This is a genomic window from Cellulophaga sp. BC115SP, from assembly GCF_009905545.1.
GTDB lineage: Bacteria > Bacteroidota > Bacteroidia > Cytophagales > Spirosomataceae > Flectobacillus > Flectobacillus rivi.
The window spans coordinates 288,358-345,340 of record NZ_JAAALB010000003.1 but is presented as its reverse complement, the minus strand read 5'-3'; the positions used below and the strand labels follow the sequence as shown (position 1 = coordinate 345,340).

Annotated in this window: 46 protein-coding genes (1 of these 46 cut by a window edge); 25 read left to right on the top strand and 21 right to left on the bottom strand. The window is 37.6% G+C overall.

Going from position 1 to position 56,983, the window contains the following annotated elements; translation table 11 throughout:
- Positions 1 to 293: 293 nt before the first annotated feature.
- Entirely contained in the window at positions 294 to 1,052 is a 759-nt protein-coding gene (locus tag GVN22_RS04370) for a LytTR family DNA-binding domain-containing protein (protein WP_166549825.1), read from the top strand.
- A 101-nt stretch (positions 1,053 to 1,153) separates the two neighbouring features.
- Here GVN22_RS04370 and GVN22_RS04365 read toward each other — a convergent pair whose 3' ends face one another.
- Positions 1,154 to 2,566, bottom strand: a complete 1,413-nt coding sequence (locus GVN22_RS04365) for a rhodanese-like domain-containing protein (RefSeq protein ID WP_166549824.1) — start codon at positions 2,564 to 2,566, stop codon at positions 1,154 to 1,156.
- 330 nt (positions 2,567 to 2,896) lie between these two features.
- Positions 2,897 to 6,871, bottom strand: a complete 3,975-nt coding sequence (locus GVN22_RS04360; RefSeq protein WP_166549823.1) for a hybrid sensor histidine kinase/response regulator transcription factor — start codon at positions 6,869 to 6,871, stop codon at positions 2,897 to 2,899.
- Positions 6,872 to 7,119: 248 nt separating this feature from the next.
- Here GVN22_RS04360 and GVN22_RS04355 point away from each other — a divergent pair, with 248 nt between their 5' ends.
- From GVN22_RS04355 to GVN22_RS04345, 3 genes are read left to right on the top strand one after another with little or no spacing between them, the layout of a single operon-like run.
- A complete protein-coding gene (locus GVN22_RS04355; RefSeq protein WP_205690783.1) occupies positions 7,120 to 10,116 on the top strand; it encodes a SusC/RagA family TonB-linked outer membrane protein in 2,997 nt (998 codons plus the stop codon).
- Positions 10,117 to 10,138: 22 nt separating this feature from the next.
- Positions 10,139 to 11,866, top strand: a complete 1,728-nt coding sequence (locus GVN22_RS04350) for a RagB/SusD family nutrient uptake outer membrane protein (RefSeq protein WP_166549822.1) — start codon at positions 10,139 to 10,141, stop codon at positions 11,864 to 11,866.
- An 11-nt stretch (positions 11,867 to 11,877) separates the two neighbouring features.
- Positions 11,878 to 14,883 carry a PA14 domain-containing protein gene (locus GVN22_RS04345; RefSeq protein WP_166549821.1) on the top strand — a complete coding sequence of 1,002 codons (3,006 nt, stop codon included), beginning with the start codon at positions 11,878 to 11,880 and terminating at the stop codon, positions 14,881 to 14,883.
- A gap of 123 nt (positions 14,884 to 15,006) precedes the next feature.
- Here GVN22_RS04345 and GVN22_RS04340 read toward each other — a convergent pair whose 3' ends face one another.
- The 6 genes from GVN22_RS04340 to GVN22_RS04315 all read right to left on the bottom strand — a co-directional run bounded on the left by GVN22_RS04340 (position 15,007) and on the right by GVN22_RS04315 (position 22,656).
- Entirely contained in the window at positions 15,007 to 17,778 is a 2,772-nt protein-coding gene (locus GVN22_RS04340; RefSeq protein WP_166549820.1) for a carboxypeptidase-like regulatory domain-containing protein, read from the bottom strand.
- Positions 17,779 to 17,783: 5 nt separating this feature from the next.
- Positions 17,784 to 18,800, bottom strand: coding sequence for a hypothetical protein (locus GVN22_RS04335; protein ID WP_166549819.1), 1,017 nt, complete (start codon positions 18,798 to 18,800; stop codon positions 17,784 to 17,786).
- Between the two features lie 21 nt (positions 18,801 to 18,821).
- On the bottom strand, positions 18,822 to 19,637 hold the full coding sequence (locus GVN22_RS04330; RefSeq protein WP_166549818.1) for a molecular chaperone: 816 nt from the start codon (positions 19,635 to 19,637) through the stop codon (positions 18,822 to 18,824).
- A gap of 147 nt (positions 19,638 to 19,784) precedes the next feature.
- Positions 19,785 to 20,330: a hypothetical protein gene (locus tag GVN22_RS04325; RefSeq protein WP_166549817.1), complete on the bottom strand. Its 546-nt coding sequence runs from the start codon at positions 20,328 to 20,330 to the stop codon at positions 19,785 to 19,787.
- A gap of 976 nt (positions 20,331 to 21,306) precedes the next feature.
- Positions 21,307 to 21,774, bottom strand: coding sequence for a Dps family protein (locus GVN22_RS04320; protein WP_166549816.1), 468 nt, complete (start codon positions 21,772 to 21,774; stop codon positions 21,307 to 21,309).
- Between the two features lie 267 nt (positions 21,775 to 22,041).
- Positions 22,042 to 22,656, bottom strand: a complete 615-nt coding sequence (locus GVN22_RS04315) for an FMN-dependent NADH-azoreductase (protein WP_166549815.1) — start codon at positions 22,654 to 22,656, stop codon at positions 22,042 to 22,044.
- A 111-nt stretch (positions 22,657 to 22,767) separates the two neighbouring features.
- Between GVN22_RS04315 and GVN22_RS04310 the strand changes: the two genes are divergently transcribed.
- Entirely contained in the window at positions 22,768 to 23,130 is a 363-nt protein-coding gene (locus GVN22_RS04310) for a helix-turn-helix domain-containing protein (RefSeq protein ID WP_166549814.1), read from the top strand.
- A gap of 87 nt (positions 23,131 to 23,217) precedes the next feature.
- On the opposite strand, the gene GVN22_RS04305 is transcribed toward GVN22_RS04310, so the two are convergent.
- Together GVN22_RS04305 and GVN22_RS04300 are read right to left on the bottom strand one after the other, a co-directional pair.
- A complete protein-coding gene (locus tag GVN22_RS04305; RefSeq protein WP_166549813.1) occupies positions 23,218 to 23,535 on the bottom strand; it encodes a nuclear transport factor 2 family protein in 318 nt (105 codons plus the stop codon).
- 19 nt (positions 23,536 to 23,554) lie between these two features.
- Complete coding sequence (locus tag GVN22_RS04300) at positions 23,555 to 24,349, bottom strand: SDR family oxidoreductase (protein WP_166549812.1); 795 nt, start codon at positions 24,347 to 24,349, stop codon at positions 23,555 to 23,557.
- A 105-nt stretch (positions 24,350 to 24,454) separates the two neighbouring features.
- Here GVN22_RS04300 and GVN22_RS04295 point away from each other — a divergent pair, with 105 nt between their 5' ends.
- Positions 24,455 to 24,841, top strand: coding sequence for a helix-turn-helix domain-containing protein (locus tag GVN22_RS04295; protein ID WP_240915556.1), 387 nt, complete (start codon positions 24,455 to 24,457; stop codon positions 24,839 to 24,841).
- A gap of 232 nt (positions 24,842 to 25,073) precedes the next feature.
- Here GVN22_RS04295 and GVN22_RS04290 read toward each other — a convergent pair whose 3' ends face one another.
- The 8 genes from GVN22_RS04290 to GVN22_RS04255 all read right to left on the bottom strand — a co-directional run bounded on the left by GVN22_RS04290 (position 25,074) and on the right by GVN22_RS04255 (position 36,733).
- Positions 25,074 to 25,394: a rhodanese-like domain-containing protein gene (locus GVN22_RS04290; RefSeq protein WP_166549811.1), complete on the bottom strand. Its 321-nt coding sequence runs from the start codon at positions 25,392 to 25,394 to the stop codon at positions 25,074 to 25,076.
- Between the two features lie 429 nt (positions 25,395 to 25,823).
- Positions 25,824 to 26,858 carry a cytochrome d ubiquinol oxidase subunit II gene (gene cydB, locus GVN22_RS04285; RefSeq protein ID WP_166549810.1) on the bottom strand — a complete coding sequence of 345 codons (1,035 nt, stop codon included), beginning with the start codon at positions 26,856 to 26,858 and terminating at the stop codon, positions 25,824 to 25,826.
- 27 nt (positions 26,859 to 26,885) lie between these two features.
- Entirely contained in the window at positions 26,886 to 28,271 is a 1,386-nt protein-coding gene (locus GVN22_RS04280; RefSeq protein WP_166549809.1) for a cytochrome ubiquinol oxidase subunit I, read from the bottom strand.
- Between the two features lie 267 nt (positions 28,272 to 28,538).
- Positions 28,539 to 29,954 (bottom strand): rhodanese-like domain-containing protein, encoded by a 1,416-nt coding sequence (locus GVN22_RS04275; RefSeq protein WP_166549808.1) that lies wholly within the window; start codon positions 29,952 to 29,954, stop codon positions 28,539 to 28,541.
- A gap of 343 nt (positions 29,955 to 30,297) precedes the next feature.
- Positions 30,298 to 31,371, bottom strand: a complete 1,074-nt coding sequence (locus tag GVN22_RS04270; protein WP_166549807.1) for an acyltransferase — start codon at positions 31,369 to 31,371, stop codon at positions 30,298 to 30,300.
- A gap of 449 nt (positions 31,372 to 31,820) precedes the next feature.
- Positions 31,821 to 34,160 (bottom strand): M1 family metallopeptidase, encoded by a 2,340-nt coding sequence (locus GVN22_RS04265; protein ID WP_166549806.1) that lies wholly within the window; start codon positions 34,158 to 34,160, stop codon positions 31,821 to 31,823.
- A 222-nt stretch (positions 34,161 to 34,382) separates the two neighbouring features.
- Entirely contained in the window at positions 34,383 to 36,095 is a 1,713-nt protein-coding gene (locus tag GVN22_RS04260) for a GMC oxidoreductase (RefSeq protein ID WP_166549805.1), read from the bottom strand.
- Positions 36,096 to 36,223: 128 nt separating this feature from the next.
- Positions 36,224 to 36,733, bottom strand: a complete 510-nt coding sequence (locus GVN22_RS04255) for a gluconate 2-dehydrogenase subunit 3 family protein (protein WP_205690781.1) — start codon at positions 36,731 to 36,733, stop codon at positions 36,224 to 36,226.
- A gap of 348 nt (positions 36,734 to 37,081) precedes the next feature.
- Here GVN22_RS04255 and GVN22_RS04250 point away from each other — a divergent pair, with 348 nt between their 5' ends.
- Positions 37,082 to 37,570, top strand: coding sequence for a hypothetical protein (locus GVN22_RS04250; protein WP_166549804.1), 489 nt, complete (start codon positions 37,082 to 37,084; stop codon positions 37,568 to 37,570).
- A 128-nt stretch (positions 37,571 to 37,698) separates the two neighbouring features.
- Here GVN22_RS04250 and GVN22_RS04245 read toward each other — a convergent pair whose 3' ends face one another.
- A complete protein-coding gene (locus GVN22_RS04245; RefSeq protein ID WP_166549803.1) occupies positions 37,699 to 37,845 on the bottom strand; it encodes a hypothetical protein in 147 nt (48 codons plus the stop codon).
- 327 nt (positions 37,846 to 38,172) lie between these two features.
- Between GVN22_RS04245 and GVN22_RS04240 the strand changes: the two genes are divergently transcribed.
- The 5 genes from GVN22_RS04240 (at position 38,173) to rho (ending at position 43,775) form a co-directional block, all read left to right on the top strand.
- A complete protein-coding gene (locus GVN22_RS04240) occupies positions 38,173 to 38,745 on the top strand; it encodes a YeeE/YedE family protein (RefSeq protein ID WP_166549802.1) in 573 nt (190 codons plus the stop codon).
- A gap of 153 nt (positions 38,746 to 38,898) precedes the next feature.
- On the top strand, positions 38,899 to 39,330 hold the full coding sequence (locus GVN22_RS04235; protein WP_240915558.1) for a DUF6691 family protein: 432 nt from the start codon (positions 38,899 to 38,901) through the stop codon (positions 39,328 to 39,330).
- 168 nt (positions 39,331 to 39,498) lie between these two features.
- The gene (locus GVN22_RS04230) at positions 39,499 to 40,704 is read left to right on the top strand and encodes an FAD/NAD(P)-binding oxidoreductase (RefSeq protein ID WP_166549800.1); all 1,206 of its coding nucleotides are present in this window, start codon (positions 39,499 to 39,501) and stop codon (positions 40,702 to 40,704) included.
- A 165-nt stretch (positions 40,705 to 40,869) separates the two neighbouring features.
- Positions 40,870 to 41,499 carry a Crp/Fnr family transcriptional regulator gene (locus GVN22_RS04225; RefSeq protein ID WP_166549799.1) on the top strand — a complete coding sequence of 210 codons (630 nt, stop codon included), beginning with the start codon at positions 40,870 to 40,872 and terminating at the stop codon, positions 41,497 to 41,499.
- Between the two features lie 521 nt (positions 41,500 to 42,020).
- Positions 42,021 to 43,775, top strand: a complete 1,755-nt coding sequence (gene rho, locus GVN22_RS04220; protein ID WP_166549798.1) for a transcription termination factor Rho — start codon at positions 42,021 to 42,023, stop codon at positions 43,773 to 43,775.
- A 541-nt stretch (positions 43,776 to 44,316) separates the two neighbouring features.
- Here rho and GVN22_RS04215 read toward each other — a convergent pair.
- Together GVN22_RS04215 and GVN22_RS04210 are read right to left on the bottom strand one after the other, a co-directional pair.
- Positions 44,317 to 45,615 carry a hypothetical protein gene (locus GVN22_RS04215; RefSeq protein WP_166549797.1) on the bottom strand — a complete coding sequence of 433 codons (1,299 nt, stop codon included), beginning with the start codon at positions 45,613 to 45,615 and terminating at the stop codon, positions 44,317 to 44,319.
- Positions 45,605 to 46,210, bottom strand: a complete 606-nt coding sequence (locus tag GVN22_RS04210; RefSeq protein WP_166549796.1) for an RNA polymerase sigma factor — start codon at positions 46,208 to 46,210, stop codon at positions 45,605 to 45,607. Before GVN22_RS04210 ends, GVN22_RS04215 begins: the two co-directional genes overlap by 11 nt.
- Positions 46,211 to 46,511: 301 nt before the next feature.
- Between GVN22_RS04210 and GVN22_RS04205 the strand changes: the two genes are divergently transcribed.
- The 13 genes from GVN22_RS04205 to GVN22_RS04145 form a co-directional block, all read left to right on the top strand.
- Positions 46,512 to 47,195, top strand: a complete 684-nt coding sequence (locus tag GVN22_RS04205; protein ID WP_166549795.1) for a hypothetical protein — start codon at positions 46,512 to 46,514, stop codon at positions 47,193 to 47,195.
- A 40-nt stretch (positions 47,196 to 47,235) separates the two neighbouring features.
- On the top strand, positions 47,236 to 48,036 hold the full coding sequence (locus GVN22_RS04200; RefSeq protein WP_166549794.1) for an SGNH/GDSL hydrolase family protein: 801 nt from the start codon (positions 47,236 to 47,238) through the stop codon (positions 48,034 to 48,036).
- A 42-nt stretch (positions 48,037 to 48,078) separates the two neighbouring features.
- Positions 48,079 to 49,533, top strand: coding sequence for a S41 family peptidase (locus GVN22_RS04195; RefSeq protein WP_205690780.1), 1,455 nt, complete (start codon positions 48,079 to 48,081; stop codon positions 49,531 to 49,533).
- Positions 49,534 to 49,535: 2 nt separating this feature from the next.
- Positions 49,536 to 49,787 carry a hypothetical protein gene (locus GVN22_RS04190; protein ID WP_166549793.1) on the top strand — a complete coding sequence of 84 codons (252 nt, stop codon included), beginning with the start codon at positions 49,536 to 49,538 and terminating at the stop codon, positions 49,785 to 49,787.
- A 137-nt stretch (positions 49,788 to 49,924) separates the two neighbouring features.
- A complete protein-coding gene (locus GVN22_RS04185; protein WP_166549792.1) occupies positions 49,925 to 50,434 on the top strand; it encodes a Rieske 2Fe-2S domain-containing protein in 510 nt (169 codons plus the stop codon).
- A 345-nt stretch (positions 50,435 to 50,779) separates the two neighbouring features.
- On the top strand, positions 50,780 to 51,193 hold the full coding sequence (locus GVN22_RS04180; RefSeq protein ID WP_166549791.1) for a Rieske 2Fe-2S domain-containing protein: 414 nt from the start codon (positions 50,780 to 50,782) through the stop codon (positions 51,191 to 51,193).
- Positions 51,194 to 51,260: 67 nt separating this feature from the next.
- A complete protein-coding gene (locus GVN22_RS04175; protein ID WP_166549790.1) occupies positions 51,261 to 51,698 on the top strand; it encodes a thioredoxin family protein in 438 nt (145 codons plus the stop codon).
- Position 51,699: 1 nt separating this feature from the next.
- Positions 51,700 to 52,632, top strand: a complete 933-nt coding sequence (locus GVN22_RS04170) for an FAD:protein FMN transferase (RefSeq protein WP_205690779.1) — start codon at positions 51,700 to 51,702, stop codon at positions 52,630 to 52,632.
- Positions 52,633 to 52,801: 169 nt separating this feature from the next.
- Positions 52,802 to 52,987 carry a DUF4266 domain-containing protein gene (locus GVN22_RS04165; RefSeq protein ID WP_304529114.1) on the top strand — a complete coding sequence of 62 codons (186 nt, stop codon included), beginning with the start codon at positions 52,802 to 52,804 and terminating at the stop codon, positions 52,985 to 52,987.
- A gap of 3 nt (positions 52,988 to 52,990) precedes the next feature.
- Positions 52,991 to 53,458 (top strand): protein-disulfide reductase DsbD domain-containing protein, encoded by a 468-nt coding sequence (locus GVN22_RS04160; RefSeq protein ID WP_166549787.1) that lies wholly within the window; start codon positions 52,991 to 52,993, stop codon positions 53,456 to 53,458.
- Positions 53,459 to 53,470: 12 nt separating this feature from the next.
- Positions 53,471 to 54,703 carry a DUF3570 domain-containing protein gene (locus GVN22_RS04155; RefSeq protein ID WP_166549786.1) on the top strand — a complete coding sequence of 411 codons (1,233 nt, stop codon included), beginning with the start codon at positions 53,471 to 53,473 and terminating at the stop codon, positions 54,701 to 54,703.
- Between the two features lie 652 nt (positions 54,704 to 55,355).
- A complete protein-coding gene (locus GVN22_RS04150; RefSeq protein WP_166549785.1) occupies positions 55,356 to 56,081 on the top strand; it encodes a hypothetical protein in 726 nt (241 codons plus the stop codon).
- A gap of 108 nt (positions 56,082 to 56,189) precedes the next feature.
- Positions 56,190 to 56,983, top strand: the beginning of a protein-coding gene (locus GVN22_RS04145) for a translocation/assembly module TamB domain-containing protein (protein ID WP_166549784.1). It continues 4,159 nt past the right edge of the window; only the first 794 of its 4,953 coding nucleotides appear in the window; the start codon lies at positions 56,190 to 56,192; its stop codon lies beyond the right edge, outside the window.

Genomic DNA, 56,983 nt, shown 5'->3' with positions numbered 1-56,983 from the left:
AGGCAATAGGCAATAGGCAATAGGCAATAGGCAATAGGCAATAGGCAATAGGCAATAGGCAATAGGCAATAGGCAATTAGAAAAAAAAATCGACCTCAGCCTTATCTACTCGGTTTTCACAAACTTTTTTTGCTTTTTTTCAAAAAAACTAAACCTTATCTCCTCACCCTAAACCCTAAAAAAACACTTTGTGCCTCTGTGCCTGTTCACTAAACCCTATCCCCTCACCCCTCAACCCTAAAAAACACTTTGTGCCTCTGTGCCTTTGTCCCTGTTCACTAACAAATACCCTCATGAGCAACATAAAAAGTATAATCATAGACGACGAACCCAAAGCGAGAGTATTACTCAATGCAATCGTTGAGCAATATTGTCCCAAGGTAAGTGTAGAGGCCTTGTGTAATGACCTACCTTCAGGAATCAAAGCTATCAAAAAGTATAAACCTGATCTTATTTTTCTTGACATCGAAATGCCTGGGCATAGTGGTCTCGAATTGTTGGATTTTTTTGATGAAGAAGAAGTGAACTTTGGTATCATTTTCACCACTGCTTATAATGAATATGCGCTTCAAGCTTTTAAGTTTTCGGCGATTGACTATCTTCTCAAACCAATACAACATACCCAGCTGATAGAGGCGGTCGAAAGGTTTAGTCGCAAAAGGGAACAATCACAAAGTCAACAATTAAAGGCTTTACAGAACAATTTGAATGTATCGAAATCTTGGGAAGAAAAAAGAATCATTGTACCCAACGGTCAAAACTACAAGCTGCTGAGTCCATCAGACATTCTGATGATCAAAGGTGAAGGCTCCTACAGTGAACTATATCTGCAAGATGGAACTAGAATTTTAGCAAGTCGCAATCTAAAGCATTTCGAAGAAATACTTTCTCATGTTCCCTATTTTTTTAGAACACATAAGTCCTATCTCGTCAACTTACAAAGCGTAGTAGAATTTGTCAAAAGTGACGGAGGTTATCTCAATATCAAAGGCGGATTGGTAGCTGGTATCTCTCCAGAAAAAGTAGATGAGTTCTGGGAAAGACTCAAATAATTAAATGAGTTGTGATTGAATTTGTAGAGACGCAATTCATTGCGTCTCTACGGATGACATATTCTCTAAAATAATCAATCACAACCCATCCATTTACTCAATTACAAAAGTGTGCTAGGACAGACATAGTCTGTGAGCTTCAATTTATTAGTTGCTTTGATAGCACTAAATCCACCTGTAACATCAATAAGATTTTCAAATCCTCTAGCTTTCAAGATAGAAATGGCCACCATAGAGCGATAACCTCCTGCACAGTGCACATAAGTAGTAGCATCACGATCGATACTAGCCATGTAATTATTCAAGAAATCTAAAGGAGCATTCTCTATTCCCACCACATGCTCAGAATCATACTCGCTTTTACGGCGTACATCTATGGCTTTGAGAGTATTATCTTTACTAAATTTCTCTACAAAATCTTCTGCCGAAATAGTATTTACGGTATCTATCTCACGACCTTCGGCAGCCCAAGCTTCGAAGCCTCCTTTTAAATAGCCAATACAATTGTCGTAACCCACACGCGATAAACGTAAGACTGCTTCCTCCTCATTTCCTTCTTCAGTTATCAACAAAATAGGTTGTTGTAAATCGGTAATCAAAGTACCTACCCACGAAGCAAACTGACCTTCCAGACCGATATTAATTGCATTTGGAATAAAACCTTTGGCAAAATCTTTGGCAGCACGAACATCCAACACAAGGGCATTTTCTTCGTTACTAGCCGCTTCAAATGCTGCGGGACTAAGCGCTTGCGTTCCTTTGGCTATTACCTCATCGACATTGGCATAACCCATTTTATTCATTACAGCATTTTTAGGAAAATACTGAGGTGGTGTTACTAATCCTGTGAGTACTTCTTTGACAAACTGCTCTTTTGATTTTGCCTGTAATGCATAATTAAAACGCTTTTGATTGCCCAATCGATCGGTCGTTTCTTTACTCATGTTTTTGCCACAAGCCGAACCCGCTCCGTGCCCTGGGTACACAATAACATCGTCGGGCAAAGTCAAAATTTTGTTTTGAAGACTTTCATATAATAACCCAGCCAAATCTTCTTGTGTAAGGTCAGATTTTACGGCTAAGTCAGGACGACCCACATCTCCAATAAAAAGTGTATCTCCAGAGAAGATGGCATTTTCTTTTCCATTTTCATCAATCAACAAAAACGAAGACGACTCCATGGTATGACCTGGGGTATGCAAAACCTTGATTTTGATATTACCTACTTTAAACTCTTCGCCATCCTCAGCGATGTATGCTGGATAGGCGGGTTGAGCAGTTGGACCAAATATAATAGTGGCGCCCGTTTTGTTAGAAAGGTCGATATGTCCCGAAACAAAATCAGCATGAAAGTGCGTTTCAAAAACATATTTGATTTGCGCATTATCTTTCTCGGCACGCTCGATATAAGGTTTTGATTCGCGAAGTGGATCAATGATAGCAACCTCTCCCGCTGACTCAATATAGTACGCTGCTTCAGCTAAACATCCTGTATAAATTTGTTCTACTTTCATGACTTTCAGTTGGTTAAATAATGTTTTCCTGTTTGAAATTTGATAGAACAAAATTAGTCCAGTCCTCCACGCTCTTCTGTAACATTCCTCACAAAGAGTCGGTGATAAATGTCAATGAAAAAAATGATGGAAAGGGTTATTTTTTGATGTAAAGATTTAGGTAGTATTGAAAAAATACAGAGAGCAGCTTGTGTCATATCAACCCCTATTTTATAAAAACTTAGAAAATTTTTATAATTTATCCACCAGAACAAAAAACATAACTATCTCATTTTCAATAAAAACAAAAAAAATAAACCCAACTCAATACAAGTACTGTCATTTTAAGCCTTATTGCATGTTCTCACTTTGAAGTTTACTCACATAGGCAGAAGGTGTAATACCAAACTGTTTTTGAAAGTCTCTCGAAAAATTGGTGGGGATATTATATCCTACCATGTCTGCAATCTCGTTAATTTTATATTTGTTTTCAGCTAGTAACTCAGCTGCTTTTTTTAGTCGAGATAAATTAATTAACTCATTAGGCTTTAAGTCAGATATTCCTTTAATTTTTCGATAAAGCGTAGGTCGGCTCATGTTCATCAACGATGAAAGCAAATCTACATCCAGATTACTATCTGCAATGCGGTCGGCAATAATAGCATGGAGCTGTTCCAAAAACTGCTTATCGGCTGTTGAAAAAGCAATACCTTTTATATGCGTCAGCGGTGAGCGTGCAAAGTATTCCTTAATAATATTTCGGTTATTAATCAGGTTTGTAATTTGTGCCGCTAGGTGTTCTAGCGAAAAAGGTTTTTCGATATAAGCATCTGCCCCTACTTCCAGACCTTCTATTCTGGAATTAATCGAACTTTTTGCCGTTAAAAATATAATCGGAATGTGGCTGAATTGCACATCTGTTTTTATTTTTTTACAAAGCTCGATACCATCCATTACGGGCATCATAATATCGCTAATAACCAAATGAACATTTTCCTGCTCTAATATTTCAATGGCCTGTACGCCATCCAAAGCACGCATAACATGATAAGATGCACTTAGCTCGCGACTCAAGTAGTTAAGAATTTCGACATTATCCTCCACAATCAAAATCACAGGTTTGCCTGTATCGTCGGCATCGACGACTTCGTTAGTGAATATCTCGGTTTGAGCATCTTCTTGATTACCCTTCAAATCCATCTCGTAGTCTTGATGAATGGGAAGCGACAACAGAAAAGTATTTTGTTGCTCATTACGCAGATGAACTTCAACCTTTCCTTTGTGCAATTCGGCAAGCGAACGTGCCAACGGAAGCCCTATGCCAGTTCCTTCTTGTTTTTGATTGACTTTTAGTCGAAAGAAAGGTTCGAAGATTTTTTCTTTACTTTCATGATCAATAATAAAACCGTCATTGGTAAACTCAATGTGAAAAAGTAAATCATCGCTACTAAATGGCAGGAGCTTTACTTTCACCGAAGTGTCGGCATATTTAACAGCATTATTGATTAGATTGCTAATAATCTTTTTACAGGCCTCGATATCGACATAGGCATGTAGGGTTATTCTAGGCAGCTCAATTTTATAGTTTAGTTTTTTCTGTTCTGCTGCTGGCTTGAAGATCGTAAACACCTCATTGAGTAACTCGTTGATGTCGGTTTTGGTGAAATTCAAACTAAAGTTATTTGCTTCTGCTTTTCGGAAATCTAATAATTGATTAGTAAGGTCGATGAGGCGATTGGTATTCTTTTTAATCATATTCAAATTATCAAATGTTTCTGGATTGGTGTTCTTATCAGATAGTAGTTTATCTAATGGCATTTTGATTAATGTTAATGGTGTTTTGATTTCGTGGGCAACATTCGTAAAAAAGTCAATTTTGGCATTATAAATTTCTCGTTCTTTACCAATCTGGATAGTCTCTATTTCTCTTTTATTTTTTTCACTAATTGCTAAGTGATAGTACCTAAATAGCACAACGGCAATTGTACAGAATAGAACAAAATAAGACACATAAGCCCAGCCAGAAGCCCACCAAGGTGGCATAATGTCGATACTGAGTTTTGTTTCTTGGATACTCCAAACATTATCGTTGTTCGCTCCTTTAATCCTTAACACATAATGACCGGGTTGGAGTTTGGAAAAAGATATTTTACGCTGACTCGACAAGCTATACCACTGGTTATCTAAGCCCTGCATTTGATACTGAAAACTATTCATTTTGGGAATAACATAACTGAGTAGCGCTACATCAAAACTCAGGTTGGAGCGGTCGTAGGGAAGTTTAATTTTATCAGTGTAAATGGGTGATTGGGTAATTGATGCTTCCTTATCGGCTATACTTAACTCTTTACCGTTGGCTCTAATACCAGTGATATACACGGCAGGAATGTAGGTATTTTTGATAAAAGATTCGGGTTTGAAGCTAATCATCCCAGCTACTGTACCAAAAAACAAGGTGCCATCTGCGCTCTTGCAAGAAGAATTATAATTGAACTGTTCGCTAGGAAGCCCATTTGCTTCTGTATAATTGGAGAATTTATCTGTTTTTAGGTTGAGCATGGACAAGCCTCTGGATGTAGAGACCCAACAGTTTCCTTTATCATCTTCCACCACTCTAAAAACCTGATTATCTAGTAGTCCATCCTCGGTACGATAGTTTTTAAATTTCCCTAAAATTGGGTTGTATCTCGAAAGTCCATGTTCGGTACAAAACCAAAAATCGCCATTTTTACTCTGGAAAAGGCTGTTAACATAGTTGTCAAGTAGTCCATTTTTGTTACCTGCCACGTATTGAATTCTGCCTTTTTTGTTGGTGATAGGATTATAATAAAAGACGCCGTTCCCATAACTAGAAGCCCAAAGTGTACCTTGTGCGTCTTGATGAATACTCTGGATTTGAGTATTAAAGAACTCCATTCTTGTAAAATCGTCGGTATCTCGATTGTATTTATACAAACCAGACCATGTACCTACCAAAATATCTCCCTCGCGAGTTCTGTACAGTGTGACAATAAAATTACTCCCAAATGATCGAGGGGATTCTCTCGAATAATGCCGAATTACTTTATTGGTTTTCAAATCCATTACATCGAGTCCATGCTCGTAGGTACCTATCCATAGGCGGTCGCCATCGGCTACTAAGCCATGCAAATTTCGGTAGGTAATACTTCCTTTTTTACCATCAGGCAGGAAAGATTTGATTTTACCTGTTTTCAAATCCAGTTGATTGAGCCCAGCATCTTCTGTACCAATCCAGAGTTTGCCGTACTGGTCCATACAAATTTCGTGAATCAGACTTCCGCTGATACTATTGTTAGGTAAAGGAAAATACTTTTTGAAACGATTGAATTCGGAAGAATAGTAATTTACACCTCCAAACTGAGTGCTAAGCCATATTCCATCTTCTTTATCCTTGAAAATCCCGTTGATAATATTATCAGTAATGGAATAGGGATTGTATTTTTCTTTTTGGATATGTTTAAACTGAAGTTTTTTGAGGTCTAAAATAAAAAGCCCTGATTCTGTACCAAGCCACAACTTACCATTATTCTGCAAGATGGAATAAACATGAATGCCATCTTTTTGAGCGGCATTTTTAGAAATATCAACAACTTTTCCAGCCTTATAATTGTATAACCATAGTTTTTTCATGTTTCCGACCAACAAGGTTGTATCTGAAACTGTATGAAGAATCATATCGGTGAATATCTCTCTTCCTCCTGTTAATTTTGAAAAATCATACGAGGTAAAATCTCCTTTTTGAGCATTGTAATAGCTGATTGTACCATTACCACTAGCAATCCAAACTTTCCGTGCCTCTGAAACATGAATAGAGACGGTATAACCTGCCCAACCAAAAGTCTGAACTTTACCTGTTTTTTGATTATACCGATACAATTGATGATCAGCGATAATCCAAATACCTCCGTTATAATCGCCTCTCAACATCCGAACCTCACCTGGAGGAATTAATTTGAAAGCCGTAAATCGTTCTGTAAGGGGGTTGTAAATGTATATACCCTTATGTGTTCCTATCCATAGTTTTTCATCTTGAGCCTCATATATAGACGATACCGCATCATCGCCAAGGCTAGTAGAGTCACCATGTTTGTTTCTGAAGATTTTGAATGTATTTCCGTCAAATCGATTCAACCCATTACGACTGGCAATCCAAATAAAACCCTTTTTATCTTGAATAATATCACGAGTGGCATTGCCCGACAACCCATCTGAAACCTTATAGCTTTTGAAGTAATACCGAACATCCTGCCCTGCACAAGCTATACTAAAGAGTAAACCACAAATCGTAATGAGAATATTTTTCACCTAATTCTTTCTAAATAATGATAGTATTAAAGGATGCTTGTACAGCAACTTTTGTAAATATATCCCTATGTAATTACTGTTTTTTTACAAAAATAAACATTGAGACAGATTGATTTTAAATTGAGACTCAGCGATTATTCCATTAATAAATTAAGCAGGAACTTCGTGAAAATTTTCAATTATATCCAATTTATTAATCAAATAGTAACAATAATGGATTCTATAAATCCATCTAAACAACCATTTTGATGAAAAAAAACTTGTACAAATTGGCACAAGGTACGAAAAAGCTTTTGCAAAGCGGACTATCTCCAAAGACAGCCTTTGCAGTGCTTTTCAGTATGCTTGTAGCTATATCTGGAGCCGCTCTGGCTCAGAAAAACACCTCTATTTCTGGTAAAATTATGGACAAACAAGGTGCTTTACCGGGTGTTTCGATACTTGAGAAAGGTACTAGCAATGGAACGAGAAGTGATGGTAATGGAAAATTTACACTAACGCTTTCTTCTGATGCAAAAATATTAACCATTTCTCACGTAGGGTATCTCACCAAAGAAGTCGATGTAAAAAACAAATCCTTAGTAGAAATCACACTAGAAGAAGACCAAAAAACCTTAGAAGAAGTAGTAGTAATCGGTTATGGTTCATTGAACAAAAGAGAGGTTTCAAGTGCTATTACTCACCTAGGCTCAAAGGATTTATTGCGTGTAGGTGGCAATAACCCATTGATGGCTATCCAAGGAAAAGTAGCGGGGCTTTCGGTAACCAATACAGCCAGCGCTGACCCAAACTCATCACCTAGTATCCAGCTTCGTGGAGCATCTTCACGTAGTGCAGGTCTTGGACCATTGTTTGTCGTAAACGGCATTCCAGGTGGAAATATCGATAACATCAATCAAAACGAGATTGAATCTATCGACGTACTAAAAGGCGGTGCGGCATCTGCAATCTATGGAACACGTGGTAGTAATGGGGTTATTGTAATCACTACGAAAAAAGGCTCTGCCGAACCTCGTTTGTTTTATGATAGCTATGTCACCTTTGATTATCTAGCCAATGAATTGAAGGTACTTTCTAAAGACCAATTCCTTACGAATAAACGTGGTGTAGATTTTGGTGGAAATACCAACTGGATGAAAGAAGTAAGCCGTGCACCTTCTTTCTCTCAAAAACATACCTTACAATTTTCTGGCGGAAACGGCCAAACGAACTACTTCACTTCATTAGACTTTAGGGATGCTGAAGGAATTGACCTACGTTCAGCAAAAAGAGAGTACGGTGGTCGTGTTAATATCAATCACACTTCAGCAAACAATTTGGTGGCTTTGACATTTAGTGCAGCCCCACGCTATGCAAAAACAAGTGGAGCAGACTACAGCGGATTTAACTATGCTCTCACTCTAAATCCTACTTTATCAGTTAAGGATGCTGCGGGCAAATACAACTATATTACTTCTGGTTTTTTTGCTAACAACCCTGTAGAAATTGCTAAGAATATTTTGGCTGACCAAGAGTTTAAGTTATTGGATTTCAATGGCTCTGCGAAGTTGAACATTCTTCAAAACTTAAATACTAGCGTAACTTTTGGGGAAGTAAGTTCTTCGTATCGTAACATGAACTTTACGCCATCTACTATTACACCAGTAATCAATGGTAGTGGTCGTAATACTGCTTCACAATCGTTGGATGAGTACGACCAGAAAAGTGTTGAATGGTTAGGCAATTACTTTTTAGACATCAAAAAACATTCAATTAAACTACTCGCTGGATATTCATATCAATATTTTACGGCATCAGGTTTTGGCGCTAGCAACGAGAAGTTCCCTTCGAATGTACTTACTTACAACGCTTTAGGAACAGGTCTTTGGAACTTAGAAAAAGGAATCAACAACGTAGGCTCATACAGAAATAGCTCTAAATTGATTGCTTTCTTTGGCCGTTTGAACTATGATTTTGATCAAAAATATTACTTATCAGTAAGTCTTCGTAAAGAAGGTTCTTCGAAATTTGGCTACGATAACAAATGGGGTTACTTCCCTGCTGCTTCTGCTGCATGGCACCTAACGCAAGAAAACTTCATGAAGGGTGTTTCTTGGTTGAATGAATTAAAGCTACGTGCCGATTATGGTGAAACAGGTAACCAAGATTTTGGCAATTACTTATCCCTTGATACGTATGGTAGCTATGGTTATTACCCATTCAATGGTACTTCCTACCAAGTATGGGGACCAAGCCAAAACACCAACTATAACTTACGTTGGGAAAAAGCCATCAACTTCAATGCTGGTCTCGACTTTGCATTATTGGATAACAAAATCAGCGGTAGCGTAAACTACTACGTGCGTACTAACAAAGATTTGTTAGGTTCTTACAACGTACCAAACCCACCGAATATTCAGGGAAGTACTTTTGCTAACGTAGGTACGATGAGAAACACAGGGGTTGAATTACAGTTAAGTGCGGCTGTGGTAAACAAAGGAGACTTTAGCTATAACCTAAGCTTGACAGGGGCATACAATGACAACAAATTTGTATCCTTCTCTAGCGACTTGTTCAAAGGACAAACTTATATCGACGTTGTAGGAATGCCAGCACCGGGCAGCCCTGGTACTCTTCAACGTTTGCAAGAAGATAGACGCATCGGTAGTTTCTATGCACTCAAATCAGCAGGAGTAAATGAAAGTGGTGCATTATTAGTGTACAACAAAAACGGCGATATCATCCCAGCAAATCAAGCTAACAACGACGATAAACAATTTATAGGAAATGGTCTTCCTAAATTCACTACAGGTATTTCAAACAATTTCAAATACAAAAATTGGGATTTGAGTATATTCCTTCGTGGGGCGTTTGGTTATCAGTTATTTAATACTTATGCTTTCTACTTAGGTACGCCTGCTACACAAGAAAATGCAAACGTCCTTGCTTCAGCTTATGATGGTGGTAAATACTCAAAACTTACCAATACCTCAACTTACTCGTCGCTCTCAGATTATTTCTTGGAACCGGGTGGGTTCTTGAAAGTGGACAATATTACCTTAAGTTATACTCAGCCTTTGAAAGTTAAGTTTATGAAATCGGCACGTATCTATGCTACTACTAGAAATTTGGCTACGTTCACGAAATACACTGGTGGCGACCCAGACTTAGTACAAGTCAACGGGTTATATCCGGGTGTTAATAGTTCATTAAACTACTACCCTTCTACAACCCAATTGTTGATGGGCTTACAACTTACTTTTTAATTTCCTGATTAAAACTCCTAACATGAAAAAGAATATTATTTCAAAATACTTACTTCGGTTTTCTACCTGTATCCTTCTGTCAATGACAATAGGCTGTACTAATCTGGACGAAGAGCTATACGACAGGATTACTTCAGAAAACTTTCTCCAAACACGTGACGACGTAATCCGAGATTTTTTACGTCCTTTTGAGCATAGCTATTGGAGTATTCAAGGTGGTAATACATTTATGCTACAAGAAAATAGTTCAGACGAAATGATGACACCCAACCGCCAAGGTGACTGGTTTGATGGTGGTCAGTTCCAACGTGTACATTACCATACTTGGACGCCAAACGACGGTTTCACTAGCGACCCTTGGAATGCCCTCTACGGCGGTGTAACACTAGCAACAAACTCCATTGAAGACTTAGAGGGAATTTCAGACCCCGCTAGATTCAACATGACACGTGCTGAAGTAGATGGAATGATTGCCGAACTAAAGGTGCTTCGTGCATGGTTAAATCTTCGTTTATTAGATTTTTATAGAAATATCATCATCGTTACTAAAGTAAAAGGACAAAGTGCTGGCGGATTACAAGTACCACCACAGGAAGCTTTCAATTTCATTGAAAAAGAACTGAAAGATGCCATTCCACAACTTTCTACCAATACTACTTTGGGTAATAACGTAGCTGGACGTTGGACAAAAGGCGGTGCAGCAGCATTATTAGTAAGATTGTATCTAAATGCTAAGGTATATACGGGCACAGATCGCTTTGCTGATTGTGCTAAAGTATCTCAGGATATTATCAATGGTGTGTATGGTGGCTATGAATTAGAAAGCCGTTGGGATGCCCCTTTTGACTACACTAACCCTACTTCTAAAGAAACAATCTTCGGCTTTCCGGGAAGTTTCAGTTTAACACACTGGCAATATGATGGCGGTATGTATTTCTGGATGTTACCAAACTTAGCTCCTAGCTATTTTGGATTTACTGATTTCGGTAATGCCAACCCTAAATATGCTATGCAACCGGGTCTTGATGTAGATGGCGTAGAATACAATTTTACTTTAGGAAAACCATTTGTGAAATTCCAGAAATATAAGGATGATTTACGTTTAAAAAAATATAAGAATCTTGGAAACAGCAAGCGTGAAGGTATGTTCTTGTATGGTTATTTACCTTATGTCAATTCATCTGGTAAGCAGGATACTGTTAGAGGATTCAAAGGTCCATATCCTCTTTATTTAAGAGACCAAGTTGGCAAATTCCTTGATGCAAAACCAGGAACAGCCATTGCAGATAAAGTTTCTAATATGAACAATGCTGATAACAACTCAGGTATTTTCCCTGTGAAGTATCCATTCTATCCTAGCAGCGACCAGAACAAAATTTCTTCGGCTTATGCAGAAGTTCGTTTTGCTGAAATTTATTACTCTTTAGCAGAATGTAAATACAGAGCTGGTGACAAAGCAGGTGCAGCAGCACTATTGAATGCCGTACGTAAACGCAACTACCCAGAAGGTTCACCAAGTTTATATAGCGCTAGTGGTAGCGAACTAACAGACCGTGAAATGCTTGACGAATGGATGCGTGAATTCTTGGCAGAAGGTAGAAGAAGAACAGACTTAGTACGTTGGGGTGTGTTCAGTACCGGTGCTTGGTGGGATAAAAACCCTGATAAAGATAGTCACACAGACATCTTCCCAATCGGACAAAATGTATTGAACGCTTCTCCACAACTAAAGCAAAATCCTGGTTACTAAATATAATTTTAATGAAATCTTACAAGCCTGTGGCTGTGCTAAGTACCGCATTTTTATGTGCGGTACTTAGCACAGCCAGTCTTGGTTCAGGCAGTACTTCTACTGGCTTTAAACCATTCAAAAGACAAACTATCGCCCCTACTCCACGTCCTCGTGAAGCTTGGGTTTTACGCTCTGTTCTTGATTCAAAAACCAGAGTTTTAAGTATTGCCTTGCACAATAAGCTTTGGCTTGCTTACAATACTAAAACAGCCTCATTGTACAAAGCTTGGACAGGGAAAATAGAATTCAATGGCCCTGTCTACACTTCTTCGCATGGGCCACAACCCATTTCAACGGGTATTACCTACATGGAAGAACCAGACGAAAACCCGTGGCACATTGAAGTAAACGGTAAACAAATTACGCCCGAAGTCAACTATAAAGGTCATACTATTCTGAACAATCAGGTTATACTGAAATACGAATTAGCTTATCAAGGTCAGAAAATTTTAGTAGAAGAAAAACCTGAATTCTTTGAGGCTGAAAATGGCAAAGCGGGATACGAACGTGTATTTACGGTAAAGAATATACCAGCTGATGCTAAATTATCAGTAAATATGCACTTGGCTTCGATGCTGGCTACCACTGATTATTCAACGGATGGGAAATTTACAATAAGTAATCAACGTGATGAGCAAAGCCAAAATCAGGTTTCTAAAGCAATTGATGGAAAACTGACGTTAAACAATACGGGGAAAACCTCATTTTCTATTCACCTAACACCCAAACCTGAACACCCTCTAGCTTCGCAAACGATGAGCAGGTCAGAAATGATTGCGAATCTTTTTGCCAAAAGTGATTGTAATACCTGTCATAATCAGGACGTAAAAACGGTGGGGCCATCGTACAAAGCCATCGCTGAACGTTACGAAAACAATGAGCAAAACCGCAATACGCTTATTGCCAAGGTAATCAAAGGCGGAGCTGGTAATTGGGGACAAATCCCGATGTCGCCACACCCTACTTTAAAAAAGGAAGATGCTGATGCAATGGTTTCTTACATCATGAGTCTCGATGCAGCCAAAGAAAGAGAACAAGCTGCGAGTAAACTGATGCCAAGACCTGCCTACAAGATTATTCTCAAAGCAGAAAAACCAAACCAATCTACTAAAACCGAAAAACAAGGTATCGCTATTAACGTGTATCAGTTTGCCAATGCCATTGGTGAAGTACCTGAAGTAAATGATGAAATGTTGCCTATAAAATCTGGTTCTATCAATGCTTTACATTTAGATGAACAAGATTTTGGTGATTTGAAGGATAACTTTGCCATTTATGCTAGCGGTTTTATCAACATCAAGAAAACAACTAATATTGACTTTAGATTAGTTTGTGATGATGGCGGTAAACTCTTTATTGATAACAAACTAATTATCGATAATGGCGTAAATCATGGTTTGCAACCTACCGACGGCGAAACTATTTTAAAACCTGGTAAGCATCCATTCAGGTTAGAATACTACCAAGGTTTATACGGCAAAGGGCTTTCGTTGCAATGGCGACCTTATGGTAGCAAGGCTTTTGCCGTAGTTCCGCCTTCTGTGTTTACCTATCAAGAATCTGCCATTAAAAATACAGGACAAACGGCTATTAAAGTTCAAAAAAATGATATTCCGGGCGACCAATCGCCACTGGTTGCTGTACATCCAAGCTTTACTTTGGCACAAGCAAGACCAGACAATTTTCAGCCAAAAGTCGGCGGAATGGATTTTCTATCTGATGGTAGAATGGTCGTGAGTACTTGGGATTCTCTGGGTTCTGTGTATATTATCGACGGACGCAAAGCGGCTTCTCCAAGTGATATTCAAGTGAAACGCATTGCCTATGGACTTGCCGAACCATTGGGTTTGAAAGTAGTAGATGATGAAATTTACATCATGCAAAAGCAAGAACTCACCAAGCTAGTTGACTTAAATAAAGACGAGATTATTGATGAGTACCAAACCATTTGCAATGGCTGGAAAGTCTCTGCCAACTTCCATGAATTTGCTTTTGGGCTAGTTTATAAAGATGGTTATTTTTATGGAACACTTGCTACAGCCATCAATCCGGGTGGTGCAAGTACCAAACCACAAATTCCTGACCGTGGAAAGGCCATCAAAATTTCAAAGAAAGATGGTTCATTCTCGTTTGTAGCTTCGGGTTTAAGAACGCCCAACGGCATAGGTTTAGGAGTAGATAATGAAATTTTTATCGCCGATAATCAAGGAGACTGGTTACCTGCCAACAAAATCGTTCATTTACAAGAAGGTGCATGGTATGGTTCTCGTTCGGTAGATTTTGAAGGTACTGCCAATCGACAAGAAACACTGCCGGTGGTGTGGCTTACACAAGACGAAATTGGTAATTCGCCAAGCCAACCAGCCAAACTTAATATTGGCCCTTATCAGAATCAAATGATTCACGGCGATGTAACCCACGGAGGAATCAAAAGGGTATTTGCCGAAAAAATAAACGGTACATATCAAGGTGCAGTATTTAGATTTACGCAAGGTTTAGAAGCTGGTGTAAATCGCCTTGTGTGGAGTCCAGACGGCGCATTGTATATTGGCGGTGTGGGTTCAACTGGCAACTGGGGACACGCTGGAAAACTTAGTTATGGTTTACAAAAACTCACTTTCAATAATAATATAGCCTTCGAAATGCTGGCAGTACGTGCCAAATCAGATGGTGTAGAAATTGAATTTACAGAACCATTGAAAGAAGGTGTTGGCGAAAAAGCGTCAGACTACGACATTCGTCAATGGTGGTTTAAGCCAACTGGCGATTATGGTGGACCAAAATTGGATAATGAAAGCTTACCTGTGAAATCAGTAAATATATCTAGCGACCGCAAGAAAGTAACGCTACAACTAGCTGGTATGAAAAGTAAACACGTTGTTTATATCCATTTGAACCGAAAAACGATTGTTAGTCAAAATGGCAATAATCTGTGGAGTACCGAAGCTTGGTACACGATGAATGTTTTACCATAATGGATAACTATGCATGATAGAAAGGCTATCATTATTAGAAGTGAGAGCTCCCGATAATAATAGCCTTTTTGTAGGCATAAAATACTCTAAACTTCTTACTTAAGTTAAGTATTTACACATCTACTATTTTTTAGCAGGCGAAGTAAACTTCTTCACTTCTACCTTCCTTTGCTTCACCTTTATTGTAAAATCGATTGTAGCAACTTTTCCTTCCAAAACTTTTATTCCTTTAGCATTCTCTGGCACCTCCAGTTCAGAAGGTAACATTGACGTATCAACACTAATTTTATATTCTCCAACAGGCATATAAAACGTATAGCGACCGTCAGAGGATGTTCGGGTACGAAATACTTTCCCAGTTTTATCTACTGCCAACATTACTATACCAAATAAATCAATCTCTGTTTCATAACTAAACTGACTACGGCTATAATTGAGCTGTCCTTTCAGCGTGCCCGTTCTCTGCAAAGGAATAGCCATTTTTGTTTTTTTCTGAAGAGTAATTTTTTGTTCAGGAGCATGCCATCCATCCTGAAATGGTGCGGAAATGGTAATAGTACCATCAGGTAGATTTTTGTAAATGATATTCCCTGATTTGTCAGTTATGAATAATTTCTTATCAAAATTCACCATAAAACCCGTTGCGATAGAATCTGTTTTGCTATAAACTCCGTCTTGGTTTAAGTCTTTATAAATAAAGACTTCTAGCAGGTTACTTTTAACATTTGCTTTAATTGTATGGAAATGATGAATAAGTCCTAGCTCTATGATACTCCTTTGACGATTGTTATATTGATTCCAATTGATGTTTGTATAAATACTGGTCTTATCTCCAGCCACGTATTCTATTCTTTCAGTCAAAAATTGACTAACCCCAAAATTAGAATGATAGGTAAACGAAACTCCTGTATTGGTTTTCAGTTTTTTAGAAAACCAGTTTTTCTGAATAAAAGAAGCAAAATTAAAAATATTGCTCTGCTTCGTAGACCCCATCGTGATGTTTGGAATTTCACTCAAGTAAAAAGCCCCTAACTGAACAGAACCATTCAAATTTAAAATACCTTTTTTATAGTAGAGGTTAGTGCGTAGATGTAAATTAGTGGTAGAGTCGCTACTGAGTGAATACGCACCCATCTCAGAATTCATGAAAAAACTTTGATCTTTTGCAGAAGGAAGCGAAAAATTAAACAGTGCATTCCATGCGTTGAGCGATTGTTGCCTCGCTTCACCAGTCATGGAGTACAATGGATTACCCTTTTCGTGGGTAAACACTGGAGCGACTGAAATCGCTACTTTTTTACTTTTCAAAGATACCCCCCACTCTGCTCTTAAATTTCTTGTGGCAAATACGAACTGGTCTGGCGAAATTTGTTTTGGCGCAAAGTTCCTATAATTAAAAAGCCACCAAATGTTTGCTTTAGGTAATGAGAAGCTCACTCTTTCAGTCAGATTCAAAGCCCCTCTTTGCTGACCAGAATAATAGCCCGTACTCATGTAATTGGAGCTATTAAGGTTTACTTTCCCAAAAGTTCCATTTACTGTTGCATTCACCGACATCCCGTACCTCTCCATTTCATTGTTGAGCAAGGACGATACTCTTCCGCCATTAAGTCCAAACGTATAAATCACTTTTCTACTATTTGTGTACTGTATTTCATTTCCCAAAAGTTGATTCTGAACGCCCTGAATTCGGTCGCTGTCCAATACAAAAAAATGGTTGGTTCGCCATTGTTTACCTTGATGTTTGAAGGCAATCCAAGCAGCTCGACTACTTTCGATTTTGATTTGATTGTTTTGACGACCCAATAAGTTATTTTCTTTATCGATAAATCCAACTTCCCAAGTATCTGTTTTTGAAGTACTCAAGTAACCCATTACGCCCCGACCCGCTAAATTAAGGTCAAGTGAACGAAAAATATTACCAACTTTTATTCCTCTTTGCTTATTGCCATACTCTAACCAAGTATTTTGAATCAAGATTGGAGAAGCACGATTTTGCCAACTTGTAAGATTTAAACTATAATTCAAACGGTCTTTTCCTAATTCAAAACCACCACGACCTCTTACTAAATATGATTGATTGTTATTGAACAAATTTTGTGAGCCTATCTGTAAAGTATTGTCCACAAAAGCATTATTACTTAATTCATCTCGATAATTTCTGTTACTTCTGGCACTTTGTACTTGTATCTGAGCCCCGCCCAATACATCGCCATTTGAATAGACACCAGTAATATTAATATCAAAGCCTTCGATATTGAGCATACGTTTGGTGATGAGCCTTGAAAAAATAATAGTAGTATCGGCTGATGGTTGCAAGGTCAGCTTTGTATTTTGATGAAAACCCTGCTCATCAACACTTAGTGGATAAGCGCATACCAGAGTAATGGTTTCTACGGTATTGCCCGAATTGAAAACCTGAACGGGAATAATAATAATAATGGTATCACGAGGATTATCTAGCAAAATACTGGAGACTGCGGTATATAGATCTACCTTGCGTTTGGGCGAAATACTGACTTCGGAAGCTACTTCAGAAAGTATATTTTTGTGTTCATCGTACAATACAAATTTGATGGCATTTGCTACACTAGCTTTTGCTTTCTTGGTTACAAAAAAAGAGACAGAAATAAAGCTACTATCATGTTTTGCAACATTGATACGTATATCATTTTTAGAAATAAGAGTCAATCCAGCATCGACAGTAATAACAATGCGTCCGTTCAAAGTACCTTCTGAATAGTTACTCAGTTTCAATAGTATTACAATCCGTTCTTCATTGTTGGCAAGTATTTTTGTATTGGCTGTGGTTAGTCCAAATAATTTTCTTTGCTGAGCATGAGCGACAGAACATACCAAAATGAGTAATGCTAGTATCTTAATATATTTACTCATTTTTATTATTGAGGCAGAACTATAAAAATAATGTTCACACTATACCTTCCGCTGGGTTGCATAAGGTCGGTCGTACTGGCTGATATAGCATATCGCAAATTATATTCAACCATTTGCTGAGTGGAATCTAGAGGGTTTGTAGTATTGATAAGTACTTGCTCGTTGACAGATAAATGTCTATTATAAACCGAAATACCCGCACTTGTAGCAGTACTTTGAGTTGCTTCTATACTTATAGCATTAACAGGAATTGTAGCCGAAGATGTATTAGAAGTAAGAGCATCATTACTGGTTTTTACAATAACCTGATAAGGTGCAGAGGCCAGTACTTTCAAACCATTGGCAATATTGACCGATTTCTCTGAACGATAATCATTTACAGTATTGAATACCATATTTACCATTTCTGCGCCATTTTGCAATAACATTGTAAAACTATTATTGGCCGTGGTTTGAACCTGAAATGCAACTGGTATTGTGACTGTTGACACGGCTTGATTATTTTGGTTATATAGTGTAAAAATAAGGCTACTGGTATAAGTGCCATTAGGAACGAGTAAATGGTTTCCACCTTGAATAACCATATCAAATGTATGTTCTGTATAGTCGCTGAAAGCTGCATTTGAATTACCGATGAGTGTTACATCGCTTACATTAAGCGGATAGTCGTTATTGCTTACGCCTATTTCTGAGGCTGTTGGAGAACCCTGACTCACCCGATTGAAGCGCAACGAAATATATTGCGGTGCCACAAAATTAGCTCCATTAGTAAAATTATCTATAGCTCGTACTCGCAGACTCCAACCATTACAAGTGTTTGCATTAGGATTATACTGTACCGCTAACGCCTCTGCAATCGTTGTACCCGCCATTTGACTTTCGTAATCACTGAAACTATAAGTAGCACCAGTATTCCCAGAAATGGTAATACCATCACAGTTATTTCCAGTTTGACTATAACAGTACAATCCCTTCGCACAAAGCAATGTCACGAGCAAGGTGTAATACAATAATTTATACATTGGTTAGTGGTTTATAGCTCGTTACCTTTCAAATTCAAGTTCGGCTATTTTCAACTCATCTTTATTTCCGTAGGTGACGATGGCCGTTGCGGTATATTTCCCTTTGGCTAGTTTTACGGGTAAGGTTTTTGTTAGGATACGGTTATCGCCTGGCAACGAATAAAAGTTCAAATCTTCAAGCTTTTGTTTTTCGCCTGTTTGTGTATTCAGTAACTCCCAATTTACTTTACCTTCTACCCAAACTTTACTTCTATTTTGAAAAGCTAATTCCAAACGACCAGCGCTGGTTTTGGTGCTGTCTGCCACATCTTTAAAATCGGTAATATCAATATCTCGTTCTTCTTGTTGACTAAATGAATGATACAATTTTATGCCAATCCGCATACTTACTTTCATCATTGCACCACTAGGAGTTTTGCTATCTACAGGGTTCAATTGCGTAAAATAGAGCATCGCTGTATGTACAGGAATATCCTTATTGGCATTTTGTGGTACATTGAGCATAAGACTGACTACCTTTTTTTCTTTTGCTGGTAAAGTAAAAAAAGCACCTGGCGAAATCTGAATCCAATCAGCGCAAGTAGTTGGTTGTGTACCCGGATTAAAACTAAGATTATCGCCCTGAGCGTTATAAGCCCAGTCGTTAATAGCAATACCAACATCCATAGCTTTATCACTCGGATTAGTTACCGTTACTTTTTGCGTACCCATGCCACCAGCATCAACCTTAAAATAAATCCTACTAGGGCCAACCATAATACCATCTTGGGCAAAAAGCTGGATATTTGAAAGCAGTAGAAGTGCAAAAATCGTAAAAAAATATTTTCTGATTTTCATAAAAACTGTTATAACAAGGTAATCTCAACAATACTTCCTATAAGATTTCCCCTAAAATATCAACAGTACTCAATAGAAATAACTTTCTACTAAGTACTGCTGATTGATTAATTATAAAGAGTATTTAAAATATATAGCGATAATGAATTAAGGTGCTGCAATCGTAAATACAACAGGTATAATATTAGTACCTGCGGCTTTATCAAATACTTTTTCACCTCCATAAACATTATAATTAATACTAAATAACGCTTCTGCACTATGTTCCATACTATTGAAGGTACTTCCACTAGCTAAGATAAAATTTCGCTCTGTACCATCAATAGAAGTACCTGACCTATCTGTCACGTTATCGGTTCTACCTCTGGAATTATCACTTGGAATGGCAGCTAAAACTATTAAGTGATCTTCTAATGCCGACGGATTAGTCGAAACAGTTCCTACTTTAACGGTTACTTTATACGCTTTTGTACTTATTACTGTAAGATAATCAGTAAGTGTACCATTGATCCCATCTACATAGGAATTAATATTATTAAAAGTTACAGTTGTAGTAGTATTACCATTAAGGCTTAATGACATTACATCTTCTAAGACAACGTTAAATGTACTGGTAGCTGTAGACTGAGCTGAAGATTGGTTTGTTGCGAATAGGCCTAATGCTAAGCCTGCTGTGATAATGAGTTTTTTCATTTTGAGTGTAATAAGTATGTGTTGTTTGATGCGTAGTGAAAATAAATTTTATGGTTGTAAGTTCTAATATTCTACTTACAGGATATTGGTATTGAACAAAAAAGTACTCGCTAAACCAATTATATATAGTCTCACTTGAATTTATTCATTTGTGTGACCAATATATAATAACAAATTGCATAACAAATTGCATAACAAATTGCATACCAAATTTTACCAATTATCAATAAAATTTTCTTCACTCAACACAAAATAAAAACATATCAACTGAAATATATCCGTAAAACCTCGAACCCTTTCATTAGAATTGTTCATTATTAATCATAATCATCTATACAAGATAATAAGAGGTTAAGTATATCTGTTTTCGAAGGCAATCAATAGCATCCTATCAAAATTTACCATAGATATATCATGAATGAAATCCTTTTTGTTACTGATTCTTTTTCATTTAGAGATTTACTTATCATGCTTTAATATCGAAACCATTTTAACTTATTTATTTTTAACAGATTAAATGCATTTAAAAGTATGGGATATTTATTAAACTTCGCCATTGTTGATGTTATCTACAACGAGGGTGGAAAACAAAAAAACTCGACAGAAATATTCCACCGAGTTTTGAGTTGCCCTTTATATAATCTACGCTTATTTTTTACTCTTACAATATCATAGATTGGCGCCAAAGAGTACTTCGAACTTTTTACCAAAAATTAAACTTTCGCTTTCATCGCTTTTGTGCGGAGTCGAACTTTTCATTGTTTAGCAAATTTGTCAAGTTCGGTATTAAATTTTTCTAATTCTTCTACAAACAAGGCATGACCACTGTTTTCGAAGCGAATAATACAGGATTTTTTAATCTCTTCTCAGTTATATCCCAAAAACAGAAACGTAATGTCTTGGCAAAATTGGAGCTATGTTTCGGGGGTATTAATGGACACATTTCGCTTTAAATTGCCCTTTTCCCCTGAGTATTTTACTTCAAAAGTGTTCTTAAAATCCAAGCCGTTTTTTCGTGCTCTTGCAGAAGCCCCGTGATAAAATCACTACTACCAAAATCGTTATAGCTATCGGCAAAAACGTTGATATTACTTCGTAATTGAATGATGATGATTTCATGAGCAGATAATAAATCCTTAATAAACTCCGTGCTGTTATTGGTAACTAAGGCTGTTTCTTGCAAACTTGTCAAAGCTAAAAATGCTTTCAAGCTGGCTGGTACAACGAAGCCCAAGGTTCTGATTCGTTCGGCAACAGAGTCAATTGTGAAAGCTAACTGATTGGCTTGATTGTCGAATAATTGATGTTTCTCGTAAAAGTCAAGCCCTTCTACATTCCAATGAGCGTTTTTAGTTTTTGTAAAAAGTAGGTATTCATTAGCTAATAACTTTGAAAGCTCGTCGGCTACTTTTTTACGATTATTTTCTGCTATTCCGATATTCATTTTCGTGATGATTATTTTGATAATGCAAAGTTCCACTAAATAGCGAAGCTCCTCAATGGACATATTTCGCCATGAATTGTACTTTTTACCCTAATCGTTAAAAATGAAAGTATAACAATAAAAAGCATGGCTTGTAAACCATGCTTATCAAATAATTACGTTAAAAATCAGAATTATTTACAAAATGAAGCTGGAGAAGTATCTGTATTTTTGGTAAAATCTTACCAAGTAAGCGATAGGGGTATCAAAAACTTGATACTGAAAGGTTTAAAAACTATATTCTTCCACAGTTTCTAAGGCTTTTGTAACAGCATTTTCACCTACATTTGGCACAAAAATACCCTCTAAACGGAAAGTACTAACATCTGTTAAGCCCAAAAATCCAAGAACCGTACGCAAATAATTCTCCGTGAAATCATACGCTTTCATCATACCTTCCGAATAAATACCCCCCGACGCTATGGCCAAATAGACTTTTTTGTCCGTTAATAAGCCTTGAGGCGTACCTGTGGCATAACTAAATGTTTCATTGGCACGAGCAATTTGGTCAAGCCATGCTTTTAGACTAGCGGGAATACTAAAATTATATAATGGAACTGCTATAACTACAATGTCTGCCTCTTTAATCTGCTTAATTGCTTTTTCAGAAGGTTGAATAACTTCCAACTGCTTTTGACTACGTACATCCTTTGGTGTGGAAAATGCTTGGTACATTTCAGCAGTAAGAAAAGGAAGCGGGTTTTCCGATAAATCAAGTGTTTCAACAGTATAGTCAGAATAAGTATCTTTTAGCCTTTCTATGATTGAATTTGATAGCTGATTACTTTTAGAAGCATCGCCGTTGATGCTTGCCTTAATATGAAGTACGTTCTTTTTTGACATTTCTTTAAAATTTATTTTAATGATGCCACAAAGCTATGTACATTTGATTTCCAAAAGTTACTACTATACATAAGGTAAGTAGTAACCTTTAGGTTAGTAAATGATATAATTATGGAAAATGTAATTAGTACCGAAAAGTGCAGAAACTCTATCAAAGCCCTCGAAGATGCTATGTATGTAATTGGTGGAAAATGGACTTTAAGAGTAATTATTGCCCTAAAAGATGGGCATACACGCTTTAATGATATTCAAAGAACCATTGATGGTATTTCGGCTAAGGTGCTTTCGAGCGTATTGAAAGACCTTGAAGAAAATGGCTTTGTAAAAAGAAAAGTGGATATTGGTGTGCCTGTAGTAGTGGAGTACGAACTGTTATCCTACGCTGAAACATTACAAGAAGTACTCTCAGCACTGGTATCATGGGGCGAAATGCACCGTGAGAAAGTGATTAGAAAGCAGGAAGAATTGGTATAAAAACCTTACATTGATAACATAAAAAGAACACACAAGCTAGTTATGTGTTCTTTTATGTTTTAATAAACTACAAAATTGGCAAAGGTCTTATCCCGTAATTTTCAAAGACTTAATCAATTCATTTTGGAATGTAAAATGATACGATAACACAATGGGACTCCCTGGGAAATTACCTGAAACTTCTGCTTTTAAGACTTCTTCTTTTGCTAAATATTCCACAGGTTTCATCACGGCTTGGTACTCTTCATTAGCTTTTTTAATCCATTGCTGGATTTCTGTTTTCCCATTATGATTTTTTCCTTCGTCAAAGACTGTGGCATCTTCTGTGAAACAGTTGGCATAAGCTGCACTGTCGAAACTATTTTGTGCCTTTGTTAAATCTACAATTACATTTGGTAAGTTCATATTCTTGATTTTTAGATGATTAAATGGTTGGTACTGTGCCGCCATCAATTACATAATTTGTCCCTGTTAAATAATTGGCTCTTGGTGAAACCAAAAAGCCCACGAATTCAGCCACCTCTTCAGGTTGGGCTGGGCGACCAAAAGGAATTCCGCCCAAAGCGTCCATCACACTTTGTTGTGCTTCTTCTAAAGTACTATTGGCATTTCTTGCAATCTCGCCCAACCAAGCTTTCGATGCTGTTGTATTTATCCAACCTGGCGAAACAGTTAGGACACGAACTCCTTTTGGGGTAACTTCATTTGATAAACTTTTGCTATAATTAATCAATCCTGCTTTTGCGGCTGCATAGGGCAATGTGGAATCATATAGCGGTAGTTGACCTTGAATAGAAGCTATGTGAATAATAACACCACTTTTTTTAGCTAACATTTGTGGTAAAAACCCTCTGTCTAGTCGGACAGGAGCAAGTAAATTAGCTTGTAAGGTTGACTCCCAATCGTCATCAGTTAACACCGCAAAACCTCCAGCAGGAGTTACTGAAGACCCAAGGTTGTTCACAAGAATATCTAGTGTCCCATAAGTCGATAGTACTTCGCTGACTACTTTTTGTGCATCTTCTGCCTTGCCTAAATCGGCAGTAATAAAATGCAAATTGCTGTTTTCATTTTCGGGCGGATTTCTTGCGGTAATAATAACCGTTGCACCAGCTTGTAAAAGCCTTTCTGCAATGGCTTTTCCTGTCCCTTTTGTACCTCCTGTTACCAAGGCAATTTTGCCCGATAACTCATTATTGAAATTAAATTGTTGTTCCATTTCTGTTTTTTTTGTACAAATTTCTGACATACATATACATGAAACAATTACGGAAATACGATTCGGATAGGGCTAAATTATTCCCATATTGCACCTTTTAGAACTATGGATTACTTTTGTTTTATGTATGAGAGAAAAATTTTACCAAACCTGAATTGTGGTCTCGATTTGATTGGAGAAGTACTTTACGGCAAATGGAAAATCCGTTTGTTGTGGTTTATCAATGAAGGTCACAAACGCCCCAGCGAACTACAACGTAAAATACCCGATGCAACTCGTAGGGTGTTGAATATCCAGTTGAATGAATTGGAAGCTCACGATCTAGTGACCAAGAAAATTTACCCTGTTGTTCCACCAAAGGTAGAATACAGCCTGACTGAATTTGGTAAGTCTTTAATTCCTGTGCTCTCGGTTTTAGGGCAATGGGGCGATGATAACGAAGAAAAACTGCGATCGGTTATTATGAAACGATTAAATGCAGAAAACGAATAAATAACCAACAACACAATACATTTTGTCCTTGTTGAAGTTATCTCCAACGAGACAAGCATCGAAATATTGTTGAATCTGGCTTCTTAACTCATTATTTTGAGGATGGTCAATTGGCGAGTTACTGACATAAAAAAACTCGACAGAAATATTCCATCGAGTTTTAAGTTGCCCTTTCTATAATCTACTTTTTAAAAATCTATAAGTGGTTAAGGTATTGAAAAACATAGCCTTATTAGTAATTCATAAAACCTCCAGACAGATTGTACACGTGCTCAAAGCCGTTATCTCCCATATACTTACACGCAGACCCACTACGATTACCGCTACGACAGTACACCAAGTACGTTTTGTCTTTAACTAATTGTGCTATTTTTTGTGAAAAATTCACATCCATCAAATCTATATTGATTGCTTTCGGAATCGAACCTTGTTTAAATTCTAAAGCAGTACGTACGTCAATAATTACAGCATTAGGATTTTCTGATATCATAGCCTTAAATGCTGACGAAGATATATTTTCGTAGTTTTTCTTAGTTTTAAAAAAATCGAACATGGTCTTAGACATTTAAAATATTAATGGTTAAAGGATACCTCTTGGTATCTTTAACTATAGACCAAAGTTCGCTATAAAGTCACTGCTGTACAGTGATATATGTTACATAGGACAATTTATTTTAAAAAAATTATCCTCATCTCTCTAATTTAATTAAGTGAATTGAGATTGAGCGAGTGAGTGATTATGTGAAAATTTGTATTCCATCAGTAGAGACGCAATGATTGCGTCTTAAGCCGAGTCCTATCTAGCATAGTAATATCAAAAAAGCGGTCGGAAATAATTTTCCGACCGCTTTTTTGATGAAAATTTGGAGAATAATTCCAATTCGAAAAAATGATATTAACCTGCTTGATAACATGAAAATCACTCAATCTCAATTCACTCAATTAGAAATGACGCATCAATCTAAAATTAAACGTATCTCCACTAGTAGCTTGTTTCGTCCAATTTTACTTTTCCTCTAAAAGTCCAAAATACAAAGCCTGTGTAGAGTCCCACCAAAGGCACGCCAATGACAGCAAACGTTAGCATAATTTTCAGAGATTTATCAGTTGATGACCCATTGTGGATATCTATGTGAAACTGTGGGTCGATTGTGGATAACACAATGTTGGGAAATAAGCCTACAGCCACCAATGCCATTAACATTGCTGTTACAAAAGCCGAAGAAAAAAAAGCAAAACGATATTTACGCTTCGTAATTTGTCGTGTAATGTTAGCTACAGCCAAAATTGTAAGTACAGGGAAGAAAAACATCATCGGTACTTCCTTAAACCTTTCGACCATGTGTGGCAAATATAACAGCGTGTAAACCGTACTTAAAGCAAACATCAACACAAAAAAGATGGTGGTATTTTTTACTAAAACTGTCAATTTAGCATAAAGACGATTCTCTGTTTTCATCACCAAATAAATAGCCCCGTGCATCATAAACAACGATAATGTAGTAATCGCCATCAAAATAGAAAATGGATTAAAGAAATCTCCAACTGTTCCTCTATAAATAAATTGGTCGTCGATTGGCAAACCCTGAATGATATTTCCAAGTACCAACCCCAAAGACAACGCCAACATAATACTTGAAACGCTGTAGCTCACATCCCATAGCTGACGCCACCAAGCCATTGGTTCTTTGGAGCGAAATTCAATGGAGATTGCACGAAAAATTAATAATACCAAAAACAGCATAAACAACTCATAAAAAGCCGAAAACACTGTTGCATATACTACTGGAAAACCTGCAAATAACGCCCCTCCTCCTATTACTAGCCACACTTCATTACCGTCCCATACAGGCCCGATGGCATTGAGTGCTATACGGCGACTTTCTTCTTTTTTGAAAAATAAATGCAAAGCTCCTGCTCCCAAATCAAAACCATCCAAAATAGCATATCCAGTAAATACACCACCTACAACCAAAAACCACCACGTAGGTAAGTCGAGTCCAAAGATTGTTTCCATAATATCTGTTTTGCCAAAGGCTTTAGCTTATTGTAAAATTGGGTTATCACGTTTTGAATAATCAGGAATATCATCTGAATAATCTCCTGAGTAGTCGTCAGTTGGTCCATGTTTGATTTTTTTATTAAGCAAATACACAAACAAGCCAAACAAGAGAATATACACCAAGGTGAACAGTACCAGTGAAAAAATCACCTGTGATACTTTCAGAGATTGCGACAAAGCATCGGATGTTCTCAGCAAACCATATACCACCCACGGTTGGCGACCAACCTCTGCCGAATACCAGCCCAATTGATTAGCCAATTGTGGCAACAATACCGACCACGCAAAAATTTGTAATAGCCAACGTTGTTCAAATAAATTGCCTTTCCACCACAAGAACGACGCTAGCAAAGTCAATGCAATCAATGTCATTCCAATAGCAACCATCAAATGATAGGTCTGAAATACAAAATTGACAGCCTTCGGTTGATCTTCCTTTTTGAAGGCATTTAAGCCTGTAACAGGTTTGTTAAAATCTTGATATAGTAAAAAACTTAGCCCTTTCGGAATCTTAAGTCCTGACACTTCCTGCTTTTGGGTATTTACCCAGCCCAACAAATACATATCCGCCACGGCAGAAGCTTCATAATGCCCTTCAAAAGCTGCTAGTTTAGCAGGTTGATTGTGCGCCACGCCATCCGCTGATTTATGTCCTGAAAATAGCTGTAAAAGCGAAGCAATCGTAGCCACAACCAAGGCTATTTTAAATCCTTTTCGAGCAATTTCGACATGACGATTTCGTAGTAAATAATAGGCATTGACACTCAATACCAAAAACGAACCTGCTAAAAAAGACCCCAACAGCACATGAGAAAGCCTTTCGACAGAAGAGGGATTGAAAACCATTGCCCAAAAATCGGTAATCACCGCACGGGCATGAAGCCCCTGACCTTCGATGCGAAAACCTGCTGGCGTTTGTTGCCACGAGTTAGCCACAACAATCCAAATAGCTGAAAACATAGAGCCCAAAGCCACCATAATCGTTGAGAAAAAATGTACTCGTCTGCTTACTCTATTCCATCCAAAAAGTAATATTCCTAAAAAGCCCGATTCGAGGGCAAACGCAAAAATTCCTTCTGCCGCCAAGGCACTTCCAAAAATATCGCCAACATAACGAGAGTAAACAGCCCAGTTGGTACCAAACTCAAATTCCATCACGATACCTGTAGCTACGCCAATACCAAAAATCAAGGCAAAGATTTTTATCCAAAAACGAGTCATCTGAGCATAAGCTTCTTTGCCTGTGCGCAGATACTGGGCTTCCATGATAACCATCACGATACCAAGACCAATACTGAGAGGGGGATAAATGTAGTGAAACGCCACCGTAAAGGCGAACTGAATGCGGGATAAAAACGCTGTATCCATAACATGGTGAAGTTTAGATTGAGATTGTATTGTGGGGATAGTGGCTAGCGTTTTTCAAGAAAATTTTGTTGAAAAACTATTTTCCTGAAATCAAATTTCCCTAAAGTTGGGGTAGAAAATGATAAAAAAAAAGATACAGTTAAAGCAACTGTATCTTTTACAATTTTTACCTAAAATCATACTAAAAAAAGGTCTTTTCTAAGGGTATAGGCAAGGAGGCTCTAGGCATTAGTTTTTAACTGTTGCCTAGTGCCTAATCCCTCTCCCCTATTTTTTTAATGTCGATGGACATACAAAATCGGTTGTTTTAATTCCTGCTTTTTGGATAGCACTAAAGCCGCCATTAATATCAATAAAGTTATCGATACCACGTGCTTTCAAAATTGAAGAAGCAATCATTGAGCGATAGCCTCCAGCACAGTGAATATAAAATGGTTTATCCTTTGGAAACTCCGACAAATTTTCGTCGATATAATCCAATGGCAAGTTGATTGCTCCGTCTACGTGTTCTGCTGAGAACTCGCCAGGACGACGCACATCAATTACTAAAGGAGCCTCCTCTGAAGCCAGTCTTGTTGCAAATTCGGTTGCATCAATTGACTCTACCGTGTCAATTTCTTTGCCTGAAGCTTCCCAAGACTCAAAACCGCCATCCAAATAGCCAATCACAAAGTCATATCCTACACGAGCCAAACGAGTGATGGTTTCTTCTTCTTGTCCTTTTTCGGTAATTAATAAAATTTCTTGTTTCAAGTCTGGAATCAAGGCGCCAACCCATGGTGCAAACTGTCCATTCAAGCCAATATTAGTCGAGTTTGGTACAAATCCTTTATTAAAAACTTGAGCATTACGAGTATCCAACAATACTGCGCCTGTTTCGTTGGCTGCCGCTTCAAATGCCTCTGGAGACAAAGCTTGTGCCGCACGATTCATGACTACATCGATACTTTCGTACCCCTGCTTGTTCATCATCACGTTTTGTGGGAAGTATTGCGGTGGCTTACTCAAACCATCCGTTACTTCTTTGATAAACTGCTCTTTCGACATATCAGCACGAAGGGCGTAGTTGGTTTGTTTTTGATTGCCCAAAGTATCGGTTGTTTCTTTACTCATGTTTTTACCACAAGCCGAACCAGCACCGTGTGCAGGATATACAATTACGTCATCGGGTAAGGTCATCACTTTATTGCGCAATGAATCAAACAAAAATCCAGCAAGATCATTGATAGTCAAATCAGATTTTTGTGCTAAATCAGGACGACCAACATCTCCGATAAACAAAGTATCACCACTAAAAAGCGCTTTTTCTTGTCCGTTTTCATCAATCAACAAATAACAAGTGGATTCCATCGTATGCCCTGGTGTATGCAATACTTTGATTTTAAGCTTTCCTAATTGGAACTCTTCACCATCTTTTGCCACATGTGCATCAAAGCCCGTTACTGCATTGGGACCGTACACAATAGGCGCACCTGTCTTTTGCGAAAGGTCAATATGTCCTGAAACAAAATCCGCATGAAAGTGTGTTTCGAAAACATATTTGATTGTTGCATTATTGCGTTGAGCTTTGTTGATATAAGGCTGTACTTCGCGAAGTGGATCTATTACGACTGCTTCACCTTCCGACTCAATATAATATGCCCCTTGCGCTAAACATCCTGTATAAATTTGTTCTATTTTCATGGCTTTAAGATAGTTATGAATATTTTTAAAAGTCTATTTAATCGATTTATGCTTCAAAATTATAAGCTTATAACACAGAATTCTGTGATATATGTTACTTATATCAAAAGTTTTTTTGAAAAAAATGATAAATATTAATATCCGAAGTTAATCTTGGACAATTTATCAGAGCAGAGTGATTATGAGATGATGTTATTAGTTAATCGTATATCCGTTATCACAATCAGATATATTACAATTTTATCTTTCCTATTACTGATACAAAGGAATGCTCTAAAATCATCAAAGCTGGAAAACATGGTTTAAACAGGTTTTCCAGCTTTGATTTTGATGATTGTGTTTCTTATTTTTTTTCCTGATATGGAAAATACTTTTTCAGGTTATTAGTCGGTTTTTCGAAAAGAATCCAAGAAAGATAACTAGCTACTAATAAAACAATTAAGCTAGTAAAGTGATTACCAATGGCTGGCAAATGAAATTTTTGCCATACAAACCAAAACAGTAAAGGCACTGTCATGTGATACACATACACACCATAACTGATTTTACCAACAAAAACCATTGGCGCACTCGACAACACTGTATTGAGCCAATGTGGTTTTGGGCTGCAAATCAGCGATAAAATATATGCACTAATACAAGAAATTGCGGTACGCAAGAATAAGATTTTCACTAAAGTAGCAGTGTTATCTTTCACAAAAGACACGTACAAAAGTATGGCTAGTGAAGGCAATACCGTATATCGCAATAGGCGGTGTAATTGATCCTGCACGTGATTGATTCGATACCAAGAAAGTAAACCTCCCCAAGCAAAACAATCGATGCAAGTAACAGTAATCAAACCTTGTCCTTGTTGGATATAGATAAAGTAAAACCTAAAAATTATGCCTAAAATTACCGTAGCCCAAAGCAGGGTAATCGTATGTTTTTTAGGTATTAAGAGCACTACAAATGCCCAAACCAAATAAAACTGTTCTTCCACAGCCAACGACCAATAAGGCGAAAATGCGTCTGCCCAGAACCCTGTTTTTTCCAGCAAATGATTGTATGTATAAAGGATATAATACCAAGGATGCTGATACAAATCAGTCGTAAAAGGAATATGCAGTTTGGGTAATGCAAAACCAACGGCTAAAGTCAGATAGTAAATCGGAAAAATACGAAGTGCTCTTCTTATCATGAAATTTTTATAGACCTGCACAGCGCCGCCCAAAGACTCCGTTTTATTTTTGATAAGAATATCCGTAATTAAAAACCCACTCAAAACAAAAAAGAGCGTTACCCCAATCGTTCCATTCGGAAGGGTATTAATCCAATGGGTAGTTGGCAACCAATGAAATATTAACACTAAACCAATGGCGATAGTACGAATACCATCTAACTGTGGCAGATAGTTGTGTTGAGGTTTTGAAGACATACAGATAAACGCCCCATCTTTGGCAAAGACAATAACAAACAGGTTATCAACACCTTACTAAGATATTTAAAAGGGTAAAATAAAGATTATGATCTATTTATTTCAAGAGACAATTCTTGAAGTTTAAGTTTCGAAGATAACAAAATTGTCAGAACTTTAGTGAAGAATGTTTCAAAATTCCCTAGAAAAGCCATTTCTGAGTTTTAGCTAATAAACATGAGTCATCCCTAATTGAGTGATTTAGTGATTGAGCGGATGAGTGATTATGTTAAAATTTGTATTCTAGTAGTAGAGACGTAATGATTGCGTCTTGAGCTGAATAAAATCTAGTATAATTTCATCAAAAAAGCGGTCGGAAAATATTTTCCGACCGCTTTTTTGATGAAAATTTGAAGAATAAGCCCAATCCTAAAATTCGGGATAACTTCCTTTTACGCTAGAAAGAATTATTATTTCTTAGCACCTTGTACCGCTCCTGCTGCTTGTTTTTGTTGTTGCATTGGGTTTGGCATAGAAGGACGTTGTCCTTTGAACACTTGGAAACGAGTTGGTTGCTCTGGTTCACGAGGGAATGCGTTGTCTTCTGTGTTGATATCGGCAATCTCATAGAATGGGTCAAGTACCCATTTTGCTACTTTTTTATCAGTAGGGATTACTTTTTTCACGTCTTTGTCATTCAAACGCCATACTTCCGCAGGAATACGAACCACTTCGTCTGTACCATCTTCGAATACCATTTTGATAATCACTGGCATTGGCAAACCTCCTTTGTTTTTCAAGTTAACTACATAGAAGTTTTTGTTGCCATTCATCAATTGTTTCTCTTCGTCAGAAAGACCTGCTGTTGCTTGCTCAAAACGTTTTTTATCTGCTTCAGAAGTTGCATAACGATCATAGCTATTGTAGAAATCGCGCATATCTGGGTTAGCTTCTACCACTGTTTGAGTAATATCTTTTTTGTTACGGATATTGCTCATCGTTTGGCGTTTTGCTTCAGCTTCTGTTTTTGCTTTTGCATTTTTTTGCTCAGGAGATTGGTTATCGATACCAAACCATTCAACAGTTTCGATAGACTGGTCTACAGGCTCAACACCGTAGAACCAACCACGCCAGAACCAATCCAAATCCACCCCAGAAGCATCTTCCATCGTACGGAAGAAATCAGCAGGATATGGTTGTTTGAAAGCCCAACGACGTGCGTATTCCTTAAATGCTGCATCGAACAATTCACGACCCATTACAGTTTCACGCAAGATATTCAAAGCTGTTGCTGGTTTTGCATAAGCGTTCGGACCAAATGCCATGATATTGTCTGAACCACTCATGATAGGCACTTGTTGCGTAGGGTCAGTTTTCATGTAAGGTACAATATACTGAGGCTCACCACGACGAGAAGGAAAATCTCTATCCCACTCTTGTTCTGCCAAATATTGACAGAAAGTATTCAAACCTTCGTCCATCCAAGACCATTGACGCTCATCTGAGTTGATAATCATTGGGAAGAAGTTGTGACCTACTTCGTGAATAATTACACCAATCATACCAGCCTTTGTAGCTTCAGAATAAGTACCATCTGGCTCAGGACGACCACCATTGAATGAAATCATTGGATATTCCATACCACCACCCGAAGTAGCGTGACAAGAATACGCTACAGGATAAGGATAAGCCACTGAGTGTTTCGAGTACGAACGCAAGGTATGTGCTACAACCATTGTTGAATATTGTCCCCAAAGTGGATTACCTTCTTTAGAGTACAAAGACATAGCCCACACTTTTTTGCCTTCTACATCCACTTGCATAGCATCCCAGATAAATTTACGTGAACTAGCGAAAGCAAAGTCACGCACGTTATCAGCTTTATAAACCCAAGTTTTCTTTCCTGTTGGTTTACCTTTTTCAGCAGCTTCTGCTTCCTCTTGTGAAACGATTAATACTGGACGAGTAGCAGTTTTTGCTTTCTCCATACGCTTCAACTGTTCGGTTGACAATACTTGAGTGGGGTTTTGCAATTCACCTGAAGCACCAATTACGTGATCGTTTGGCGCTGTGATAGCTACTTTGTAGTTACCAAAGTTCAAAGTAAACTCACCTTGACCCAAGAATTGCTTGTGTTGCCAACCATATACGTCATTGTACACAGCCATACGAGGGAACCAGTGTGCGATGAAGTAATTACAATTGCCATCTTTCGCATAATATTCATAACCCGAACGACCATAGTACTCAGTAATCAAGTAATTCCAGTCAATCGAGAAAGAAACACTAGCACCAGACTTCAATGGCGTAGGCAAATCAATACGCATCATCGTGTTGTTGATCGTGTAAGGTAAATTACCACCTTTAGCATCACGAACCGATGTAATGTTATAACCGTACTTTTTAGGATCAGTCAAATTTTTGAATTGAGCTGTACTAGCTTGCGGACCTAAACCACCTGTTTTGGTAGTATTACCGATGGCATCCTCCTTAAATAGGTTTTGGTCTAATTGTAACCAAAGGTAACGAAGCTCATCAGGAGAGTTATTGAAATACGTGATAGTTTCAGAACCAGTGATTTTACGTTGAATATCGTCTAGTTCTACTTTGATGTCATAATCAGCACGTTGTTGGAAATAGTCCTTGCCAGGCGCACCCGATGCAGTACGATACGAGTTTGGCGTAGGCAAGTCAGTGCCTAGTTGTTCAAAACGCTTGTTGCCGTTATAAGGGTTGGCAGTTTGTTGTGCCAAAGCCCCTAAATTAGAGAAAGCAACCAAGCCAGAAAAAATCAACAGTATTTTTTTCATGGTCGATTTGTTGGTGAAAAATGTTTTTGACGAAATTAAGAAAAAAACAGTTTTAAGTAGTTGGTTTTTGTATGCTATTTGGCGGGTAAAGTCAGGAGTTGAGCGAATTGAGTAGATTTTACAACTGTCTAGTGACTTTTTTTACAAATATTATTCTTTTGCAGTAAAACAAAAAGCCCAATACAACCAGTGTATTGGGCTAAAAAGTGTTTTTGGATAAGCTTATAAATTACCCATTCTCATTTGTTTTACGGCGTAGTCGGCTGCACGAGCTGTCATCGCCATGTAAGTCAATGATGGGTTTTGCGTTGAGGTTGATGTCATCGATGCACCATCGGTGACAAATACGTTTTTACAAGCGTGCATTTGATTCCACTTATTGAGCATCGAGGTTTTAGGGTCTTTACCCATACGCACACCACCCATTTCGTGAATATCCAAACCAGCAGCTTGTTTTGAATCATAGGTCTTGATATTTTTAAAACCTGCTTTTTCAAACATATCTGTCATTTGTTGCAAGTAATCTTTGACCATCTTTTCGTCATTATCATCATAACCTACAGCAATACGCAATTGCGGAATACCATAAGGGTCTTTCAATGCTTTGTCGAGTGCAACATAATTGGATTCTTTCGGGATAGTCTCGCCCATCATGTGCGAACCTACGCTCCACGCCCCACGTGTTACCTTTCCAAGATTTGCTTTCAAATCTTCTCCGATACCTTCGCTGCTGTTATACTCTATACGGCGGCCATCAAAACCTGCGGCATATCCACGCAAGAAGTCCGTTTCTTGTTTATACACATTACGGAAACGAGGGATATAACCACTGTTCGGACGACGACCATCGGTTGTTGAATCCAATAATCCATCATACTCGCCTGACACACGCGCACGGTAATTGTGGAAAGCCACATATTTACCCAAAACGCCACTGTCGTTACCCAAACCATTTTGGAAACGATTTGAGGTAGAGTTCAACAAAATCAAATTGGTGTTCAGCGCTGCGGCATTCACAAAAATGATTTTAGCATAAAACTCAATCATTTCTTTGGTGTTCGCATCAATTACTCTTACGCCCGTTGCTTTACCTTTTTTCTCGTCATAAATAATCGAGTGAACCACCGAATCAGGGCGAAGTGTCATTTTACCCGTTTTCATTGCCCAAGGTATTGTTGAGGCGTTACTACTAAAATATCCCCCAAATGGACAACCTCTCTCACAAATAGTACGATGCTGACACTGCGCACGACCTTGTTGCAAGTGAATTGGTTGTGCTTTGGTAATATGCGCCGCACGACCAATAATGATATGGCGGTCTTTGTAATTTTTGGAAACTTGTTCCTTGAAATACTTCTCGACACAGTTCAAATCGTGAGGTGGTAAAAACTCACCATCTGGAAGTGTATCCAAACCGTCTTTATTGCCTGTAATACCTGCAAATTTTTCGACATAACTATACCAAGGCGCCAAGTCGTTATAACGAATAGGCCAATCTACCGCAAAGCCATCACGTGCTGGCCCTTCAAAGTCGAAATTACTCCAACGTTGCGTTTGGCGTGCCCATAGTAACGATTTTCCACCTACTTGATAACCTCTAATCCAATCAAAAGGCTTTTCTTGTACATAAGGATGTTCTTTATCTTTGGCAAAAAACTGCGTTGTGCCTTCGTAAAAAGCATAACATTTACTTACAATTGGATTTTCTTGTTTGATTTCATAAGGCAATTGCCCTCTGTGTTCAAATTCCCAAGGCTGTAACATCGTGGTCGGATAATCTACTACATGACGTACATCTCGCCCACGTTCGAGCACCAACGTACGTAAGCCTTTTCCTGTTAATTCTTTGGCTGCCCAGCCACCGCTAATACCTGAGCCAATTACAATGGCATCGTAGGTTCTATTTTTTGTACTATCTATATTAAAATTACTCATGGAATCAATGATTATTTGAAGAGCTGTCGGGATTCGGCTTACAGATTTATGTCTAAAAAGCGCTTCTGTTTAAATCATAGAGGCATTTTTGCCGAACGCCCACAGCTCATTGCCGAAAGCCTTATTACTTATTTTACTTTTACACATCCATGGTATCTACCTGGTACCATTTCATAATGTGTGATGTTGGTCATCACATACTCAGAATTGAGATAACCACGAACCGTTAAACCTTTAAGCAAACCATAAAAATCTTTGGTTTCGGCACCTTTTTCAAAGCCTTTCAATAACTCTATTCGCTGTGGAGTATCGAGCTGCGTGAATGGTTTACTATATTGTTGTTGCGCTACAGCATCTATTTGACCAATACCTTTGGCAAAAGCTGATTGCACTTCCTTAGAGTAGCAATCGACGATCATTTTTTGTACAAAAGTATCCAAACCAAGGTCTTTTGCCCCTGGCGTATTAGTTTTTGGGATAATGGTTTCAACTGCTTCGCTTAATACACTTGCTAAATTAGGACGCAACCAATTTTGTGTTGTCAGAGAGTTGGTCGACCAACCATTTGCCCACTCGGGTAAGGCTATCGCTCCTCCGATGAGCATCGCCATACTTTTTAAGGCATTACGTCTTTCCATAAGTTTGTCTTTTAGTAGTAAGAAAATGGGATTATTTTTAGTCTTTGAGGATATTTCTTATCTTTATTATAGCTTGAAAAATGGTATTGAATACTCAGACCGAGTAAGCTTTAACGAAACGACTAATACTTTTTTATCCAAAATCTTTGCAAAAAAATATTAGGCAAAATTTTTACAGGCAATAACTCCCAATATACACATATTTTCATAAATGCTTATCCTTCTCAAGTAGGTTATCGGAAGCATAAAATATAATATTTTTAATAAAAAATTTACTTAAACAAAATATACAAACAGCGAGTTTAGCCTTCATTCAAAAGATTGTTTCATTATATCCTATTGTATTTTATGGCACATGCAAATCCAGAACTCATCCAAGCCTTGCGTCGTACGGCACAAAAGCTATCTAGCGGAAATCCATACCAATGGGGGCACATGGGAAGTTGTAACTGTGGCAACTTGGCGCAAGAATTAACCCAACTTAGCAAAGCGCAAATTCATGAGTTTGCGATGCAAGGCCGTGGCGATTGGCGCGAACAGGTAGAGGAATTTTGTCCTACCAGCGGGCTTCCAATGGATCTTCTCATCGCAGATATGCTCAACCATGGTTTGACAACATCCGACTTACAGAATCTAGAACGTTTGAGTGATAAAAAAGTTTTAGCTAGAATTCCTCTAGAGCGCCGTGACAAAATGCGCCACAATTACCGTGACGATGTCATGCTGTATCTCAATGAATGGGCAAATCAATTGGAAGAGGAATTATTGCCAAACATCAAGCTTGACTTGTCGTTCATGAACGAAGAAAAAGTAGAAACAAAATTGGTAGCCATTTAAGTATTCATACGCTTTAGGCAATAAGTCGTAGGCATTAGGCAGAAAAACTTTTTCCTAATGCCCATGGCTGACAGCCGAATAGCTGAATTTTATTTTGCATTAACATCTCGTGTCTCAACACTTTAAAGCTATTTTACAATCAACTTGAATGTTAACAAAAGACTAATCAACATTTTTGTAAGCAAATTTCTTACATCCGAGTAGTTGAATGCCGAGGATGGTGTCAAACCATTTTCGGCATTTTTTATTTCACCCAAGAAAGTAATTCTATCCATTAGTAATAGTCTCTTTACAGAAAATTTGCGCTATGTGATAAAAGTTACATTTAATGCCTTATCATTAAAATAACTTTGTATCATCAAAAAAGAATAATCATCTACTCAGTGACGACTTATCTTTATTCTTTTTGAAACTAAATATCGCTAACTATTTGTTTAAATGATACTTATGCTATCTACTTCTTCTGATAGACATCTTTTAATTTTCAAGCATTTTTTACAAATAAATTACTCAGCGTTATAGAAAGTCTATACTCTTTTAAGAAATAAGAAAATAAAATACTTAATCTATAGATATTATTCATAATCAATTTAAACATAATCATGGAACTACTTGAATTCATTAAACAACCGTGGCCTTGGTATGTAGCAGGTCCTTTAATCGGACTCACTGTCCCTACCCTACTATTAATCGGAAATAAATCATTTGGTATATCCTCATCATTACGACATATCTGTGCAGCCTGTATGCCAGCAGATATACCATTTTTTAAATACAATTGGCGTAAAGAAATCTGGAATTTGGTATTTGTTTTTGGCGTATTAATTGGTGGTTTTATCGCAACCAATTTCTTAGCGAATCCAAATACCATTGTGATCAATCCACAAACAATTAAAGATTTAAGTGCCTTAGGGATTAAAGACTTTAATGGCTTGATGCCTTCAGATATTTTTGCAACTGAAAATATTTTTAGTTTAAAAGGATTGATATTCTTTGTAATTGGTGGCTTTATGGTAGGATTTGGCACACGTTGGGCAGGAGGTTGTACATCGGGACATGCCATTATGGGTATCTCTAACTTACAAGTCCCATCAGTCATTGCAACTTGTTGCTTTATGGTTGGCGGTTTTGCTTCAACGCACTTGTTATTGCCATTGATATTTAAGTTATTTTAAAAGGGAACAGGCACAAAGGAGCAAAGGCACAGAGTGTTAAAAGAGTTATCCCTATTTCCTCTCATATATTTTCCATAAAATATTATCATGAAATCGACATTTGAAACTCCGATAGTAGAAAAAGAAGAATTCGTTTGCGAAGCGCCAAACGACATGAAAACTTCAGAAAGCGGTTTTGCTAATCTAAAATACCTCATCGTAGGAATTATGTTTGGTATCGTTTTCGTAAAAGCAGAGATTATTTCTTGGTTCAGAATTCAAGAAATGTTCCGTTTGCAAAGCTTCCACATGTATGGCGTTATTGGTAGCGCTGTGGTGGTAGGTATGATTTCGGTATTTCTCATCAAAAAATTCAATATCAAAACGCTATCAGGAGAAACGGTAGAGTTTCATCCCAAAAAATTCCAACAAGGACAAATCTATGGTGGTTTACTCTTCGGATTAGGCTGGGCTATTACAGGCGCATGTCCTGGACCATTATTCGCTCAAATTGGTAGCGGTTTTGTAGCAGTACTTGTTACACTTTTGAGTGCTATTGCTGGCACTTGGACGTATGGATATTTTAAGGAAAAGTTACCTAACTAGAGTCAGCAAGACGAAACGTTAAAGTATTATTAGTTAAGAGAAAAGCACCCTTGTAAGGTGCTTTTCTCATTTTATCTATTTTCAAATAACATTTACCCTTTGTAACAAATATCACAGAACATCTTTGTTTATTTATAGAATTTGCAGAAAAAACCAAATTTCTGTACCATGAATAATCAATTCGAAGTTCTTATAGTCGGTGGCGGCAACGCAGGTTTATCTGTTGCAGCACAATTGTTACAAAAAAAATCTGGATTATCTATTGGTATCGTTGAGCCATCAGAGAAACACTATTATCAACCGGCATGGACCTTGGTGGGTGCAGGCGAGTTTGATATTACCGAAACAGAAAAAAACGAGAAGGATTATATTCCAGCAGGAAGTACATGGATTAAAGATGCGGTAGCAACCTTTGAGCCAGAGCAAAATCAAGTGACCTGTAAAAGCGGAGCGAAATATACCTACAAGATTTTGATAGTAGCCCCTGGCATCCAGATTGATTGGCAAAAAATCAAGGGTTTAAACGATACACTCGGTAAAAATGAGGTAACGAGTAATTACTCATTTGATGTAGCGCCATATACGTGGGAGCTTATTAAAAACTTCAAAGGCGGTGTTGCTGTTTTTACCAATCCAAGTACTGCAATCAAATGTGGGGGAGCGCCACACAAAATCATGTATCTGGCTTGTGATTATTGGCGTAAAAAAGGTATTCTCGACCAGTGCGAAGTACACTATATATCAGGCGCTGGTGTAATATTTGGCGTAAAGGAATATGCACAAACATTAGAAAAGGTTGTAGCTGATAATCATATCCTTACGCATTTTGGCGCTAATACCGTAGCAATTGACGGAAAAAGCAAAACCGTTTTATATGAACAAAAAAATGCAGAGGGGGAAATTGTTCAGAAAAGCCTGAACTTCGATATGTGTCATGCGGTGCCTCCACAAAGTGCCCCTGATTTTATCAAAAAAAGCCCTTTAGCTGATCCTAACAATGCTCTAGGATACGTTGAAATCAACAAAAACACGATGCAACATAGTCGTTATTCTAACATTTTTGCACTTGGTGACTGTACCAATGCTCCCTGTAGCAAAACGGGGGCTGCTATCCGCAAACAAGCCCCTGTAGTTGTCGAGAATACACTGAGAGTATTGGCACAACAAACTCCTACTGCCGAATATACGGGCTACAGCGCTTGCCCAATCCCAACGCAATATGGCAAACTAATGCTAGCGGAGTTTGACTACAGTAACACACCAAAAATGACCTTCCCTTTTGACCAAGCAAAACCACGCTGGACGATGTGGCTACTCAAAAAATATCTTTTACCATGGTTGTATTGGAATAGAATTTTGACAGGAAAAGCTTAATAACCTAACCCTTTATTTTCAAGCCAAAGAAGATAGTTCACAACTACCCTTCTTTGGCTTATTTCATATCAAACCTTGACAAAGTATATTGATAGTAATTCATATATTGATATATTATTGTATCTTGTCAAACATTATCCCCAACTTAAAATAGACACACTTAACATGAATTTATCTTTTGTAAAGGAGAAATTTATAGGCATATTCGAGAAAGGATTGCTCGATGAATTAGAACAAATAGGAAATTACATGGAACTAGATGAAGGTCATGTAATTATGCGTCCTGGAGGCTATATCCGCACTGTACCAATTGTACTGAGTGGTTCCATCAAAATCCTTCGTCCCGACGATGAAGGACGAGAAGCGCTGCTTTATTATTTGGGAGGAATGGACTCGTGCGCTATGTCATTGAGTTGCTGTCTTGATCGTAAGCAAAGTGAAATATTAGCTGTTACAGAAGAGAAGACAACGCTTATCACTATCCCAGTCGAAAAAGTAGAAGAATGGATGTGTAAATACAGTACTTGGAAACAGTTTGTATTCTTGACCTATCAGCGTCGTTTTGAGGATTTACTCAACGCCATTGATGAGATTGCATTTCATAAACTCGACGAACGTTTACTCAACTTGTTGCAACGCAAAAGCAAGCAAAGTAAAAGTTCTATCATCAATATCACACATGAAGTTTTGGCTGGTGAACTCGCTACCTCACGTGAGGTGGTATCTCGTTTGTTGAAACAATTAGAAAAAATAGGAAAAGTAAAACTCTCCAGAAATAAAATAGAGCTTTGTTAAATGACAATCTGATTTTGGTTATTAGTCTTCTTCAATTTGCCAATTCTCGTATATTCTAATACCTGCCACTATCATCAAACTTGTCTGAGTGACCTAACCTAACTTGCTCAATGCAATGCACTTGAGACAAGATGGATATGTCCTATTGCAAGATTTTAGCTCATAGAGATTGAAGTTTTAATATTTTTCCTGAAATGATTTAAACCATTTTATCTTAAGATTGTCAGAAAAATAATTAGATGATAAAAGCCTAGGATACAGGGAATAGACTTAAAAAAATAACCAAACTCCTTGACAAATTAAAAGATTGGTATTATCATTGCATCACGAATAACTGTTCAGTGATATTCTTCAGTTAAGCTCCTTACTAATAATTGCTTAACAATTATCTTCCACCTCGTACCAGATTTCCGAATTTTAATTGTAACATTTATCATCTTGTTGTACGACTGTAAAGACGACTTAACCACCATTTTCCTGTAAGGCTCTTTTCATTACTATCAGCCTTATTTTTTACTCGTATGTATACTATTGAAGAATTAGAGTTTAAGCTCGTATCGGAGCTTCGTGAACTTGCTCAAAAATTAAATATCAACAATACAATTGACCTACCAAAAAAAGAACTCATCTATAAAATATTTGACCAGCAGGTAAAAGGTAACACCCCGTTATCGACTCCTGCAATTAGCGATGCTATGGAAAATGAACAAAAACCAGAGAGAAAAGTGAGGAAAGACACAGCCCCTGCTTCAGACAGCCCACGCCCAAAAAGACAACGTATTCAAAAAGTTGATAATCCTGTAGCAGAAGCCAACACAATCGCAAAAGCAGAACCAATTACTAAATCGGAACCTGCTTTAAAGGAAACTACCGTCAGAACAAGAACCGCTAAAGAGCCTAAAGCCAAAACTGAAGCGGTAGAAGATATTATCTTTGATTTTGATGAAGACCCAATTGTTATCGATTTGCCAGAAGATGTAGAAAACGAATTTGCTGACATCGATACTTCTTTTATCACAACAGGAGGTGAAGATTTTGATTTAGGTTTTAAACAAGATCCCCCAACAGATATTCGTCCTGAAGGCAACAAACCGAACACTGCGCCAAATACTGCTGCTACTGTTCGTAAACCTATCTATAATCAAGCTATCCGTGAATTTGACGGTATCATCGAAAACGAAGGTGTACTCGAAATCATGCAAGATGGTGGATATGGTTTCTTGAGATCGGCTGATTATAATTATTTGGCTTCTCCAGATGATATCTATGTATCGCCTTCTCAAATCAAGCTTTTTGGCCTTAAAACGGGTGATACCGTTCGTGGAGCGATTCGTCCTCCTAAAGAAGGTGAAAAATACTTTGCCCTTTTAAGAGTAGAGTCTGTCAACGGTAAAACTACCGAAGAAATTCGTGATCGTATTCCTTTCGAATACCTAACGCCGTTGTTTCCTGATGAAAAATTAAACCTTTCATCAAGAGGAGACCAATACTCAACTCGTATTCTTGACTTATTTGCGCCAATTGGTAAAGGTCAGCGTGGTATGATTGTAGCACAGCCTAAAACTGGTAAAACAGTCTTGTTGAAAGAAATTGCTAATGCTATTGCCAAAAATCACCCTGAAGTATATTTGCTAATTTTATTGATAGATGAACGTCCTGAAGAGGTTACAGATATGCAACGCAGTGTTCGTGCAGAAGTAATTTCATCTACGTTCGACGAACAAGCTGAACGCCATGTAAAGGTTGCGAGTATCGTTCTAGAGAAAGCAAAACGTATGGTTGAATGTGGTCATGACGTAGTTATTCTTCTTGACTCTATCACTCGTTTGGCTCGTGCGTATAATACCGTCGTTCCATCGTCAGGTAAAATCTTATCGGGTGGTGTGGATGCCAATGCGCTTCACAAACCAAAACGTTTCTTCGGTGCCGCTCGTAATGTTGAAAATGGTGGTTCATTAACGATTATTGCAACAGCCCTTATCGATACAGGTTCGAAAATGGACGAAGTTATTTTCGAAGAATTTAAAGGTACTGGTAACATGGAATTGCAACTCGACCGTAAGTTATCTAACCGTCGTATGTTCCCTGCTATCGACGTACCTGCTTCTGGTACTCGTCGCGAAGACTTACTCATGGACAAAGAAACACTACAACGTGTTTGGATTTTGCGCAAGCACATGAGCGACATGAACTCGGTAGAGGCAATGGACTTCTTGTTACAACAAATGAGAAATACCCGCAGCAACGAAGAGTTTTTAGCTTCGATGAATCGCTAATAGATTATCTCCGTATATATTCAAAAGCATTTGCTCTAGACATAATAAGTGTTTATACTTATTATGTTCAGGGCAAATGCTTTTTGTTTTTCTTCTCCTGTATGCCTTTCTGAGCCTATTTCCTATTCGTAAATAATTGTAACCATACATTCAAAAACTGTTTGTTATTTAAAATCGCCTGTTCATTGCATTTATCGTGCTGTTCATATCTCCGCTATTTTTTCAAAACATAAACTGAGTACCTTTGAATCAATAATCACAAGCACGTCATAGCTCTTTAATTCAATGGCGGGGATTAAAGAAGCCTCATGAGCATAGTGTTAATGTCGAGTCACTCAAACAGTCCATAAATTAGTCTATGAGCTAATATGCTTGAGTGCTTCCCAAAAGCTAATCACAAATTAGGACATCCAGTGCACAGGATCTTCTAATTTTTGATTAGCTTTTTTTATGATCCTTACTTTAAAACAACAAAAAAGCCTGCCATCTCGATAAGGACGACAGGCTTTAGCCTCTATCTAAAATTCAAAATGATTCTTTCTTAAAAAGTGTAATTCAACTTCAACTCCCCTCCTAATCCATAATCTTTACGATAATTCACACTTTTTTGTTCGAAAATATAAGTTGGTGTCAGTTGTATCGAGAAATTATTAAAACGCTTCTCCATGCCCAATGAAACCACATAATTGTTGAACAATTTGGTCTCTATTGACGAATTGACATTATTGACCGTTTGTTCAATATTTTTATCTCTAAAATCAAAATCTACTCTTCTGGTACCAGAAATATCTAAGTCTGTTCCTACCTTCCCAAGTAGATAAAAATCACTCTTTAACGGCAAATAATAGCCAATTCGGATTGGAACTTGTACCAGTGTACTTTGTTCCTCAATGTTCTTGATTGGTGAGCCAAATGGAATTTTAGGAGCAAAATTTACTCTAAAATCAAAATCGTTGCGCATTTTAAAATGATCGTCATTTGGATAACGCTGTACAGCTAATTGCGAATATTGAATACCCGCAGTGATACTCAAACGCTTATCCAAAAACAACTCCACATGTGCTCCAACACCCAATTGCGCTTTTGATACCACACCTCCAACACCAGCACGCACATAGGCATCGGCTAGCGAGAAACGCATTCGTTGTGGACCTTGCGTGGTATCTTCAGGTTCGTAATAAGTAAAATTAGTCTTCGAAATCTGAGCCTTGGTATCGGCCGAGTCCAATTTCCATGTTTTGGACTTCAACTTACGCCAATCTGGAATAGCCAAATTTTTCGCAATCGATTCTTCAGATTCATCAGCACTCTTAACAATCAAGTTTCCTTGACTATCTCTTTCAGTATTTCCAATCGCAGTTTGCCCTTTGTGTAAAGAACCCTGATGAGCCACCTGCCAGTCACCTGAGCTAAAGTCAGCTTCAGTTGATGGATGCTTCTCCATATTCAATCGTTGAACAGAGGCTTTCAATTGTTTTTCTTGGTTTTGGCTAGTACTTAAAGCAAGAGCTAATTCAACATTTTTTTGTTCTTGTTGTTCTACTTGCTGGGCTAGCATTTGCTTTTCCACCAAAAGGCTATCCTTTGTTTCTGTTACTGAAATTAATTGTTGCTGTAAATCTTTTTTTGCATAGTATTGGGTTAAGGTGGTAAAAAGTAGACTCACAATCGTAATGCTAGCGGCAATATACATTGCTTGTTTGCTCACAAGTACTTTCCAGTATGGTACTTGGTGGGCTTGAGCGAAAGCTTGGAATTTGTCCCAATCTTCCTCCTGAAAAGTGGGCTGAATTCCATCAAGTTTTTTCTTGATAGAATCATCAAATTGATCAGTTTTCATAAAAATTGTTCGTTAATCCGACTGAAAATAAATGCGGATAATATGTCTTTATCATCTCTTGAAGTTTCAAACGGGCTTTCATAAAGTTAGAACGTGACGTTCCTTCATTGATACCCAGCATCTCTGCAATCTCACGGTGATTATATCCATCTACTACGTGCATCATAAAAACCGTTCTGTATGAAGTGGGCAGCTTTTGCACCAATGCCAAAATATCCTCTGCTGCCATTTTATCAATCACGTTTTCGTCATAAACAGGCATAGTTGCATGTTCAACCTCTAGGCTGTATAAGTTCTTTTCTCGTTTGTGATAATAATTAATACACGTATTTACGAGAATCGTTCTAAACCAAGCCTTAAACGATTGAATATTTTCATAACGATGGATATTTTGAAATACCTTCATAAAACCATCATTAAGTATTTCCTCCGCATCTTCCTGATTGGAGGCATACCTTTGACAGATATTTTTGGCATAACTGAAGTAACTCTTGAAGAGTACCTTCTGAGCGTCGGGATTTTGTTCACGGCAAGCTCTTAAGACACTTTCAAGGTCATCCTTGTCAAAGTCGGTATTTTTTTTTCTGAAAAACAAAGGCTTAAGTGTTTTATAAAGCTAAGTTAAACATTTGAACAGACTATCTACTATTGTAATGGGCTGATATTCAATTCTACCCATCATAATTTCCTATTTTCCCTTATCTGAAATTCTTCTAAATAGTTTGACTGAGATTTAGTGTTTTTCGTTGCCTGAAAAAAAAAAAAAATTTAGGCAACGTTTTATCACACGATTGAGGTCATGTTTATTGAATTCAAACCAATAACATATTGAGAATGAGTAAACTCAAATCTTGGTATGTAACTGTATAGTAAGAACCATTTATTATATACATTTTATGAAAAAGTTAAGAACACTTGTATTAATTAGCCTAACTACCATGACTGTTGGCGCTATGGCTCAGCAAAGCGCTACTGTAAAAGATTCTAGTAAGACAGAATACATTTTGAAAGGACTAAGACCTGTAAAAATAAAACAGATAGGAGTATATGTGGCTCCCGAAACACAAATCAGTTATCTGGATGGTCATGTAAAACCTTTGTTTGGAGGCTCAGCGATGATTTTGTTAAATCAAAAATTAGGCATCGGGTTGAGTGGCTATAGTACTGGAAGGGGGTTTCGCAATGGTGATGGAGTTGATTTCAGATATGGTGGCGTAAAAGTTGAATATACTTTTAGACCCAGCAAACGCTTTCACTTTAGTGTCCCAGTATTGTTAGGAATGGGCTCAGCCAATGATAGACTAGGAATGGACAACGACAATAGAAATCCACAGCCTTGGGGCGGGCCATCGAGAAATGGTTTTGGAAATCGCTTTTTCGTAGCACAGGGAGGCATAAATCTAGAAGGTAATTTATTCAAATATGCTAAAGTTTTTGTAGGAGCGAATTATCGTTTTGCTGGCATCGACAATCGTCGCTCAACTAGTACGTTAGATTACAATCAAGTGAGCGGTCCGTCGGTAAATATAGGCTTGAAGTTTGGTTTATTTGATCATCCGCTTCAAAAGAAAAGCAAATAACGTATAGAGGAACAGGTTCAAAAATTAGCATTGATACAACATGAGAATCTTGGTCATTGGTGGGCATCAGGTTTTTGGATATGGTGTCGCTGCATCTAAAGGATTTGTCGATGTGCTTACCGAAAGTGTAAGCACACTCGACCACGAGCAGGTAACTGTAGACACCTTGGTACATTTTTCTATGGAAAAAACCATCGAGGCGCTCATGGGACTTGGCAATTATATTTCCAACTATCAGTTAATAATCATTCAAAGTGGATTAGATGAACTTGATGGAGAGCGTCCTTGGACACATTTATTTAGTGACTCATTCCATTCATTTAATCATCAAGTAGAAACAGACGAAGTGTACCGCAAAGCAATTATTGTTCCATCTAATTTGGCACTAATGCGGGAATTATATCGACCAAACCCTACTCTGAAGCAACCATCTCTAAGTTTTCCTTGTCTTCCTTATATCAAAAGGATGCTATTAAATAAAATGGCGAGTACAGGGAAGCTTGGTGTAATCAAGCACTTTGAACGAAAGCTCAAGGTGATGATAAATTTGCTTCAAAACTTTAAAGAAAAAGTAATCTTACTTGGACCACAGCCTAGTTTGAATCCTTGCACACAATTGCTAAGAAATCTTGGGGAGGATATTCTTAAAGACGTTTGTAAAGCACAGGATTTCAATTGGTTTAAAACAATGGAGGTGATTGAACCTCACCCCTATTTTTTCTTGACCGATGGCAAGCACCTCAATGCGCTTGGACATCGAGTGTTGGCCAGTCAGATACTAAGACACTATCGTTTTGAAGTTCGTAAACATCAATATTATTTCCAGCTATGTGACAATTAGTCTTAGCTAAGAAGTCAAGCATTATAAAACTCACTAAATTTTATGAATAGTATGCTACGTTTCAACATCATCAAATTTATAACCGTAGTCAGTATTAGCCTGTTGGTGTTTACGGCATGTTCAAAAAAGGAAGACTCAACAGTTACTCCTACAGACAATACCCAGCAGATTAATCAGTGGATTTATGATACGATGTCAGACGCATATTATTGGTATGATCAGTTACCAGCCATTAGTACGCTATCTTTAACGGATGCTTCTGATAGTTTCTTTGAAAAGCTGGTATATCAACGCAGCACCATCGATAGATTCTCGATGGTAACAGACGATGTTGATGAACTCGAAAAAGAGTTCAATGGTGTGTCAAAAGTTTTTGGCATTCGCTATATGCTTGGTTATTTGGACAATACACAAACCAATGTGGGTCTTGTTTTAACTCAAGTAATTGCAGGGAGCCCTGCTGCGGTAGTAGGACTAAACAGAGGTGATATTATTGTAAAAATCAATGGACAGAATATTACTAGTAGTAATTTTTCATCTTTGATGGGTAACGAAACGGTTACTTTTACTTTAGGAAGTATTACCAATGGCAGTATTGCGGCCACTTCGAATACTGTATCGGTTACTAAAACAGAGGTCACTGAAAATCCTGTAGCATTTTCAAGCATTGTTCAAAAAACCTCTGCTAATAAAACCATTGGGTATTTGGTTTACACACAATTTGTGCCAGGACTTGACAGTGGCGATACCTTGAAATACGATAACCAGTTGCGTAGCATTTTTGCAGACTTTAAAGCTGCTGGAGTAAACGAATTAGTATTGGATTTGAGGTTTAACCCAGGAGGGTATATCAGTAGTGCCACAACATTGGCATCACTGATTGTCAACAACTTAACAACGAATAAGGTTTTTTTTAAAGATCAATACAATAGTAAATATCAAACTTATTTTGCGAAACAATATGGAAGCAATATATTTAACAACTATTTTTCTATTGAAAAAAATAATATTGGCAATAATCTAAACCGAGTGTTCGTATTAACATCTAACGGAACAGCATCGTCAAGCGAGCTGGTGATCAATGGATTAAAGCCATATATGCAAGTAATTACGATTGGGGAACATACCTATGGGAAAAACCTTTTTGGAACGCTGGTGGCTGACGACCAAAAGCGTTGGAAATGGGGAATTTACATGATGTTAGGTATTACTCAAAATGCCAATGGAGAATCAGACTATGGAAATATAAACGGAATTGCACCAACTTATGCTGTAGATGACAATGTATTGCCGTTACAGCCTCTGGGGAACGATTATGAGCCGTTATTTAACAAAGCCTTAACTGTGATGGGCGTGTCGGTACCAAGTACCAATGGCGCTCGTCAGAATGCAGGAATTTTATTAAATTACACCTCCCATGAAAATTATGCAGATAATCCGATGAGGAACGAGAAATTTATGATCAAAAACTATCTCCCCAAATTAATTAACAAATAATTATGAACGTATCAGAAAGTATGACACTTTGCACGGTTAAAACCCCGCAAAGACCTCATTACGATGAAATTGTACAAAAGCTTTCTCAGTGTTGTTATTGGTGCAAACAAACACTTGGGTTAAAACTTTTCAGAGGCTTTCAGATGGCTATTACGATTGCTAACCAAGAACTTACATTTGAATTAAAAGATTTATCGTCAGAAAAAAATCCGACTTATTTCTTTGACTTGGTAGAACAACATCCCCTAGCATAATATAGCCATAAGATTTCATCCATAGTTTTTATGGATGAAATCTTGAAACCAATCGTTCATCTTTCTGCTACAAACTTATTACCTGTGCCATCTTTACGTTTAGACTAACCATATATTTTAACAAAATCTTTCATCCAATGACACGTTATGAGTTCTTAAAATCGATGGGCTTTCAGGGAGGCGCATTAATGGCATTGCTTGCCTCTTGCCAATCTAATAATGACCCTACTCCCACTTCGACCACCAGTTCAAGTTCGTCATCAAGTAGTAGCAGCTCATCTAGTTCGGGAAGTACATCCGGCTCTACCTCAGGTACAGGTACATCGTCTGGCTCTTCTTCTGGCTCAACGCTTTTAGCTTCTGTAGACTTAACAGCTACTGCAAATGCGGCTCTAAAAAACAGTGGTGGTTATATTATTGTCAACAGTATTGTTGTAGCACGTACTGCTCAAAATACGTATGTGGCAGCCACACAAACTTGTAGTCATGAACCAAAGAAAAAAGTGACCTTTCTAAATGGTGAATTTTTCTGTTCAGAACATGGTGCCAGATATAGCACTACTGGTGTTGGACTTAACAGCTATGGAGCCAAAGGTTTAGCAGTATATACAGTGACCGTCAATGGTAATACATTAGAAATTTCATAAGATTGCTCATAATCATAAGTAATCGTGCAGAATAAGATTTAAGTTATGTGTTTAGGCACTAGGCGACAGGCACAAGGCACAGAGTGTTAAAATGTTTTTTATTACCCACAGCCATGCTTTTTTCCAAAACCCACACCGCCGAAAGCCGTTACCTGAAAGCCCCGAGCACAATCTTAAATTTTAGCTTTCGGATTTCAGCTTTGGGCATTCGGCAAAACATATTTATCGTTACTAAAAAACAAATTTTCACTCTTTGCCTTATGCCTGTTGCCTTGTGCCTAAAACACAAAACTCCAAATTCAGCACTCACAACTCAAATAAGTCCATTTACTAACCATATTAACAATGACACGTTACGAATTCTTAAAAAATGCAGGGTTTGGCGGAGCCGCCCTAATGACTCTTCTTACTGCATGTAGTAAAAGCTCTGATTTATCTCCTATTGCAACCCCAGGAAGTGTAGATTTTACACTTGACTTAACAACTTCAGCCAACGCTGCCTTAAAAAATAGCGGTGGTTATATTATCAATAGCAATGTTGTAGTAGCACGTACATCGCAAGGTACTTATGTGGCAGGTTCGCATATTTGTACACATGAAGCAAGAACAAAAGTGGTATTTCTAAACAATGAATTTTATTGTACAGAACACGGCGCTCGCTTTACTACAGCAGGGGTTGGACTAAATAGTTATGCAAGTGCAGGATTAAGTGTGTATAAAACCGAACTATCTGGAAATTCGTTACGTATTTATTCTTAGAACATAAGAGTAACGTCAACTTCGATGGCTATGTTTTCGGATAAAGCCATCTATAACTTAAAAAAAGATGAAAATACTAAGTGCTTTTGTTATTTCCTTTCTTTTGAGCCTAGCTCCCGAATGGAAAACCGACTTTGCTTCTGCAAAGCAAGAAGCTACGCAATCACACAAGTATATTTTGCTGAATTTTTCAGGCTCAGACTGGTGTGTACCTTGTATTAGATTGAAAAAAGATGTTTTTGAAACAGGTACTTTTCAAAACTTTGCTACTGAAAAATTGGTATTAGTTCGTGCGGATTTTCCTAGACTGTCTAAAAACAAGTTAAGCCCACAGCAAACTGAGCATAATGAAGCTTTAGCAGAAAAATATAATCCCGAAGGTAAATTCCCTTACACGTTATTGATTGATGCCAATGGTAAAGTCGTAAAAACATGGGATGGCTATACCAACACGCCTCCTGAAGAATTTATCTCTCAAATTAACAAGATTACGAATGCCAAATAGCATGAGCCAAGTCGAAGTACATAAGCAAGGTCATCGCTTGATGGGTAATTATTTTGAAATTAGCGTAGTCAGCGATAATGCCGACTACGCTAATAGTTGTATCGACCAAGCCGTAGAAGAAATCAAGCGTATTGAACGCCTTCTGACTACCTTCAACGACCAAAGTCAAACGAATCAAGTCAATGCAATGGCAGGGATTGCTCCTGTTGAAGTGGACGCCGAAATGTTTGATTTGATTGCTCGTGCACAACGCATATCAGCACTGACACAAGGTGCATTTGATATTACTTATGGATCGATTGACAAAAGCTTATGGAATTTTGATACCAACATGACCGCTTTGCCAAGTAAAGAAATCGCCTTAGAGTCTGTTCGCTTGATTAATTATCAACATGTAATCTTGAATCCAGAACGTCGCACGGTTTTTTTAAAAGAAAAGGGTATGCGTATTGGATTTGGTGGTATCGGAAAAGGTTATGCCGCCGAGAAGGCCAAACAGTTGCTAAAATCGTTAGGTATACAAAGTGGCATTGTCAACGCCGCTGGTGACCTTACTACTTGGGGCAATCAGCCCAATGGAAAACCTTGGACCATTGGCATTGCCAATCCACAAGCTGGCGAAAGTCCTTTTTCGTATTTGTCGATCAGCGATGTGGCTGTAGCTACGTCGGGCAATTATGAAAAATATGTGATGATTGATGGTAAAAAATATTCGCATACCATCGACCCACAAACAGGCTTACCTGTGTCAGGCATACAAAGCGTAACTATTATAAGTCCCAACGCAGAACTATCTGATGCTATGGCTACTCCTGTGATGGTGATGGGTATCAGAGTAGGACTAGACTTAATCAACCAAATGCGACAGATAGCTTGCATTATTATTGATGACCAAAACAAAATTTATACCTCACGGAATATTAACATAAAGTAATAATGCAGTCCGAAAATTGATGATAACCAAATCGTAAAATTATATTTTGTCCGTTTTACAATTTTCAACTTTTCGCATATTGCCAAAGCTTTGTTGATATTTCACAAACAAATCGACTCTCAGTATGAAATCAACACGTTTTAACATAAAAATAGCAGCATTGCTATTGATGGGAGGCCTAGCCACAAGCGCTTGCCAAACTGTAAAGCCTTACCAAAAGGCCTATATTAATGATTCTGATATGGAATTGAGTTCTCGTAAGGTTGTCAAATTTGAACAAAACTTCCAACTGTATCGTGAAGGTGCTTCGGGTGCCAATGGCGGTAAAACAGGCGGTGGTTGCGGCTGTAACTAATCTATGATGAATTGCTTTTTAAGAATACTACTAATTGTCTTTTGTATAGGTTATTCCCCTCTACAAGCACAGACCAAACGAGCAAATTTTTCGGTATCTACTACCAAAAAATATCCGAAAAAAGGCGAGACTATTCAACTTGTACTCGAAGCACAAATTTTTCCTAACTGGAAATTATATGCTAGCGACGCACAGGTTGTACCAGGGCCTAAACCTGCTTATTTGGTGATTCAGCCCCATGCTAGTTTTAAACTTATTGGAGGGCTAAAATCTATTAATCCCCACAAAGAGAGGGACACATTCTGGAAAGGACAAGTAGTGTATTTTGAAAAAAAAGCACGATTTACACAAGCCATTCAAGTTCTCGAATCTCACACTCAAATTACAGGCAAAATCATTTACCAATTGTGTACGACCAACAATAGCTCTTGTGTTCAACATCAAGACTCTTTCCAGGTGCAGTTACACTAAATTCATTGAAACATGAAAAAGCTTACACTGGCGATAGGTTTATATATGGGTGTACTTCTTAGTGCATCTGCTCAAAAAACGGCGGATACTAGCAATTACCAAAGCCGTAAGTTAAAAGTAGAAGAAATTAATATTGTGTCTAGTTACTATCATCAAGATGGTAACAACTCGGCTGTAACGGGCGGTATTGGTACCGAAAAATTAACCGATTTTGGTAATACCTTTGATATTCGTTTCTCGAAATGGGATAGCAAGGCTCGTCAGCATTTTTTTACTTTTGAATTAGGCGTAGATGCTTATTCATCGGCATCCTCAGACAAAATCGATCCTTACACTGTATCCTCTGCTTCCATGACTGATAAGCGTATCTATCCGTCGTTGGCATGGAGTGTGAATAATGCCAAAAAAGGAACAACCTTCGGAGCAGTAGCCTCTTATTCGACCGAATACGACTACCAATCGTATGGAACAGGACTAAATTTTTCAAAAACATCTAAAGACGGGAATCGCGAGTTTAGTGCCAAAGTCAACGCATTCTTTGATACATGGAAAGTAATTTTACCTTCCGAACTTCGTACAATTTACCGTCCAGATGGCACTTTTTATTTCTATGGATCAGGTGGCGAAAATGACCCATATCCAGTTGACTATAAACCTCGTAACTCTTACAGTTCCTCATTCTCTTTGGCACAAGTTATCAATAAAAGAATGCAAGTGTTACTAACGGTTGACCCAGCCTATCAGGCAGGTTTGTTGGCTACCAAATATCAACGTGTATATTTCACAGATGGAACTGTAAAATCAGAAGAACTTCCTGATACCCGTTTCAAATTACCTATTGGTGCTCGTTTGAATTACTTTGCAGGAAACAAAGTCGTAATTCGTACATTCTATCGTTATTATCAAGACAACTGGGGCGTAAAGGCTCATACATTTGAATTGGAAACGCCAATCAAAATGACGCCATTCCTAACCTTGAGTCCATACTATCGTTATTATACGCAAACTGCGGCGGACTACTTTGCCGCTTATGGTGTGCATAAATTGAGTGACCAATATTATACAAGTGACTACGATTTATCGAAACTTAATAGCAATATGGTAGGCACGGGTATTCGTATTATGCCTCCTCATGGTGTATTTGGTATCCAAAGCTGGGCTTCGCTCGAGCTTCGCTATGGACACTATATGCGCTCGAATGGCTTGAATTCTAATACTATTACCCTTTACGCAAAATTCAAGTAGCAATGAAGGATTTCAAACAATTTCAGATTGGGGATTTCTGATTTCGGAAATAAAGTAAAATACCTCTATTTTTTACAAAACATAAAAGTTTACACTTCCGAAATCCAACATCTGACATTAAGGTTTTACGAAGAATTTTCAACTATTGCGGATTGGGGATTTTTGATTTCGGAAATAAAGTAAAATACCTTTATTTTTTACAAAATATAGAAGCTTACACTTCCGAAATCCAACATCCGACATTAGGGTTTTACGAAGAATTTTCAACTATTGCGGATTTGGGATTTCTGATTTCGGAAATAAAGTAAAAATACCTTTATTTTTTACAAAATATAGAAGCTTACACTTCCGAAATCCAACATCCGATATCCGAAATGAATGATTTTTAAATTCCTAATGCATCACTAACATTCAGGTTAGGATTTTTTCAAGAAAATTCTAACCTGAATTTTTATTTTGAACCTTATACTCAATTTCTTGTCTAACCAATGACATTTTAGGGTGACTATTAAAATATTATGCCGTTAAATTTGTTATAAAGGTGTATAATCTCGATTTTTGGAAAGGTTTATGTAATCATTACAAGAAACTGTACTTTAAGAAAAAAGAAAGATATATACCGCATTTACAGACATATTAAACAATCAATTTTATGAAAAAGATTAGCTTTATTTTTGGACTACTTTTTGCACTTATTCTACAGGTCCAAGCTCAAACTGCAGACGAAATTTTTGACAGATATTATGACGCAACTGGCGGCACAGAATTGTGGAAAGGTGTTAATAGTTATACCATCAAGCAGGCATTTGTAGCAAATGCTCCAACAGACTTTACCCAAGAAACTAAAGTTTCGGTAGCTAATCAAGGTATCTTAAAAACGAAAACTATCTTAAAAAGAGACTTTATTTACGGTGCTAATCCAACTGAAGCTTATTTCAGAGTGCCAACTGGTAGTCTTGACAAAAATGTCGTTTACGAAACCAAAGACCTTAGCGACAAAGACAAAGCTGGACTAAAGCGTGAAATGACAGATGGTTTGTTGCCATTTATCAATTATGCTAAAAAAGGATATATTGCAACCTATGTGGGCTTGAAAGCAGATAACGGAAAGCCTGTTCATCAGATTGAATTGTCAGGTAAAGATGTAAAATACAACTTGTTTTTTGATGCTACGACTTATCTTTTGTCAAAACTAAAAACTAATTTGGCATCAGGAGAAGAAATCACTCAGGAGTTTACAACCTATACCAAAACTCCATACGGCATCAGCTACCCAAGTGCATCGACCTATTATAGCACTGTTGAAAAACGTAATACTAAAGTAACAACCACGGTGACATTCAATGATAAAATTGAAGCCAGCGTATTCAAAAAATAGTTGTAATAACCTTACAACCCAAAGTGCTTTTTGATAGATAACATTATGAGTAGTTCTTTTATGATTCTGAGTCATAAAACACTACTCATAATGTTTTTTACCCTACTTATGAAGTCATATATCCGCATCATACTATTTTCAATTGCTATCATTTTCCTATTAGTCATAGGGGCTTTTGTCTATTTGCAAACACCAAGTGGACAAGCGCTAGTTACTACGGAAGTGACAAAATTTTTAGAAAACAAATTTGGCTCGAAAGTATCAGCCAAACGTATTGCCTATCACATCCCCGACTGGATAGAACTCGACGAGGTATTTGTAGCTGATAATAAAAAAGATACACTCGTAGCTGCCCAAAAACTGTATGTAGATTTGGATATGCTTGCTTTGCTCAAAAGTAAGGTAACCATTAACAAAGTTGAACTGGAAGGTATTCGTGCCAAAATCAAAAGGACTTTACCTGATACTACCTTCAATTTTGACCATATTGTAAAAGCTTTCGCCTCTCCTAATACGACTCCTGCCAAAAATGATACAACACCTAGTAGTTTGTTGATGAACATTGGCAAGGTAAGTCTAAAAGATATTCATGTTACTTATCTGGATAACGTCATCGGTACTGATGCAGATGTAGCATTCAAGTCGTTTGAAACTTCTTTCAAGAAAATTGACCTTAATTCATCTACTTACCAACTAGCAAATACGAAGCTCAATGGTGCTAATTTGCTATTAAAAACCTATCCAGCATTAAAAGTATCGCCTCCAGATACAAATTCAAGTCCCGTAAATTTTGGTTTTGAAAAAGTTAATCTCGATGATATTGCCTTTGATATTAGCGACCAAGCAGGAGGACTTTCGACCAAAGGACACATTACCAAAGCCAGTGCTGAAGCAGATAAGTT

Bases quoted from the DNA above. Each gene is read 5' to 3' on its own strand.
- GVN22_RS04310 (WP_166549814.1), top strand. From the start codon at position 22,768: ATGGAAAATGTAATTAGTACCGAAAAGTGCAGAAACTCTATCAAAGCC.
- GVN22_RS04175 (WP_166549790.1), top strand. From the start codon at position 51,261: ATGAAAATACTAAGTGCTTTTGTTATTTCCTTTCTTTTGAGCCTAGCT.
- GVN22_RS04235 (WP_240915558.1), top strand. From the start codon at position 38,899: ATGAAAACTTCAGAAAGCGGTTTTGCTAATCTAAAATACCTCATCGTA.
- cydB (WP_166549810.1), bottom strand. From the start codon at position 26,858: ATGGAAACAATCTTTGGACTCGACTTACCTACGTGGTGGTTTTTGGTT.
- GVN22_RS04200 (WP_166549794.1), top strand. From the start codon at position 47,236: ATGAGAATCTTGGTCATTGGTGGGCATCAGGTTTTTGGATATGGTGTC.
- GVN22_RS04345 (WP_166549821.1), top strand. From the start codon at position 11,878: ATGAAATCTTACAAGCCTGTGGCTGTGCTAAGTACCGCATTTTTATGT.
- GVN22_RS04280 (WP_166549809.1), bottom strand. From the start codon at position 28,271: ATGGATACAGCGTTTTTATCCCGCATTCAGTTCGCCTTTACGGTGGCG.
- GVN22_RS04205 (WP_166549795.1), top strand. From the start codon at position 46,512: ATGAAAAAGTTAAGAACACTTGTATTAATTAGCCTAACTACCATGACT.
- GVN22_RS04240 (WP_166549802.1), top strand. From the start codon at position 38,173: ATGGAACTACTTGAATTCATTAAACAACCGTGGCCTTGGTATGTAGCA.
- GVN22_RS04245 (WP_166549803.1), bottom strand. From the start codon at position 37,845: ATGGATAGAATTACTTTCTTGGGTGAAATAAAAAATGCCGAAAATGGT.
- GVN22_RS04270 (WP_166549807.1), bottom strand. From the start codon at position 31,371: ATGTCTTCAAAACCTCAACACAACTATCTGCCACAGTTAGATGGTATT.
- GVN22_RS04195 (WP_205690780.1), top strand. From the start codon at position 48,079: ATGAATAGTATGCTACGTTTCAACATCATCAAATTTATAACCGTAGTC.
- GVN22_RS04170 (WP_205690779.1), top strand. From the start codon at position 51,700: ATGAGCCAAGTCGAAGTACATAAGCAAGGTCATCGCTTGATGGGTAAT.
- GVN22_RS04275 (WP_166549808.1), bottom strand. From the start codon at position 29,954: ATGAAAATAGAACAAATTTATACAGGATGTTTAGCGCAAGGGGCATAT.
- GVN22_RS04295 (WP_240915556.1), top strand. From the start codon at position 24,455: ATGGATTACTTTTGTTTTATGTATGAGAGAAAAATTTTACCAAACCTG.
- GVN22_RS04340 (WP_166549820.1), bottom strand. From the start codon at position 17,778: ATGAGTAAATATATTAAGATACTAGCATTACTCATTTTGGTATGTTCT.
- GVN22_RS04370 (WP_166549825.1), top strand. From the start codon at position 294: ATGAGCAACATAAAAAGTATAATCATAGACGACGAACCCAAAGCGAGA.
- GVN22_RS04160 (WP_166549787.1), top strand. From the start codon at position 52,991: ATGATGAATTGCTTTTTAAGAATACTACTAATTGTCTTTTGTATAGGT.
- GVN22_RS04330 (WP_166549818.1), bottom strand. From the start codon at position 19,637: ATGAAAATCAGAAAATATTTTTTTACGATTTTTGCACTTCTACTGCTT.
- GVN22_RS04300 (WP_166549812.1), bottom strand. From the start codon at position 24,349: ATGGAACAACAATTTAATTTCAATAATGAGTTATCGGGCAAAATTGCC.
- GVN22_RS04305 (WP_166549813.1), bottom strand. From the start codon at position 23,535: ATGAACTTACCAAATGTAATTGTAGATTTAACAAAGGCACAAAATAGT.
- GVN22_RS04150 (WP_166549785.1), top strand. From the start codon at position 55,356: ATGAAAAAGATTAGCTTTATTTTTGGACTACTTTTTGCACTTATTCTA.
- GVN22_RS04365 (WP_166549824.1), bottom strand. From the start codon at position 2,566: ATGAAAGTAGAACAAATTTATACAGGATGTTTAGCTGAAGCAGCGTAC.
- GVN22_RS04250 (WP_166549804.1), top strand. From the start codon at position 37,082: ATGGCACATGCAAATCCAGAACTCATCCAAGCCTTGCGTCGTACGGCA.
- GVN22_RS04260 (WP_166549805.1), bottom strand. From the start codon at position 36,095: ATGAGTAATTTTAATATAGATAGTACAAAAAATAGAACCTACGATGCC.
- GVN22_RS04190 (WP_166549793.1), top strand. From the start codon at position 49,536: ATGAACGTATCAGAAAGTATGACACTTTGCACGGTTAAAACCCCGCAA.
- GVN22_RS04230 (WP_166549800.1), top strand. From the start codon at position 39,499: ATGAATAATCAATTCGAAGTTCTTATAGTCGGTGGCGGCAACGCAGGT.
- GVN22_RS04225 (WP_166549799.1), top strand. From the start codon at position 40,870: ATGAATTTATCTTTTGTAAAGGAGAAATTTATAGGCATATTCGAGAAA.
- GVN22_RS04320 (WP_166549816.1), bottom strand. From the start codon at position 21,774: ATGAATATCGGAATAGCAGAAAATAATCGTAAAAAAGTAGCCGACGAG.
- GVN22_RS04165 (WP_304529114.1), top strand. From the start codon at position 52,802: ATGGGAGGCCTAGCCACAAGCGCTTGCCAAACTGTAAAGCCTTACCAA.
- GVN22_RS04350 (WP_166549822.1), top strand. From the start codon at position 10,139: ATGAAAAAGAATATTATTTCAAAATACTTACTTCGGTTTTCTACCTGT.
- GVN22_RS04335 (WP_166549819.1), bottom strand. From the start codon at position 18,800: ATGTATAAATTATTGTATTACACCTTGCTCGTGACATTGCTTTGTGCG.
- GVN22_RS04155 (WP_166549786.1), top strand. From the start codon at position 53,471: ATGAAAAAGCTTACACTGGCGATAGGTTTATATATGGGTGTACTTCTT.
- GVN22_RS04290 (WP_166549811.1), bottom strand. From the start codon at position 25,394: ATGTTCGATTTTTTTAAAACTAAGAAAAACTACGAAAATATATCTTCG.
- GVN22_RS04215 (WP_166549797.1), bottom strand. From the start codon at position 45,615: ATGAAAACTGATCAATTTGATGATTCTATCAAGAAAAAACTTGATGGA.
- GVN22_RS04255 (WP_205690781.1), bottom strand. From the start codon at position 36,733: ATGGAAAGACGTAATGCCTTAAAAAGTATGGCGATGCTCATCGGAGGA.
- rho (WP_166549798.1), top strand. From the start codon at position 42,021: ATGTATACTATTGAAGAATTAGAGTTTAAGCTCGTATCGGAGCTTCGT.
- GVN22_RS04315 (WP_166549815.1), bottom strand. From the start codon at position 22,656: ATGTCAAAAAAGAACGTACTTCATATTAAGGCAAGCATCAACGGCGAT.
- GVN22_RS04355 (WP_205690783.1), top strand. From the start codon at position 7,120: ATGAAAAAAAACTTGTACAAATTGGCACAAGGTACGAAAAAGCTTTTG.
- GVN22_RS04185 (WP_166549792.1), top strand. From the start codon at position 49,925: ATGACACGTTATGAGTTCTTAAAATCGATGGGCTTTCAGGGAGGCGCA.
- GVN22_RS04325 (WP_166549817.1), bottom strand. From the start codon at position 20,330: ATGAAAAAACTCATTATCACAGCAGGCTTAGCATTAGGCCTATTCGCA.
- GVN22_RS04265 (WP_166549806.1), bottom strand. From the start codon at position 34,160: ATGAAAAAAATACTGTTGATTTTTTCTGGCTTGGTTGCTTTCTCTAAT.
- GVN22_RS04180 (WP_166549791.1), top strand. From the start codon at position 50,780: ATGACACGTTACGAATTCTTAAAAAATGCAGGGTTTGGCGGAGCCGCC.